This window comes from Alcaligenes sp. Me129, assembly GCF_050487245.1.
In the GTDB taxonomy this organism is placed as follows: Bacteria; Pseudomonadota; Gammaproteobacteria; order Burkholderiales; family Burkholderiaceae_B; genus Alcaligenes; species Alcaligenes phenolicus.
Window position 1 is genome coordinate 1 of record NZ_JBKQGX010000017.1, and the last position, 56,566, is coordinate 56,566.

Consider the following 56,566-nt stretch of genomic DNA (forward strand, 5'->3'; position numbering starts at 1 on the left):
CCCCGCCCCCGTGGTGCAGCGAAACCCAGCTGGCCCCACCTGCGGTATTCAACAAGGCATTCAACAAAGGCCAGTCCGACACGGCATCCGTGCCATCACGCATGCTTTCGGTTTCGCGGTTGGGGCTGGCCACCGAGCCTGTATCCAAATGGTCGCGGCCAATCACAATGGGCGCTTTCAACTCGCCCTTGCGCACCATCTCGTTAAAGGCCAAACCGGCACGATGACGCTCGCCCAGACCCAACCAGCAAATGCGTGCCGGCAAGCCCTGGAAAGCAATGCGTTCCTGCGCCATATCCAGCCAGCGATGCACGTGCTGATTGTCGGGGAACAGCTCTTTGATTTTTTGATCGGTTTTGTAGATGTCCTCCGGGTCGCCCGACAAGGCCACCCAACGGAACGGGCCTTTGCCCTCGCAAAACAAGGGGCGAATGTAGGCAGGCACAAAGCCAGGGAAATCGAAGGCATTGGCCACGCCTTCATCAAACGCAACTTGGCGAATGTTATTGCCGTAGTCCACAACCGGAATACCCATTTTCTGGAAATCCAGCATGGCTTGTACATGAACTGCGCAAGACTTGGCAGCCGCTTGTTGAATGCGGACGTGTTGGGCCGGGTCTTTCTGCGCCGCCTGCCACTGTTCCACCGTCCAGCCTGACGGCAAATAGCCATTGAGCAGATCGTGGGCAGAGGTCTGGTCCGTCACCAGATCAGGTTTCAAACCACCCGCTTGGGCACGTCGCACCAGTTCAGGCAGTACATCGGCAGCATTACCCAGCAAGCCAATCGACACCGCTTCCTTGGCGGCCGTGTGTTGGGCAATCAACTCCAGCGCATGATCCAGATCCCGCGCCTGTTTATCCAGATAACGGGTCTGCAAACGGAAGTCGATACTGCTTTGCTTGCATTCAATCGTCAGCGATACAGCCCCGGCAAAAGTCGCCGCCAAAGGCTGTGCGCCGCCCATGCCGCCCAGACCAGCAGTCAGAATCCAGCGCCCGGCCAGCGAACCACCAAAATGCTGACGACCTGCTTCAGCAAAAGTCTCGTACGTGCCTTGCACAATGCCCTGGCTACCAATGTAGATCCAGCTACCCGCCGTCATCTGCCCATACATGAACAAACCGGCCTGATCCAGCTCGTGAAACTTCTCCCAGGTAGCCCATTTGGGCACCAGATTCGAGTTGGCCAGCAGCACACGCGGCGCATCGCTATGAGTACGGAATACACCCACCGGCTTGCCGGACTGAATCAGCAAGGTCTGGTCATCCTCCAACTGGCACAGGCTGGCCAGAATCTGGTCATAGCATTCCCAGTTCCGGGCTGCACGCCCGATGCCGCCGTACACCACCAGATGCTGGGGGTTCTCGGCCACGGTCGGGTCCAGATTGTTCTGAATCATGCGGTACGCAGCTTCGGCCACCCAGTTCTTGCAACTGAGCTGGGTACCCGTAGGGGCATGAATCTGCCGCTCAGGATCGAAACGGGGATCGTGGCGGGCCGCCGAAGAGTGATGATCAGGCATGGTGATGTCCTCCATCTGAGGTGTCTCTGGATACGCGCTGGTTCTATCTGGCAGGCTGTTTCCACACCCGAAGGGCAGGTTCTGGCGCCGACAAAACAACGGTTTTCTTGTAAGCTCATGCCAATGTATAGTCATTTTTCCAAGTTGTCTATACATATAAAAGAGGGCCTTGTATAAGCCCGTGAATGCGAGCATGAGAAGGCATCACTCGCGGCCTAGTACACGACCTCAGATCTGGCCTGCGCGAGACTCTTTTGAGTGTGAACACGTCCTACAGGAAAGCATAAAAATGGATGTCCCCCAGACGAGTCATTCGTCAACTGAACCAAGCATGCCCGCCTACCTGCAAATCAAGAATTTTGTGCTGGAGAAAATCCAGTCCGGCCAATGGCGTGAAGGTGATCTGATCCCCACTGAACTGGCTTTATGCGAACAATTTGGCGTGTCGCGCATGACGGTCAACCGCGCGCTGCGGGAGTTGACGAATGATGAGCTGCTGGTCCGCATCAAAGGCTCGGGCACCTACGTCGCGCAGCCCAAATTCCAGTCCACCCTGATCGAGATACGCAGCATCGCGCAAGACATACGGGAGCGCGGCCACCAACACAGCTGTCAGGTGCTGAGCATGGAGCGGCTGCAGGCCAGCCCGGCTCAAGCACGGCTATATGGCATTGCACCGGGCGCAGCGCTGTTTCATTCCATTATTGTTCATGCCGAAAACGGCTTGCCTATCCAGTACGAAGATCGTCTGGTGGACGCGCAAATGGCGCCGGATTACATGGAGCAGGACTGGAGCCAGATCACGCCTAATGAGTACTTGGTGCGCGTTGCCCCCTTGCCAACCGGCTTTTACAGCATTGAAGTGCTGGTGCCGCCCGCCGGAATCGCGCAGGCCCTGCACATGAAAGAGCAGCAACCCTGTCTGGTGATGGACCGCCGCACTTTTTCCAGCGAGCAGTTCACAACGCACGCCAGACTGTGGCATCCAGGGGATCGCTACAAATTCACCGGCAAGATGTAGGCCGTAAATCTGCTCTGCCTAGAGTTTGACTCCCAAACGCATCGATCAGGCGCACAGGCTTCTGGCCTCCTGAGTCATACACCATCGCCATTTTCTTGTCGCATTGACCTGGCACGACCAACCCTTGAGCTGATCACTTGCCAACCACACCGGAACGAGCCTGCTCATGCTGGCGATAGCGGGTCAACGACAAGCCTGTATGGCGCTTGAAGTACCGGCACAGATAAGAGGGATCCTCAAAATTCAGCTGATCGGCAATCTGCCCGATCGCCAGCTGGCTGTAGGAAAGCAGCGCCTTGATCTCCAGAACCACTTGCCTGTCGATCAAGGCCTTGGGACTGTCGTTAAAAAACTGTTTGCTCAGTTGGGACAGATAAAACGGGGTGATGTTGAGCGCATCGGCATAAAACTTCACCTCTCTGTGCTGCCGGCATTGCTGGCCAACCAGTTCCCAAAACCGCCAGCTGATCATTTCCTGACGGCTGAACGGCTGGCCGCCCTGATACTCGGACGGAATCTGCTCGGCAATATGTAGAAAGAAATTCTGCAGCTGATTACGCAGCATGATGTGTTGATGCAGCGTGCTGGTCTGCACAATCTCGTGCAGTTGCAGCAACCAGGCCGCCAGTAAAGCTCGATCTTTCTGCGGAGGCACACACAGCGGATTGTCGTGCAAGAACACGAACAAGGAATTAGGCAGCTGATAAGCCACTTCTGACGCCAGGTTCTTGGGCATCAGCAGAAAAAACACCTTGAAACCGCGTGAGCGCCGTCTCAGCAAGGTAATCGTATCTTCGGCCAGCACCAGCACATCATGGGCCCGTACGACCTGATCCTTGAAATTCAAGCTGACCAAAGCACGACCCGACAGGCAGATCATCAAGGCCATATAGGCATGACCGAAAGACAAAGGCATTCCCACGCCTTCAGCCAGCGTGGTCTGGCCTGTCAGCCAGCTATCTTTGGCGCTGAATAGTTGTGGAATCTGATGCATGGTGTTCCTCTGCCCTTCACGGCCCGGCAACCGACAGGACTTGCTAAAAGTACCGAAACTACCAAGGTCCTGCTCTGTTCGCCAAACCAGCCAGCTTCTATTCTGTTTTCTGCTGAATGGTGAGTAAAGAAAATGACACTTCAAACAGAAAGACTTATTTTACGCCCCTGGCAGGACACTGATGCCAAGGACTTGTACGAATACGCCAAAGACGAGCGAGTTGGCCCGATTGCAGGTTGGCCGGTGCATACCAGCGTTGAGGAAAGTGCCGAAATTATCCGCACAGTTTTCAATATGCCTGAAGTGTATGCCGTCGAGCACAAAGATAATGGCCGGGCTGTCGGTTGCATCGGCATCCTGATCGGCAAGAACAGCAACTTCGAGATCGGCGAAGAAGAAGGCGAAATTGCCTATTGGATTGGCGTCCCCTACTGGGGCCAGGGCTTGATCCCCGAGGCCATGCGCGAAGTGATGCGACACGCTTTTGAAACGCTGAAGCTGAAGGCCCTGTGGTGCGGCTACTTTGCCAACAATGCCCAATCGCAGATTGCGCAAACCAAGTGTGGCTTTCGCCATCATCACACCGAGGAAAACAGGTACAACCCGTTCCTGCAGGACTACCGAACTGAACATATCAGCCGCATCACAGCTCAGGAATGGCTGGCCTTGCCCAAACAACAGGCCTGAACACCTGTCGTAACCCACACCCACGCCGCCGCTCTGGGTGTAGAACGGCCCCCAAAACCTGGATACCTGTCCCAGGCGTTTGGGGCCCGTTCACCTTGGGCATCGCGTGCAGCGCACGCGGTGTCTTCTAGGCCGTTTGCAAAGCGTGCTTGGGCTGTCGCAACAAGACAAAGAGCAGACCGGCAATCAAGGCCGCCAGGCCTGCCAGCGCATGCAGCACCGTCAAAAATGAAGCGGCATAACTGGCAGTCAATTGCGCTTCCAAACCAGGCAGCTGTTGCGCGGCCAACTGCAATTCACCCAAAGCCGCCCGACTGGCCGCTTCCAGAACTGCGGCTTGTGTAAACGCTGTGCCGCCCACACTCAGGTGCTGCTGAATCAAGGTAGCCAACAGCACGCTGACCACGGCAATGGCCACACCATCCGCAAAGATTCGCACCGTATTGAAGATACCCGTCGCCATTCCGACCCGATCCGGGCTGACCACACTGACCGCCATCCCGTCCATCAAGCCCCAGGGCAAACCGATACCCATGCCGATCAGCAATAAAGGCAGATGCAGGGCTGGACCACCGCCTGCCTCAAAGCCTTCAGCCAGAGTCCACAAACCCACGGCCACCAGAAGCAAACCCAGGCTGGACAAGGTGCCTGCCGATAGCCAGCGAGTCAGCAAGGCCGCCACAAAAGGCACGATCAACAAAGGCGCAGCCAGCCAAACCATCATCTGCCCGGCCTGCAATGCACCGTAACCATCAATACCCATAAAGCGACCGGGCAACAACACAATCAGCACGATGAACAGGAATGCAGGGGCTGCAGCCAAAGCCTGCACACCCACAAAGCCGGGGTCACGAAAGAAACTCAAATCAATCATGGGCTGCGCAACGCGGCGCTCTATGCAGACAAAGCCCACAAAGGCGACAACAGAGGCCAGCAGGGTGGACAGCACCCAGCTATCGGACCAGCCCCGTTCCGGGATCAGCAACATGCCATAAGTAAACAGGCCCAAAGCCAGCGTAAAGCTGATGGCACCCGGCCAGTCCAATGCACCCTGCGAGCCGCCCTGACTGGGCTTGGTACTGATCAGAACCAGCAACAAACCGACCACGCCAATAGCCCCGGTCGCGTAGAACACGCCTTGCCATTGCAGCGCCTCCACAATCCAGCCGAAAAACCAGGGACCAAAAGACAGCCCCAGCCCGAAAGACGTGCCTAACAAGCTGAACGCCCGCGCCCGTGCACGTCCTTCAAACAAGGGAGCCAGGGAGGACATGGCAGCGGCAAAAGCGGCGGCACCGCCCAGGCCCTGCATCATGCGCAAAATATCAATCCAGAACACGGAGGGCATGAAAGGAATGGCAATGGTAAAGGCGCAAAACCACAGCATGCCAATCAGCCAGATGCGGCGCTGGCCGTAAATGTCCGTCAGGCTGCCTGACACCATCATGGCACCGCCGTAACTCAGGATGTACGCATTCATGATCCAGCTCAGCTGGGCGGCACTACCACCTAACTCTGCACTGATGGCCGACAGCACCACTGCTGGACCGGTGAAGCACAAGGGGATCAATAAAGCCGTTAAACAGGCTGACAATAATTGCAGCCGACGCATGGCCGGCGAGGAAGAAGAGGAAAGCATGGTTCTCATTGACTGCTAAAGCGTGCGTGCCCAACAGAAATGGACACGGCGTGAAATACCCGCATGATCGGGGTCGATTTCAGGAGCTTAAGCGTCACCCCATCAAAGAAAAATACACTACAGTTATTAATACTTAGGAAATAAATTCTTAAATAGAGTTGGCACCATGATGGAAAACCTGAGCAATATCGGCCTGTTCGTACGCGTGGCGGAACGCCTGAGCTTTTCGGCCGTGGCCCGCGAGTCCGGCCTGTCGCCCTCCACAGTAGGCAAGTCCATCGCCCGCCTGGAAGAGCGGCTGAAAGTGCGCCTGTTTCACCGCAGCACCCGCACTCTGGCCCTGACTGCCGACGGCAAAGTTTTTCTGGAGCGCTGCAGACGCATCTTGAGTGAAATCGAAGCGGCAGAACTGGAAATGTCCCAAGCCAGTGAAATGCCGCGTGGCACCTTGCGAATCAGCTTGCCGCGCTACAGCGGCCTGTTTCAGCAGGCCATCAGCCACTTCATGCAGCGTTATCCGGCTGTAGAACTGGATCTGGACTTTTCTGACCGTCTGGTCGATGTGATTGGCGAAGGTTTTGATGCTGCCATCCGTGCCAGCGCCTTGAGTGATTCAGGCCTGATGCGCCGCCGTCTGTGCACGTTCCGTCGCGTCCTGGCTGCCTCCCCCGAATATCTACAAGAGCATGGTCGCCCCTTGCACGCCAAAGATCTGCAACACCATGCCTGCCTGCACTACCGCTTCCCCAATACCGGGCGGCTGGAACAATGGCCAATTTCCGAAACTCAGGACGTACCCGAGCTGCCCCGCACACTGGTCTGCAATAGCGTGGAAATGCGGGTGCATCTGAGCTTGCAAGGGCAAGGCATCGCTTGCCTGCCAGATTTCACTGTGGGGGAACATTTAAGCAGCGGACGGCTGCAAACCATTCTGGATGAATGCACCCATAACACCGTGCCACTGTGGATTGTCTGGCCTGCCAGCCGCAACCTGTCGCCCAAGCTGCGCGCCTTTATTGATTGCATGAGCGAGGCGGTTTTCCAGGCCTAGCCAAACACATACTGCTAGTGCCTCCTGCTCAGTCCCCGGTCAGCTCGGAAGCGGCATCCTGGGACTGGCTGGCGCACAAAAAGAGCAGGCCACCCATGACAGAGGCCCCAACAAATGACATCTCCTTAAGCCACCTGCTTGATCAGCAAGGCCGCAAGGTACATGCCCAAACCAAAAACCGCGTGTGTCAGCAGGCTGCGCAAACGGTTAGTCCAAGGCGTGGGGGTACGCGAGGCCGCCACTCCGGCTCCCATGGCGGGCTGCATGACAAAAAAGGGCATCACGACCGTAGCCATGCCCACCATGACGGCGGGCAACCAGCGGGGATCTTGCAGCCACTCAGTGCCGTAAACCGCAAGCAACAAAAAGGCGAAAACAATGCCCACAGCATAGTGAATGAACCAGCCCCAGGCAGACTCTCCCGCAATCGGCTCAGCCTTGCCGATACTGCTGTGTGCGATCTGGCCACGCAGCAAATGCCCGGCCCAGCGCCCCACCATGGCGTAGTTCAGCGTGGCAACGCCCATCGCCCTTTGAATCAGGCCCCAGATATCCATGAAAATAGTGGCTCCGACTCCGATCAGAATCACATGCACCCATTCATTGATCGACAACATTGGCAATCCTTTCCGTTGATAAGCACTTTGTTTTTGAGTAATCATAGAAGTTGAAGTCAACTTCTAGTCAACAGGTACAAGATGGATATTTCAGAAGTTGCCAAGCAAACCGGCTTACCCTCCTCCACCGTGCGTTACTACGAGAAAGAAGGCCTGATCCGTGCAGTCAGCGCCCCCGGAGAACGGCGTCGTTTTACGCCCCAAGTGCTGGATCAACTGGCCTTGATTGCCTTGGGGCAAGCGGGCGGTTTGTCGCTGGAAGAAATACGGGCCATGCTGCCTCCCGATGGTTCTGCGCAGGTGGACAGGCAATTGCTGCTATCCAAGGCCGATCAACTGGATGCCACCATCAAGCGCCTGAAAGCCATGAGCGAAGGTTTGCGCCACGCCGCGCACTGCCCCGCCGCCAACCATACGCAGTGCCCGACATTCCAGCGCTTGCTGAAAGCTGCCGCCATCCGGGTGAAGAAGAACAAGACAGGCAACTCCAGCGAGGCGGTGTCACGTCTTGCCAAAACGGTGTCAGGTACAAAAACAACCACCACAAGCTGACGCTTCAAGGCTGTAAGAACCTCCCCCTATAATGAGCAGTTGTCGCAGCAAGGCCAGGCCAGCCGCCGCCGCCTTAAAGCATCCAATCCGCGACACACCAACAAACGATGATGAGAGGAGCCGTCTGCATGACGAGCACTAAGTCAGCAACTGAGTAAGCCGCAACAAGCTCTGGTCTTGTTGCGGCGTTCTGTACTTCCAATCCCGCTGATTGATAACAAACAGACGCCGCCCGATTTCTTTTTCGAGTGGTAATTTTGTTATGTCTTCCTCACGCTCTTCCTGGGCTTATACGCTGCCGGCTACCCTGCTGCTGATGGCGCCCTTTGACATCCTCGCCTCCCTGGGGATGGATATTTACCTGCCCGTCGTCCCGGCCATGCCGGAACTTCTAGGTACGACCCCAGCCATCATCCAGCTGACCCTTAGCCTTTACATGCTGCTATTGGGTGCGGGACAACTGATCTTTGGCCCCCTGTCGGATCTCATAGGCCGACGACCTGTTTTGCTGACAGGGGCCGTCCTGTTCGTGTTGGCCTCAACCGCCGCTGCCTTGTCCAGTTCCGCCTGGGCTTTTGTTGGTTTTCGGGTGCTGCAGGCACTGGGGGCTTCGGCCACCCTTGTGGCCCTGTTTGCCACAGTGCGCGATGTGTATGCAGACCGCCCCGAAGGGGTAGTGATCTATAGCCTGTTCAGCTCCATCCTGGCATTCGTACCCGCCTTGGGGCCTATTGCAGGTGCTCTGATTGCCCGCATGGGAGGATGGCAAGCCATCTTCCTGAGTTTGGCGGCGATGGGGCTCATAGCCTGGATCCATGCGCTGTGCAGATGGCAGGAGACCCGACCTGCCAAACCGCTGCATTCCCAGCAGTGCGCCCTGGCCGTCTTCAAAAGCCCGGCGTTCTGGGTCTATACCCTGGGCTTCTCCACCGGGATGGGGACATTTTTTGTCTACTTCTCGACCGCGCCCCGAGTCTTGATCGGACAAGCTGGCTATGCAGAAATAAGCTTCAGCCTGGCCTTTGCCAGTGTTGCCCTGGTGATGATTGCCACCACCCGCCTGTCCAAAACCTTTGTGGCTCGCTGGGGAACGGCCGGGAGCCTGAGACGCGGTATGGGTTTGATCGCCCTAGCCGCCCTGTTGCTGGCAGCAGGACAACTCCTGCTGGAACCCTCCTTTAGCAGCTTTATCCTGCCCATGTGGCTAGCCGCCATGGGCATTGTGATGACGGTATCCGTCACCGCCAATGGCGCCTTGGCCCAGTTCAATGATGTGGCCGGTTCCGCCGTGGCGATCTACTTTTGCGTGGAAAGCCTGATTGTTAGCGTGTTCGGTACCTTAGCTGTGACCTTGCTGGGTGGGGATACGGCATGGCCACTGGTGGTCTTTGGGCTGGGAATGAGCAGTGTGGTTTTGCTTGCTTTGATGTTGCTGGAGAGAAGGAAAGCCTAACCAAAATGTCCGTAATAACAATCCTTAATAGCTATTAAGACTGATATTACGGACATTAGACTACGCGTCTGTTCAGCAAACAATCAAATTCAATTAAAATGTCCGTAATAACAGTCCTTAATCAATTCAAGGACTGTTATTACGGTCAATAAATCAGAAGTCTTGACTCTACATGTTTCACAGGATTGTCCATGACGAACATGGCAGAAAGGGCCAACTATGAAATACGATGAGGCACAACGCACCCCCCCTAAACGCTTGCAGGAAGCCAGCGCCATTGGTCAGAAGCTCCAGCAACTGCGCATCGCCCATGGAATGACTCAAAGCGATGTGGCTGCTCGTGCTGGTATTTCACGGTCCACGGCCGCCCTGCTTGAGCAAGGTAATGAAAGCCGAACGATGTCTCAGATCCTGCGCTACCTCCATGCCATTGAGCCCGAACTTACCTTGCTGGATCTGCTCACAGAGCAGTCCGGCGCTGTGCGGAGCTTCAACAATGCCAACAAGGTACAGCGTGTCTCCAGGAAAAATGCATCGAATACAGCCAACAGCGCTCCAGCCAAGGACAAATATGACTTCTAAACCGCGCAATCCATACAGCCGACCACCCAGTAAGGTTGCTGTGTTTGCTCATATTGCCCAAAGCGATCAGGGCAATGCTTTTGTACCAGCAGGACTACTGGAGAACGCGAATTCCGATGCGCCAAGCTTCACCTACGGTAAGCGCTATGTACAACGGCAACACGCGATTGAAATCGATCCTGCAGCACTGCCACTAAGGGCAGAAAACGGAGGCATACAACGTTTTACCTTACCTGGGCTGCACGAGTTTGGTGGACTGCGCGACGCGGCCCCTGACGCATGGGGTCGACGTGTCATCGAAAACAAACTCAAAGTAGGCTCGGGCGTTTTACCTGAAGTCGCCTATTTACTGGAGGCAGGAGTGGATCGCGTAGGCGCACTGGATATTCGACTTACGCTCGATTCCCCCGCCAAGAAATCGGCAGCTGGGGAGGTCAGCCTTGAACGCCTACTTGAAGCCGCTGATCGTATTGAAAATGACGAAGACATCGGTGAGGACCTGGCTGACTGCTTTGAAGGCCTAGGTTCGGCTGGCGGAGCCCGGCCCAAAGCATCAATTCGCGATGAATCCGATGTGCTGTGGCTGGCGAAATTCCCTTCCAAGTCTGATCGCGCCTGCAATGCTGTACTTGAAGCTGGCACCTTGGAACTGGCACGTGCTGCAGATCTATGCGTTCCACCCGTGCATATCCAATCTGTTGGCACGGCGCGCGTGCTCTTCATTCGTAGATTTGACCGTTACTGGGCAGCTCCGGGAGAAGCACCCGCTCCCGGCCAGGACAGTTGGTCGCCCGCCACCCCAGAACACAATGCTTCTACCGTTGAGGGGCGTATCGGCTTTTGCTCCGCTATGACCCTGATGGGCATTGATGAGTACGAAGCAAGAAGCAGTTCCTATCAGGCACTGGCCCTCAAACTACGAGAGCGTTGTTTGCCCACTTTCATCGATCGTGATTTACGTGAACTATTCAAGCGCCAAGCCCTGAACATCTTTGCCAACAACAATGACGATCACTTGAGAAACCACGCCTTCATCTATGACGTTGTCGGCAAAGGATGGAGGTTAAGTCCGCTCTATGACGTTCTGCCCATGAACACGGTGGCAAGCGAACGTTATTTGCACCTCGAACTAGGAGAGCAAGGAAGGCTGGCCACCCTGGACAACTTAATGACACGTTGGGCAGCCTACTTCTCTAGCCGCCAAGAAGCCATTCGCGCCTTGCATGAAGTATGGATAGTCGTCAGAGCCTGGAAGCCTTATTTTGAGCAGTTCGATGCATCCGCCCAAGACATGAACTATCTGGAGGGTGCATTCAGACCACTAGAGCGCTTGGCCTCCTCCTCCTTAACGAAGGAATTGCGAGCCTTCGGGAACTAAACCATCATTCCTGTTAGTTGCATACTGGCACCCTGAAAAACGTATCACCTTCTACACGCCCCTAGCCCCCTTCTACAGATTCAAGTCATACGTCACCCAAGCTGTTGCCTGAGCCAGACCATCGTATAGCCTTCGCGCCTGCGCATTGTCCTGCGCCGTAATCCAGCGCAGGAACGGCCAGCCCTGCTCCTTACCTGCCTGGGCGACTGCCTCAATCAAACGGCGGCCCAGCCCGCCGCCTCGCTGTTCCGGCAACACAAACAAGTCATCCAGAAAACCAGCATCCTTGCCTAGCAAGGGCTCCGGGAAAGGACGGTAATGCGCCAAACCCAGCAGCGCACCCTTCGCCGTCGCTACCACCTTCCCTTGTAAAGGATGCTGAGCATCCAGCAGCCAGGACCAGGTACGAGCCAGGATATCTTCATTCATGGGTTCTTTGTAGAACTCGGCGTACTGCCGATACAGCCGCTCCCAATCGTCCCGGTCGTACGGTTGCAAATCCCGGATCTGAATACCACCGGCTATCGGCTGTTCTGCACTGCTAGTCATGCTTGTATTCCCCTGTTGCTACCATGCTGTTGCAAGGGCAGACTGCGCCTGGTGAGAGGCAAAATGCGGCAGCACATACTCAGCCAGCTCCTGGATAATTTCCGCCGCCGGTCGCTGCGCAAACTGAATACCCAAAGCGGCGTGATTCACACCCGCTGCCTGCCATTCCTCCAACAAGGTGATCAGCCCCTTGCGCCCGGTACGCAGTGTAAAACCACCTTGCAAGGGTGTGCGTGGATAATCAGGATCATCCACCAAGTCCAGCCACTCGTTGGTCATGTGTGGGCGAAAACCGCCATCTGGAATCCGGGCACGCCAGGCCTGAATTTTGGCAGCCAGCTTTTGCGGACCCAGCGGTGTATGTGTGGCTTCCGGGTAGGTCAGCCAACCATCGGCATGTTCTGCGATCCATTCGGGCGACTGCCCCGAGGAGCTGGTAACAATTAAAGGAATGGAACCATGCGCGGGCTTGGGCAGCAGCTCTGCCGTATTGAAGCGGCCTAGCGGCGAGTCGATATGCAATTGCCCCGCTTGCATCAACTGACGGAAATAGCTGACAGCGTGTGCAAAACGCTCTGCCCGTTCGGCTCGCTCCACACCATAGGCGGGAAATTCTATAGGCCTATCCCCGGAAGCAATGCCCAGCACCAAGCGTCCACCGGACAACTGATCAATGGTGAAGGCAGATTTGGCCAGATCGATCGGGTGACGCAAGGAGAAAATCGTGCTGCCCGTGGCCAAGGCCACCCGCCTGGTGCGAGCAGCCAGAAAAGCCAGATAGGTAAAGGGATCGAACACCTGCCCCGCATCACCAAAGCTGGGGTCATACAACGGTACGTCTCGCACCCACACCGCCGCAAAATCCTGGCGGTCTATCTCCTCTACCAACGCGGCCTGCCCGGCCAGCACACTCATATCGCCTTGATAAAAACGCAGAGGCAGAAAGATACCCATGGTCAGACGGCCGGGTGCAAACATGCGGCTATAGCCAGGGTGAGTGGCAAAGGTAGGGAAAGATGCGCCTTGAATCAGGCTTGTTTCAATCGTCATGATGTTTTCCCCTCAAGCGCCGGTAGCGGGCTCAGGCAAGGTGATGCCTTTACGGACTGCAGGGCGCTGGGCCACGCGCTCATGCCAGGCACTCATGTGCGAGTAGTGGCTGAAATCAAAATCGATAATTCGCGCAATATGCGTCCAGCCAAAATGCGCAATATCGGCGATGGAATAGTCCTGTCCTGCCAGATAAGGATGGTCTGCCAAGCGTGTATCCAGCACGGTGAACAGATCATTCACCAGACGGCGGTAGCGTTCGATGGCGGCCGGGATTTTCTCCTGGGCGAACAACTCAAAATGCACGCGCTGACCCAGAATCGGCCCCACGCTGGAGGAGTGAAATTGCAGCCATTTGATTGTTTCCCAGCGCTGAACAGGTTCTTTTGAAAGCAATTGGCCGGTTTTCTCCGCCAGATACAGCAAGATCGCGGCGGACTCGAACAGGACAACACCTGTTTCATCATCCTTCATCACCGGGATACGCCCATGCGGATTCAAGGCCAGGAACTCTGGCTGCCTATGCTCGTTCGCGTCGATACGCACGTGATGCAAGCGGTACGGTAACGCCATCTCCTCCAAGGCGATGGTCGCCTTAAAGCCGTTAGGCGAACTATCGGTATACAGATCAATCATGGTGTGGCTCCAAAACTGAAAGTTCGCTCTTCCTTGTTATATAGATAAGCTAAACTTTAAATACGATTCAGTAGCCTATTTTCCCCAGCTAAATGGCCAAAGAAAAACGATTAAATCTACTTGATAGATTTAGATAAACTAAACCATGAATCCTGTCTTTCCTTTACAAGCTCTGCGCGCCTTTACCGAAGTCGGACGCCACGGCAGCATCAAGCTGGCCGCCCAGGCGCTGGGCGTAACCTCGGGCGCAGTCAGCCAGCAAATCCGGCTGCTGGAAGATCGCTTGGGCGTGACACTGTTTGTGCGCAGCCACCACAAAATGAGCCTGAGCGAAGCCGGTGATCAGGTCTACCCTATCCTGCTGACGGCGTTCGACCAGATCGAACAAGCCATGCACACGCTGGAAGCCACCAAGCAAAGGAAGACACTGACGATCAGCACCGTGCCTTCCTTTGCCGCATCCTGGCTGATTCCCCGGCTGGCCGACTTCAAGCAACGCCATCCCGATATCGAAATCCGTGTGGAGGCGTCCCCCACGCTGGTGGACCTGCGTCGCGACAAAGTGGATATCGCCATTCGCCACGGCCTGGGTGTGTATCCCGGCTTGCAGGCCGAGCCCTTGATGGCCCCTGTCTTGCTGCCTGTAGCCAGCCCTGCGTTGCTGCAAGACAAGCCAACCATTCAGGAACCAGCAGATTGTCTGGAGTGGCCACTGCTACAAGATGCCGACCGGGCCGACTGGGCGCTTTGGCTGTCTGCCCACGGGGTGGAGGACGATGCGCGCGCCGATAGAGGCACAGCTTTTGAGGATGATTACCTGCTGATACGCGGTGCGATTGCGGGCCTGGGGCTGGCTTTGATACCGCAAGAATATGCGCAGGATGAAATGGCCGCAGGCCGCTTGGTGCAAGTGCTGGACAAGCCCTGGCCAGCCCGCTTTGCCTACTACCTGGTGACCTTGCCCGATGCGACACAAAAAGCAGAGGTCCGTGCCTTTAGTGATTGGATAAGCGAGCAAGCCCAGCTATAGCAAGGTAGCCAGCCTATGTAGGACCACCACTTCAACAGTCCTCATGTCCACACCCCCTGCTCCAGACATCGACAATTCGCCTGACTTCCAACAAGGAAGCATATGATTTTTTTGAAAAAAAACCCCGTCCCAAAAGGACGGGGCAAACCTCAACAAGCAATTGAAAAAATCTTAAGGTAATTCCACGGCCACCGGACCACGGGGACGGGAACAGCACAACAAGACTTTGCCCTCTGGCACAGGGTCCAGCGGCTCTTCAAAATAGTCGACCTCGCCCGATACCAGAGTGCACATGCAGGTATTGCACAGTCCCGCCCGGCAATTGAAGTCCGGACTCAAGCCCGTTTCTTCAGCAAGATCCAGCAAGGAGGGGCAGTCCTCATGCCATTGGGCCTGGCGGCCATCGGGCAGGAATGTCACCGTCTGCGCCGCATCTTCCGCTGCTGTCGCGGCTCCCCTTACTGCTTCTACAGGCAAATCCAGCTCCAACACATTCGCATCGACACGACTGGAGGGGGCAGGCTGCACCTGATCCTGAACCGCACTGGCTGCACCATCATCCGCCAAGGTGTTTTCCAGCACCGTCGCCGGGCCAAAAAACTCGTAGTGAATGCGCTCACGTGCCACACCCAGACTACGCAGCACACCATAATTGCTCTGCATGAAGGCACTGGGCCCACACAGGTAAAACTCGTAATCATCCAGTGGCAGCCAACGCTGCAACTGCTCACGTGTAATCAGTCCCGCCACATGGTGCAAACCGGCTTGCTCATCATGTTCAGTCGGGTTGCGATAGCAGAAGTAAAGCTGCACGCCTTCGCGTTGTGCCACCAGCTCACGCATCTCATCGGCAAAGGCATGCACCACGCTGTTATCGCACGCATGAATCACATACACCTTACGCTGGCTGCGTTTAAGTAGACGATGCAGCATGGCCAGCAACGGGGTCTGGCCCACGCCACCGCTTAGCAACACCACAGGCCGCTGGCTGCTCTCATCCAGCACGAACTCGCCCATCGGCCCGGCCGCACTCAGCACATCGCCCGGCTGCACCTGTTGGTGCAGATAGGAGGAGGCCAAACCATCCGCCACGCTTGACCCTGCCGGGGCCTTCTCGTGTTTGACGGAAATGCGCAGACGATCCGTGCAGTCGGGATCCCCCGACACGCTGTAATTGCGCAGCACGATTTGCCCGTCAATCTCCAGGCGGAACACCAGATACTGACCCGGCTGATAAAGCGGCATAACACCGTCCACCGGCTGCAGTACAAACGAAGTAATCACTTCGCTTTCGCGCTGCTTTTCCAGGACACGATAATCCCGGAAACGGCGGTTGGCCGTAGCCTCCGTAGACGCAGATGATGCAGTCGTATTCATCACGCTCAAGCCGTTGTTGTCTCGCTGGCGGCAGCTTGTTCGGCCTGGATCATCTGGCTGATCTTGCGACGGAAGCGCAAGGGGCCTGAATCCAATGGCAAATCCAACGCGGCAGGACGCTCTTTCAGGGCTTTGTGCACTTCTTCCAGAACCACTTTGTCTTCCAGGAACGCGTGGCGTACATCTTCGTTGAAGATCTTGGAGATCGCCTCGTCATCCGGGCTGAAATTGCGCAGCTGGAACCAGAAGTAACGGGTGTGCTCCTCGTCGATAGGCGTCAGGAAGTTATAGGAATCCATCAGGAAAACGTCCTGGTGGTACTCGCTGGGCTCCTCGGTAGCCGCACCGGCGGGCAGAAAGATGGCCTTGATCACGGCCAGCGACGGGAAGCGCACTTCGTATTGCTGCTTGCGGTCGCAATTGCCTTCAAATTTCACAAACTGCTTGTAAAACGGCGCAACTTCCACATTTTTGGACCAGCGCGAGACCGTCACGCCATTGTCTTCAACCTTGACGCTCAAGGGCAGACCAATAATGTCGGGACTGCCGAACGAGCTTTGGTGTACCCAGGACACGTGCGAGGGGTCCAGCAAATTGTCGGTGACGTACAGGTAATTACAGTCCAGCTCCATGGCGTCGCCACGGTTCACACCCCATTCGGGATTGTCCCACTCGGGGATATCGATCAGTTTGGACGGATCAGCCAACTCAGGATCACCCATCCAGACCCAGACCAGGCCAAAACGCTCCGTACAGGGGTAGCTGCGTACCACCGCGCTTTTAGGGATTTGCGCCACACCGGGCGCCTTGGTACAGGAGCCGCTGCAATCAAATGTCAGGCCGTGGTAGCCACATTCCACCTGATCGCCAATCAAGCGGCCTTTGGACAAAGGCAGGCGACGGTGCGGACAGGAATCTTCCAGGGCGACTGGCTGGCCGTCCTCACGGCGATACAGCACCAGGTTTTCGCTAAGCATACGCACGGGCTGCAAGCTGCGACCGAGCTGTGTAGCCAATGCGCCTACATACCAGGCATTGCGTACAAACATGATTTACCCCCAACTCTGAATACGGTGCATGATGGCTGAACGAGCCCATTCATGCTCTCTTGTTTGTGATGATAGTCGCAATCAAATTCAGCCTACTATCCATATCGTTTAGAATTTCTAAAGTTAAATTACTTTTCTGGACGGGGTCTGATCATCATGGATACCTTGCCTCCCTTACGCGCGCTGCAAGTCTTTGAGACGCTGGGCCATAGCCAAAGCCTGCAAGAAGCCGCCCGTCGTCTGAAAATCACTCCCGGTGCCATCAGCCAGCAATTACGTTTGCTGGAAGACTCGCTGGGCTGCAGCCTGACCTACAAAGAAGGCAAACGCTTGCGGCTGACAGCGGCGGGGGTGCGCTTTCATGAAATCTGTACCCAGGCATTTGAGCTATTGCGCGACGGACAACAAGAAATGGAGCGGTCGCGCAACACCAGCCTGCTTTCGATCAGCGCTTTGCCGTCCATGCTTAAAACCTGGATGGCACCGCTGGCATTTCAATGGCAGGAACAGTACGACCCGGAGCTGACACTGCATCTGAAAGGCAGCCATGCCGAGCCCGATCTGGAAGCCGAGCAAATCGACTTTCGGATTACCTACGGTCAGGCCGCCGCCCGCCCCCGCAGCTTTACCGAGCTGTACACAGACCGTGTCGTTCCCGCCTGCAGCCCGACCCTGCTCCAGGGGCAAGCCGCCTTGCGGCATCCCCGTGACTTATTGAGCTATCCCTTGCTGTCCTCGGACTGGCAGCCACGCTTTACCTCGCCCCCCTCCTGGCGCGACTGGTTCGAGTCTTTGGAGATAGACATAGGCGATACACCCCTGGATCGCTTCCGGGTTTTTTCTCTGTCGCACATGGCGCTGGAGTCTGCAGTGGCCGGTCAGGGTTTTGTATTGGCGCAATGCTCGATGATAGAAAAGGAAGTGCGCAGCGGGCAGCTGATCCTGCCCTTCTCCCATTCCTTGCCTCTGCCCTGGCCCTATGTGCTGACCCGACGGGCGGGTGCGTTTGAGTCGCCTCATAGCCAGGATTTCCATCGCTATTTGTTGAACCGGGCGCGGCAGCAGGAGCAGATCAATCAGGAACTGCTGCTGCAAGCATTAGCCTGAGCAATGTCGCAGCACGACGAAACACGGCTGGATTGCCGATAGACCTTGCTCGCCTGGCCGTGGCTAAGCACTAATGGCCCCTTGAGTGCTTCGGCTATGTAAGCGCAGGGCTATTCAATGGTTTAGCTCGACACCGTTCCGCTTTTCAGTTCAGGTTCAAGCCCCCAGCCAAGTGGCCAGAACAAGTCGAATGCATCAATCAGACAGGTACGTATAAGCGGCTTCCACCATACGATCAACGCAGCTGCGGATGCATTTTCAGCATTAAAAAAAGCGTGTTTACCGCCCCCGAAGGGGCCATAAACACGCTCTTTAATCCTGCAGGAAAGACCTCGGCGTCTTAGGCCACGACAGCAGCCAGCGACTCCGCAAAGTAATCCACATTGGACTGATTCAGTCCTGGCACGCTGATGCGGCCCGACTCCAGAACGTACACGCCAAAATCGTCACGCAGTTTCTGGATCTGCTCTTTCGTCAGGCCGGTGTAGCAGAACATGCCTTGCTGTTTAACGAAGTAGCTGCTGTCGTACTGAGGAGCCAGTTCTTTCAGACGATCGTGTACACGCTTGCGCATGGCAGCGATACGCTGACGCATGGTTTCCACTTCTGCAGTCCACTCAGCCAGCAAGGACTCGTCGGACAAAATGGTGGCGATGGCCTGACCACCGTGCGATGGCGGGTTGGAGTAGATGCGACGCACCACGGCTTTGAGCTGACCCAAAACGCGATCAGCTTCATCCGCGCTCTGGCACACCACCGACAAGCCGCCGCAGCGCTCGGAGTAGTAGGAGAAGTTTTTGGAGAAGGAGTTGGCCAGCAAGAACGTCAGGCCAGCATCGACCATGGCGCGCACGGCGAAAGCGTCTTCATCCAGGCTACGGCCAAAGCCCTGGTAAGCCATGTCCAGGAAAGGGATCAGCTTGCGCTGTTGCAGCACAGGGATCAGTTGCAGCCACTGCTCGTCGCTCAGATCAGCCCCGGTGGGGTTATGACAGCAGGGGTGCAGCAAGACAATGCTGTGCTCGGGCAGGACGGAGATGTCTTCCATCAGGCCGGTGAAATCCAGACCGCGCGTGGCTGGATCGTAGTAACGGTAAGTGTGGGTAGGAATGCCCGATCCACGGAAGATGGAGTGGTGATTATCCCAGGCTGGATCGCTGATCCACATTTCGCTATTGGGGTAGGCTTCGTGCAGGAAGTCGCCACCCACTTTCAAGGCACCCGAACCGCCCAGTGTCTGAATGGTCGCAACACGACCTTCTTGCAGCACTTTGCTGTCGGCACCAAAAACCAGTTTTTGCACGGCGCTGCGGTAGGAAGCCAAACCTTCAATAGGCAGATAGCCACGGGGCTGGCCCTTGGCCGCCCATTGTTCTTCAGCCCGGCGAGCCACATCCAGCAAAGGCAGACGGCCTTGATCGTCGTAATACAAACCAATGGTCAGGTTGACCTTGCGATCGCGCGGATCGGCGTGAAATGCCTCGTTCAAACGGAAAATCGGATCGCCACCATAGGCCTGCAAATGCTCAAACATGCTTGTTCCTTGAAAAATTACGGTTGTGGGCCGCCCGGGCTGATCGCCGGTCTATTCAAATAACCATTGACCTTATACCTTGGGCCTACTTTAGCCAATATCCTGGGGCTCTTTTTGCAGCACATGAGCACGCGAGCGATGCGTGAATGCGTCATCAGACTTGTCCCCCCCTTGGCTCGGCACGGCACCTGTTCTTGTCTAGTCGGTGCAGGCTGTCAAACGCCAGCGTCACCTTGAAGTCTGTTCACATTTTCAGCAAACCGAAGCCTCAAGAACGTGAACGCGGTGTACCAGCCTGTCTGCCTGGGCCTTGCCAGCAAAGAATATACATGGCTTTCTGAGGATACAGAACCGTGCACTTGCATTCATTGTGCTTTCGGTCCTCCCGCACTCCCCAGCTGTCACCGCATTGTCATATGCAGATCCCGTCCAAGACCGTTAACATGGGACTTTCACCGTTTCAACAGGAGTCCGCCGTGTCCGTATCGCCGCTGCCCAGTTCCCTATCCTGCCCTTTAGAAGGGGCCAGCAACTTCCGTGATATAGGCGGCTATGCCACAGACTCCGGCTCCTTTCGTAAGGGTCGCGTCTATCGTTCAGACCATTTGGCGGATCTGAGCAGCCAGGACCTGGACACCCTGCAAGAGCTGGGCATTGCCCGCTCCCTGGACTTTCGCGGAGCACACGAGCGCAAACGCTCGCCTTACCAGTACAGCTTTCTGACCAGCCACGCACTGACCGTCGAGCCCACCGTCTTGCCGGACTTTATGGACATGCTGGCCAAAGGTCAGGTGGATGTGGATGCGGCACACGGCACCATGAACAAGACCTACACCGAATTTGTGACCGGACACGCCGCCACCTTTGGCCAAGTCTTTGATCAACTGCTGCAAACTGATACGCCAGTAGTCATGCATTGCACGGCAGGGAAAGACCGCACCGGCTTTGCCGTCGCCCTGCTGCACCGCGCTGCCGGGGTGCACCCTGACGACGTCATGCACGACTATCTGCTGACCAATCAATTCTTCCGCCGCCCTGATCTGCCCGACAACCGTGGCATCAGTGACGAAGTGCTGGATATTCTATGGGGCGTCAAGCCCGAGTTTCTGGAAACCGCCTTCAAGACGATTGATGAAACGTACGGCAATCTGGAGAACTTCTTTCAGAACGCCTTAAAGCTCAGCCCCGCCCGACGCGAGGCCTTGCTGGAGCGCTACACCGCTTAAACCACGCCTACGGAGGTCGCTGGCAGTTCCCAGTGACCTTCCAGGCTCAGGGCCGGTCCCATCACATTGCGCCAGGTCGGCAAATCATGCATTTGCGTGAACAAAGGCATGCAATAGCGTGGCTGCACCATATCCACCAGCCAGCGTAAATCCGTCAAACGCGGGTGCACATTCCAGCAAAGGGTATGCGTGCCACGTGGTGCATGTGGGGCCACATAGCCGGTGTGAATCAACAAGCGTTCACCAGACTCGACATTGGGGTCCGCAGCCCGTGCCTGACGCTCCCGAATCAGCTCCCCTGCCTTGCCCTGACAGCCGTCCGGCTCACCGGCCAGCAGCAGGTGCGCTTGCGGATCAAACGTAGCCGCACGCGGCATCAACTCACGCAAGGATTGCTGCACACCCGGCAACAACAAGTCACTGCTTTGGCTGATCATGCGGGTCAGGTTTTCGTAGCAGGACGCGTCCATGCTCCAGTCCTCAAAACCTTGCTGCTGGCGCCACAAGGCAATCTCTATCGCCCGACCTGACGGCGGTACGGGCAACAAGGCGGGATGGGACTCCAACAAGGACTCCAGAATGCTCCAGGCCACGTGATGAGACTGATCGTACAAACCGTAAGATGCGTCCAGCAAAGCCAGATACGCGGGCGGCGGCAAATCGAAGGGGAACAGCAAGGATTCGCAGGAAAAGTCCCCGCTATAGAACAGCCCACCGCCCACATCCAGATGCAGCCAGACCCCCCCCAAAGCATGGCCGGACAAGCCGGTACGCACGGCAATATCGCCGATATAGGTCGTGCCACGGGTTGGCAGCTCACGCCAGATCCGCCCAGCAGGCAGGCTGCGCGCCGTAGAGGCCGTGGCATAAACAGGTATGTGTTCAGGCAGCTTGGACAAGGAGCCAATATGATCCTGGTGATCATGCGTCACCAAAATGGCATCCACCTCCAGCCCTTGATACCAGTCGCACACCTGCCCAGGATACAAAGGCCCGCCGGCATCCAGCAGCAATCGCAAGCCACATGCCTGCACTAAAATGGCGGCTGGCGCTTTGCCTCCATAGCCGCTTAACACCGTCACCAGGGTCTGGTTCATGCTCCGTCCCCTACAAGGCATTCAGGCCAATACATCGCCAAGCCACACCCGGCATCCTGCTTTGCAGCACGGCGCAACACCGGACACAAAAGCAAAGCATCAATAAGCGCAATGGGCCGCAGCGCACGCTGCCGGACAGAAAAAGGCATCAACTTAAAGAACCAGAGTCACCGAGGTGCCCTGCCTTAAAAAGACTACGACAGGCTCAGGTTAAACAAGTGTTCTTTCAGCCCTGTTACAGTTTTATGGCAGTTCGATGGCAGTCACCACGCCTGGAGAAAACAGACAAAATAAAAAAAGAGCGCCAACATCAGCGCTCCTAAAGTGGGGGGAACTACAAACAGGAACTCAGACAATCAAAGGCGTGAGAAACACAGCCAGTACCACTGCCGTCAACAAGCGCATCACAATGCCCAGAACGGCGGCCAGCATGACTTCTTTTTCATTCAGATCCGAGCATTCAGCCCAGACCACCGGAATCTGCCCAAAGACGGCCGACAGCGGCAATCCCGAAGAAGCCAGCACGAAGGAACCCACCACCAGAGATGGATCCAGTGTGGAAGCCATCGCCTGCAACTTGCCCATTGCCAAGGTGGGGCTGACCAGCATCGCCAGCACGCCGGTTTCAGGGTGAATATTCAGCGCAAGCAAACCGCGTTCAAGTACATCACTGATAGGTGCCCAAATGCCGATATGTTCAAGCAAACCAATGACACAGAACACCAGGGCCACAGCCGGGATCAGGATCAGCAGCAACAATTCCACCCCTTCGCGGGCAGCCTTGAACAGCATGGGCGCAAAATCGATATTCGGCGTGAAACGGGGGGCTGCCAGCAAATCCACCGAACGAACATTGCGGTAGACCAGCCGCGACAGCAATAAGGGGGAGAGCAACAAGGGGCCGAAGATCGCAATCAGCACCACGGCAAAGACATTCACCCCGGCAAAGGTCAAAGCCATCATGCCCAGCATGAACGTGGAGAACGACTGCTGAGACTGCACCATCGTGGCTACCGCAATCTTTTGCTCGTCCTTTGTTGCACCAGCCTGCCGCAACAAAGGCCCCGAAATACGACCAGCGGCGTTGATATCGCCAAAAATGTTGTACACGCTGGGAATAATGACGGCCGGATTGATTCCAATGGCCCGCATCGCCGGCATGAACACTCGCATCATGGCATCGGTAAAACCCAAACGCTCCAGCAAGCGTCCAATGATGACGCTGATAATGACAGCCACCCCAACCTGCCCGGTCAAAAATACATCCACCACCACGGGCTTGACCTTGTTGAGCACCGTATCAAACGCGCCCGACAAGGTAGCGGGAAAGAAAAACAGCGTCAGCATGGCGAGCAGCAGCAAGCCCAGGCCCACCGCCTCGATACGCTCCATGGGCCGACGGCCCGCAGGCGCTACATGCACTACTTTGTCTATTTCTATTGTTTTGTTATCCATGTCTCTCTCCGTTCAGGAAGCTGGACCTACTGGAAGCTCAACACGTTCTTGCCCATCAGGTGGGCGGTCGAAAAATGCTGGGCGTATTCACGCAGGCGGGCCCCACCCACCTGGTGCACAGGCGTAGACGTCACCCGATCACGGAACATGACCACCTCGACGCCATCGAGCAAGGCACTCAAGGCATAGGCCAAGGGCAGGCCATTCTCCAGGATCTCCAGCACGTGGCTATTGCCCACCAGGAAATTCAGACCCAATTCACGAGCACATTCGATAAGCGCATGACCGTCGTAGACCCGGCTGATAGAGGCCAGCACCGTGTCAACGCCCGGGTTCTCGGCCACCGCCTGACGCAGATGGTCAGGGCTGAATCCCGTATGCGGAAAAATGTGCAAAATACGCCCGACGCGACTGTTGCGCTCCCCTAGCCGAATCGCACCACGCGTCAAGGTGCTGGTCTCCAGAATGTTTTCATTGCCCTTGATGCGGCGTTCGGCCTGCAAGACCTGATCCTCCAGATCCAGCCCCATGAAGCCGTCAAGCCGATCCAGCATGTCGCCCAAAGTGCTCACCCCATCCAATGGTTCGCCCACGAACATCACATTGCCATGAATGCCTCCATAGGCAATATCGCTTTTAGCGACTTTGTGGCCATGCAGATACGCGATGCCCGGATGCAAACCATGAAACGCCTCATGACACTCCAGGGCAGCCACCCCATACAGGTCCAGGTAATCCTTCAGGGTCACGCCCCCGCAACTGGCGGCATCCGCGATCGGATGATGCGCAACAATGGCGTCCACCCCGGTTGCGCCCGCCAGCTCAATGCTCAATTCGGACATGGTCATGCACACCGCCACCTTGCGCACTTCCTTGTTAGGGTCCCCATGAATCAAGCCTGGGATTTCCAGTACTTCCTTGCCGTAAATTCCAGAGGACTTCCAGATCACGAAGGGATGGTGGCCGCATTTGACCTCATCCATACAGGACACCATGCGTCCCCCCGTGATTACGTTCAATGCATCCAGCAAATCGGCTACATAGGCCATGATTTTGTCTCCAAATAAAAAGCCGGCCTCGAACCCTGGGGTATCCCAGAGTCCGAGGCCGGCGGTATGCGAGCACTTCCTGTCGGCAACTTCCCCAAGCGGACCTGTCAGGGCCTGGGCTTGGCTCCAGGGCAAATTGCACATCAGGCAATCCACTGCGGACGGAAGGACAACAAGACTGTCTACCAGTCAGCTTCTTTTTATCGGTTCGGAATTCAGGGCAACGGTTCTCACCAATGCCACTGCATTCACACTCCTTTTTGCAACAACACCATGGTGGAAGACAATTGCGCCGCGGCGTCGTAGTCCTTGAATATGGCCACCACATCCAGCCCATATTCGTCCACCAAAACCTGCTTCATCTCCTTTTTGAAGGCCTTGATCAGATACAGATCCGCCAGATCAGCAATATGTGCATTTTCACGGCTCAACGTCTGCAAGGCAGGCTGGCGTTTATGAACCGCCAACATGCTGATCCGATCCTCCAGCACATCAATCTTCAGCGTCACGACACCTGATGCAAAAATACTGCTGTTGATGCGGTTGTAGTCCCGGGTCAGTGCCTGCTTGAATTCGCCTAAAGAAGAAAAGCCTGCCATCCCCATTGCCTACCCCCAACATGCTTGAATTATTGTCGTTTTTCAGTGTGCGGCAAGCGCCTCCTGCGCTGTCTTGCCAAGCTGATGACGGCGATACGCCAATCCAGCGACGGCAATATCTTCAATCGCCACACCCACTGATTTATACACGCAAATTCCCTGTGCGTCGTAGCCTTGTCCCCGGTCTAATTGCAACCAATCGCTTAACTCGCACAACTTGTCCGAAACGCCGCAATTGGACGCGGCCAGAATCAGGTCCCCCGCCTCCGCGAGAGTCTGCTCCCCCCACTCCACCACAATCTTGCCTGCCCGCTGCAGGCAGGCATCATCCAATTCCCGCGCCGTTGGCAAACTGGAGCCAACGGCCGCGACGAAGCAGCCTGGCTTCAGACTGCGTCCATCAAACAAGGGATCGCGACCGCGGCTGGCCGTGACCAGAATATCCGCCTGTGCGGCGATCTCTTCCGCTCGGGCGGCTCGCACAGGCACACCACACTCCAGCTCCAGCTGGTGGCAGCGCTTCTCATCGACATTCGGGCTCCACACCAGCACACGTTGCAAATCAAAGGTCTGGCAAAACTGCAGGGCATGCGCCATCCCCTGGGCACCCAGACCCAGCACTCCCAAGGTTTGCGAATGGGGATTGGCGCCACGCTGTGCTGCCAGTACCGAGCAGGCTGCAGTACGCCATTGCGTGATCGCGCCAGCATCCAAGGTGGCCAAAGCCTGTCCGCTCAGTGCATCAAACAGCACAATGACAAAATTGAATGCGCCATGCACGGTCGTATAAATCTTTGCGCCAGCCACTTGCTGGCCTGGAATGACCGCCCCCAAGGTCGACAAGCGGGTATCGCCCACCTGCGTGCGCACACGACGCTGCTGGGCCGCCTGGCCCTGTCCAAACTCGATGAAAGCCTGCTCCAGCACCTCCTGTACGGCAGGCGCATCAAGCAGCTCGTGTAGTTGCTGATCGGTCAAATGCAGCATGGCCGCTCCTTTTACCAGCTCACCGTAACGTCACCACGAACAAAGGTCTGGCACGCCATACGAAAACCCTCTGCCAGATCCTGCTCGGACAAATGCTTGTGTTCCTTGGCCTTGACCTCATCCGTATTGCTCAGCCCTTCCGTAATTCGGCACTTGCAGGTGCCGCAGATCCCGCCCCCGCATTTGAACGGGATGCCACCGCGCTCGCGGATGGAAACCCGCAGCAAGTTACTGTTCTCGGCGGCAGACACCACCAAATCATTATTCGACGCAAATGTAATCTGAACCATATTCTGCTACCTCAGGATTGCTGCTGTGCCGGGGTCTGTGCCCCTGCCTGGTGACCGTCAAGCTCACACTGACGCAATTCGGCTTGTATGCTGCCAAAGTGCGTCAATCCGGCCAGTTCTTCATAAGCCTGTTCGACTGTTGCAAACTTTTCCATTTGCCGGGTAGGGATGTCATTGATCGTGCCATTTGGAGTCTCTTCCACAATGCGAACGCGCGAGCCTTCCTGAATACGCGCAATGGCAAACACCGCCTTGAAACGACCCTGAAAATGGTATTCATAGGCCGCCACCATTTCCACGCCCACGCCCGGTTCCGTGCGGTATTCCCCTGGCTTGCTGGTCAGCACCACATACATCACTGCACCTCCTGTGTTTCAGCTTGCTCCAGAACGATGTCCTGATTAATCCATAGCTGACAGGCCAGCCGCCAGCCCTGATCGAGTCGCTCGCCCAATTGTTTTTTCTCTTTCCAGTTGGCCGCTGGCAAATGCTCGCCCCCCTCCAGAACACGGCAGGCACACTTAGCGCACTTGCCCATGCCACAACCGTAGGTCAAATGCGGAAAGGGAAATTGCTTGATACCCGCCCGGACCACCAGATTGGTGTTCTCCTGCACCTCACCCACATGCGTCTGGCCGTTTTTATGAAAAGTAATGGTTGGCATGAAACCTCCTGCTGGCTGCCAATAATGCGACCGGATTGCGAGCCCTGACCGCCTGAAAAACCAAAAACGGTATACCAAGATAAAAACCGCAACCTTCAAGCAACAGTTTTTCTTGTTTTTAGACACAAATATCCGTCAATTTGAGTAGAAACCCCTATTGCGGTATACTTAATTCAATTCAAACCCATTAACGAGATCATCATGAAAACCCCCGTCGAACTTCGCTATCTGCAGCGTCCCGTCGGCGAGCAGTTGCTGCCACACTTGGCAAAGCGCAAGCATCTGCGCCGTCGTATCCCGCTCATCAACCTGCCCTCATTAACTGAACTGTTTGGCGGCCGCAAGAAGCGCGACCCCGAAGCCGGTCAGGACCAACTCCCCCACCGAGCCTAGACAAGAGAAGGCTCTGCCGAGCTGGGATCAGACTGAAAGTTGAAGGCGTCGGCATACATGAACTGCTCATTGGCGCCATGCTCCTTGAACAAACCACGGGCCTGCTCAATCATCACGGGCGAGCCACACAAGTAAATGGCATGCTCTGACAGATCAGGTTCATCCCGGCACACCTGTTGCTGCACATAGCCGCGCGCGCCTTGCCAACTCTCGTCAGCATGGGAGAGCACAGGGACAAAACGGAACTCGCACAAGCGCTCAGCCCAAGATGCAATCTCCTGGGCCAGATACAGGTCTTCGGGCCGATTCATTCCCCAATACAGGCTGACAGGCGGGCAATCATCCTTGTCCAGCAAGGACTCCAGAATCGCCTTGATGGGGGCAATGCCAGTTCCGGTTGCCACCATGACCATGGGTCGCCAGTCGCGCTCACGCCAATAGAACACGCCCAAGGGCAGTTCCAGCAGCAGCTCGTCGCCGGCTTTCAGGGTCGGCAAACATACCTGGGTGAAACGCCCACCCTCCACTTCCCGCACATGCAATTCAATGCGCCCCTGTTCGGCATCGGCATTGGCCATGGAAAAACTGCGTGCACGCCCGTCCTCGAACAAGATGTTCAGATACTGACCTGGACGGAACGACACTTGCACGTCCTGCGGCAACTGTAAAATCAGACGCCAGATCCCCTGACATGCCCTTTCCACGCTGTGAACCTGCGCCCGGACTTGCCGGGTTTCAGGCAAGTCATCTCGATGTGCGGCCAGACTGATCTCAATATCGGCATCGAGCCGTGCCTGGCAGGCGGCGGCATGGCCCTGCTCGTGTTCTTCATCAGCAATGCTCATGGGCAGGCAGTCATCCTCATAACAAACCTTCCCACGGGTGACCTGAATGCGGCAGGTCCCGCAGCCACCAAACTCGCAGTCGCTATAAATGCGCACGCCTTGGCGCTGGGCGGCCTGCAAGATGGTCTCTTGCGGTTCTACCCAAAACTGCTCGCCAGTTTCCTTGATATCGACACGATGGGCCATGACCCGTCCTCCTGATGCCACTATTTCTTGATGTCCGCCTGAACCAGCACGTCCAGACCCTCTGCCTTCAAGGCCTCGGCCAAGGCCTGCAAGCCAGCAACACCGGCTGCCGTATCCTGCTCGCCGTTACCACCGCTCAGGCCTATGCCACCAATGACTTCGCCGTTGACCACGATGGGGTAGCCGCCTACAAAAGCAGCAAAGCGACCTTCAAAGCTCAACTGAATCCCGAAGGCTTCGTTACCCGGCAAGGCGGGGCCATTAGGCGGCGTGGTGAACAAATGGGTGGAGCGCTTGTGGCCTGCAGCGGTAAACGCCTTGTTCCAGGCAATCTGGGCGCCGGTAATACGTGCCCCATCCATGCGCTCCATCACGATGGGGTAGCCCCCCTCGTCAACCACGCAAACGGTCTCCAGCACGCCAATCTCCTTGGATTTGGCAATCGCCGCGTCCACCATCAAGCGCGCTTCGCGCTGTTCGAGACGTAGGATCTTTTTCATATGTCTTCTCAGTATTTCGGGTTAATAAAATTCAGATACCGCGATACACGGTCTTGATCTGGGTATAGAACTCCAGGCCCGCCCGGCCCGACTCGCGGAAAGTGGAGGTGCTGGACTGTTTCAGTCCACCAAAGGGAGCATTGATCAAGTTGCCGGTTGTGGTGCGATTGATCTTGACTGTCCCGGCTTCAATGTCATTGGCAAAGCGATGCGCATATTCAGCACTGCGCGTCACAATGGCGGCAGACAAGCCGTATTCGGTGTCATTGGCCATGGCCAGTGCCTGCTCGTAGGAATCGATTTCCAGCAAGGCAATCACCGGGCCAAAAATCTCTTCGCGGGCAATACGCATTTGCTGGGTCACGTCTGTGAACAAAGCCGGACGCATGAACAGGCCCCGTGCGTAGTCACCTTCAGTCAAACGTTCGCCGCCCAGTAAATGGGTGGCTTCCTGCTTGCCGATGGCCACATATTCCAGAATGCTTTCCAACTGGCTTTCGGTGGCAATCGGGCCCAGATCGGGGTTGCCATTCAAACCATTACCCACGCTCAAAGCGCTGACTTTCTCTACCAGGCGCCGCGTGAATTCTTCTTTGACCTGACGATGCACCAGCACGCGGCTGGTTCCCGTGCAGGCCTGGCCGCTCAAGGAGAATCCGCCTTGAACCACCAGTTTGACGGCCAGATCCAGGTCGGCGTCTTCCATGACAATTAAGGGGTTTTTGCCACCCAGCTCCATTTGAGTCCGGGTGCTCATGCGGGCCTGACGACAAATGTCTTCACCCGCCTGGGTCGAGCCAGTAAACGAAATAGCGCGTACCTGAGGAGATTGCACCAGCGTGGGCCCCACTTCACTGGCCCTGCCATGCACCAGATTCAGCACACCCGCCGGAATCCCGGCTTGCGCAAAGGCTTCGCACAGGTAATAGCCCGTCAAAGGTGTGTCGGATGAAGGTTTGAACACGACGGTATTACCGGTGATCAAGGCGGGGGCAATTTTGCGTGCCGGGATGGAGATAGGGAAATTCCAGGGCGCAATCACGGACACCACGCCCAATGGTTCACGCTGGGTGTACACCAGTTGCTGCGCATCATCCTGGGGGAAGGTCTCGCCGGTATAGGTCTGGCCTTCAACCGCATAAAAACGCAAGGTCTGGGCCGAGCGCCCGACTTCCATCTTGCTTTGCGCCAGCGTTTTGCCCTCTTCTCGCGTCAGGCCCTGAGCGATACGGTCCACATTGGCATCAAGCCAGGCTGCCGCCGCATTCAGCACACGAGCTCGAGCGGAGATAGGCGTGGCTCGCCATCCTGCAAAGGCAGCCTGAGCAGCTGCAACAGCCGCCTTTGCGTCCTCAGCCGTGGACAATGGGAAAGCCCCCACTACATCATCACGATCGGCCGGATTCAGATTGGGCTGCGTACGCCCGCTCTGGCTGGGCAGCCACTGCCCATCAATGTAATTGTCGAAAACGACGTCCTTGAGATTGTCCACCGCTGTACTTCCTTGTTTCTAGGTCGGCGGGCAGCCCATCTGCCCGCTCGGCTGTCTGGCTCAGGCTGCTTCCAGCTGCAGTTCTTGCAGGCTGATTTCGTCTCTGACGTAATCGTTGTACAAGGAGGTGGTATACAGTAGACGCATCTCGGCACCAATTTCGCAGATACGCAGACAACGCTGTTGCAGCTCTACGGTATTGGCATGCTCAAGAACGATCTGGTAGCCGCGCTCGCCATGAATCTCGTCGGACACGATATGCAGATCGAAAAACTCCACTTCTTCATCGGTGAAGCCGTATTTTTCACGCAGGGTTGGTGTCTGCTTGCGGTAAATGGAGGGCACCTGAGACTCCAGGCCCACGACTAGCCCTGCAACGGCAACAACGGGGTCTTCACGCATGGCAATGGCGTAACACCAGGCCTGCAAGGCGCGGGTGGTGGCATTCATATTGTCAGGATCTTCGATCCGAGCCCGTGTCGTGCCACACGCTTCGCCAAAGCGGATCAACAGGTCTGTGTGACGGTCACCCCCAATTTCCTCTTCATACATATTGGCCAGCAAGAAGTCTTTGGCTTCTACGTATTCGGCGGGGGTGCGGGCATACAGATAGCCCAGGTAGTCAGCAAAAGGGCCGACATAGTGGTAGTGGTTTTCAGCCCAGCGAGCCAGATGCTCACGGCTTAATTTGCCGCTGGCCCAGGCAATGCTGAAAGGGGAAGTATTGGCACTTTTCCCTTTAATGGCGGTTTCCAATGCGGTGCGAAATTCATCGCGATTCAGCAGTTTTTCCATGACTGTTTCCTTGTTGAAAGACGTCGCCCTGACAGCAGCCGACGAAAGATGAGGTTTGGATTATTTAAGTATATTGTATACCGTCTACTATTTTAGAAAGTAGGGAATAACCCTGCCCGATTATCAGGCCAGCGCCACGCAACCATCCTTACGAGGGTCAGAAACAGCCTGCAAACGGCCGTCTGCCAAGCGCTCAACCGCCTGAGCCCCGCCAAAGTCGCTGCGGCCAGCCAGTTCGCCTACGCCTTTATCAGGCGGCACATACCCGTGCTCACGCAAAAAAGCTGTACGGTTCGCATCAAAACCGTCCTCCAGGGCCAGACGCCCGGCCCCTTCCAGACGCCAGCGCGGTTCAAACATCGCTTTATCCAAAGGCCAGCCATCGCGCAAAACACGGGTCCATATCTGTATCTGCCCTTGGGGTTGCATCAAGCCGCCCACCACGCCCAGTCCCATATGGAACTGGCCGGACTTCAAGGCCAAAGACGGGACCACCGTGTGATAGGGCCGTTTGCCCGGCCCCGGGCCATTCACATGCCCTGGCTCGGAGAAACCGAACCCCCGGTTTTGCAGCACAAACCCACAGCCGGGCACGGCATAGCCTGACCCAAACCGTTTGAAGATGCTGGACATGAACGTAACCGCCAACCCGTCTGCATCGACCACAACCGTGCAGACCGTATTGCCTGCCGGATCACACACGACCCGTGAAGCCTGAACCATCGCCGCTTCGGTCGCCTTGACCAGTTCCAGCTCCGCCGCATCCTGGTCAACCGGGCGTTTCCAGGCACTTTGCACGGCGTCCAGGACTGCCACCCCATGCGTGTTGGGGGGACATTCATAGAGACTGAACTCCCCCAGCGATGCGCTGACAGGCTCGCAAAAGAACCCTTTATGGCGGCGAAAGTCCTCAGCCCTCAACAGCCCCTGTACCTGCTCCATTGCCTGCTCTGCCTGCTGCGCGGGACGCCCCAGATAGAAGGCATCGGGGCCTTGCGTGGCGATGTCCTGCAAGACAGCTGCCAGTTCTGGGTTCAGGTATTGCTCCCCCGCCTTGGGAGGCTTGCCCGCCCTATAAAGGGCGGCACACACGGGATCGCGGTGCAGTACAAAATCAAAAATTTGCCATTCACGCGCCGCCACCGGCGCTACCGCAAAACCTTCCCGCGCTGCCTGAATGGCAGGCTGAAACAAGCAGGCCCAGTCCAGACGGCCATAGCGCTGGTGCATATCCCACCACCCTCGCACCAGGCCAGGCGTGGTAATGGACAACACATGACGCTCCGGAATTCGTCCCCCAGGCAAAGCCTGAACATGCTCAGCCTTCAACAGCAGGGGCGCCGCTCCGCTGCCGTTATAAGCCACTGGCATACTGTCGGGCGATGCAATCATGGCCAACAGATCGCCACCAATGCCTGTCGCCATAGGTTCGACAACCCCCATGACAGCATCGGCAGCAATAGCCGCATCCACTGCACTACCCTTGAGTTCCAGCATGGCCTGCGCGGCCCGCACCGCCAAGGGGTGCCCGGCAGCAACGGCCCAATGTTTCCCCAAGCCCTGCTTTTCACCGGCGCGATAGGCTGTCGTACTCATATCGCTCATCCGAACACCAGCACAGCGCAAATTGTTGACAGGGCCATCCCCGCCAGCACAGGAACCGTCAGGGCTCGCACCAGATCCAGCACATGCACTCGGGCAAAGCCCGCCACGGCAATCAATGAAGACCAGGCAATCAAAGTGCCACCGCCCGTCCAGATAGCACCGATCTGTCCTACCGCAGCCAAGGTTTCAACCTCCAGCCCGGATACCGGGCTCAAGGCCGAGGCCAGGGTTCCTGTCAATGGCAGGCCCGAGAAGCCCGAGCCATCAATGCCCGAGATCATGCCCACCAACAGAACACCAAAAGCCACCAGAAAATGATTGTCCGGAATCAGATGCTGCCCCGCCGAGATCAGCTCGAACAGCAGACTGGGTGTTTGTTCCAGTGGGGTGCCCAAAATGGCAGACGTTGCTTCACTGGCGCCCAGGAAGAAGAAACCGGCAATGGGCAGCACCGAACCCATGGCGCGAAAGGCGAATACAAAACCATCGGTCATATGATCCGGGCAGGTGTCCAGCATGCGGCGCGGCCCTTCTGCCATACAGGTGGCAATCATCATCAACACAAAGGCCACGCCCCCTACCAAACCGGCGGCGTCGCCACCCCGCAGGACAGGCAAGGACGGGATAAAGCGGGGCAACAGCATGATGCCAATCACCGCCAGAAACGCCAGTGGCGTAATCCAGGCCAGAATGCGCGAATAGCGCTCTTCCTTGGGGCTCAGGCCGGGATGCACCGTGTGTTCATTACCCGCCGTGCCACGAGCAATCTCAGCCTTGTCATACGTGCCTTGGGATTCCACTTCATCCAGGGTGCTATCCGGCGCCTGGCGCATCCAGGCATCCAGCAAACGGCTATCTGCCGGTTTGAAATAGCGGCGCATCAGCAAAAATGTCAACGTCAGCGCAACGCCACCGGTAATCCAGGAAAGCACCAGCGCACGATCCGCCAGCACGGCAACATCGGCTCCGACACCGGCTGCCTTGGCGCTGATGCCAGGAGCAACGCCAATGATGTAGTCGGACGATAGCGCCATGCCCTGCCCACAGATGGCGATAGCCATCGCCCCGACCAGGGGAGGCAAGCCAGCCGCAATCGCCGCCGGCAGCAAAATGGCCGACACCAGAGGTACAGCGGGTGTGGGCCAGAAGAACAGGGAAATAAAGTAGGTAGCCGCCGCAATCATCAGAAAGGACGAGGCACTATTGACCATGACCTTGCGGAAGGGGGCCACCATCTTCACATCGGCCTCCAGCCTCTTTAACGAGTTCAGCAGGGCAGTCATGAACGTGATTACCAGGAAAATATTGAACAGTTCCTGGGCCGCCACAAAGCTGGCTGAAAAAATACTGATGAAGCCTTGGATAGGGCTGCCAGTCATGGCGGTGACGACCGCCAAGGTGCCAATAACCGATGGCACCACCACATTGGCCCGGAAAATCATCGTAATGATGATGACCAGAACGCTGATCAAATAAGCCCAGTGCGCCGCACTGAGCACCACGTCGCTTTGCATGTATCCCCCTTCCTTCTCTTTTTTCTGAATATAGAGCACATCTGAAACGGTATACTATCTTCAATTGTGATTTCGAATCAGAAAAAACTATCAAAAACTGGGGAAAACTCTAAGAGTTTTATGTTTGAAACACTTAGATTGAATACCTTATACAAATGAAGAGGAAACTATGGCGGCTTTGATTGATCTGGTGGACCCGCTCTCCTGGCTGCTCATGGCCTTGCTGGTTGTGTTGGCCGCCTTTTTGCAAGGCGTTGGCGGAGTTGGGTTTGCAATGCTGGTCGCGCCGATTGCCGCCTTGATATTTCCGCAGTTGGTTCCAGGCCCTCTACTGGCCTTGGGTGGCAGCGTCTCTTTGCTGGCGGCCTTGCGAGAGCGTCAACATATCGTGCCCGATGTGGTTGTCTGTGCACTGGGTGGCCGTGCCACCGGATCGATCATTGCCATACTGGCCATGACACAACTACCCATAGAGGCGGTGAATCTGGGTTTTGCCCTGGCCATTCTGGCCGCAGTCGCACTGAGTGCCTGGGGCTTGCGCATCCTGCCTTCCAAACGAAACATGATCCTGGCGGGCATTGCCTCGGGCATTATGGGAACCCTGACCTCGGTAGGCGCTCCCGCTCTGGCAATTGCCATGCAAAATCTGGCTCCTGCACAACTACGCGCCTCATTGGGTCTTATTCTGTTTTTAGGGGCAAGCCTGTCCTTGATCCTGCTTATGGTGGCTGGCCTGTTCTCCTGGCAACAGGCAATGCTCAGCATTGTGCTCTACCCCTTCATGCTGCTGGGCTTCGCCTTATCAGGACGATGGCGTCATAAAGTCAGCATGCCGCTAATGCGTAGACTGCTATTGGGGATTTGTTCGCTAAGCGCCGTGGTCTTGATCGCCCGCAGCGTGTGATGAGGATGCTTAGGCCGCAAACTGTATACCATATTCAGAAAAATGCGCTCACACCGTATAATCGTGGCTGGCCCTTTTGCCCAATTGCACAGGTCGCACCATGAATATCCCCAGTTTCAGCCTTCCCAACACCCTTTCCGGCGCGGAAAGCCGTCGCTTGGGCGATCAACATGCGTCATTGTTTGCGGTTATCCGTGACCAATTGCGCGAGCGCATCTTGAGCGGAGAATTTCATCCGGGGGATCGCCTTGTAGAAGGTAAATTGGCTAGCGAACTGGGCGTCTCGCGTATTCCGGTACGGGAAGCCCTGCGCGAGCTGGCCTCAGAAGGTCTGGTCACGATCGAACCACGACGTGGGGCCTCAGTGGCTATCCTGTCGACCGAGATTGCCTACAACATGGCTGAAGTGCGCGCCACGCTCGAAGGATTGAATGCAAAACTGGCCGCCCAACGCCGGGACCCAGCCAATATCGAAAAGCTGCAAACCATTCTGAGCCAGGGCCATGAAGCCATGGATGCCGGCAATCTGGATTTGCTCAAATCCCTGAACCGCCAGTTTCATGAAACCCTGGCCACCATGTCGGGCAATATTGTTCTGACCGAGCTCATGCGCTCCCTGCGTGACCGCACCGCCCTGTTATTTGCGCCCAGCAATTTGCAGCGCATCCGCCAAAACTGGGAAGATCACTCCCAGATCCTCAATGCGGTTGTGGCCGGTAATGGTGATCTGGCCAACCTGCTGGCCACCCAACACGTGCACAATGCAGCCAAAGCCTATCAGGACGCCCAGAACGGCGAGAAAACCTGATCAGGCCGGGCGGCCTGCTCTCAAGGCCGCCTCAAATACCCTCCAGACCGATGCCAGACGCCGCTGGTATTTGTGCGCACCACCAAACAGAAGCTCGCTTTGCAGACTGTCGATCAAGGCCATGTACGTCATGGCCAGGGTCTCCACGCTCAAACCTGTTTCCGATTTGGCCAAAGCGGACTGTGCCAAGGCTTGATGGATGATGCGTTCCAGATCGTCCATGAACACATGCATGGGCTGCATCACCACATCGTACAAATGCACAGGCGGCGCAAACAAGGTGCGAATCCAGAAGCGTACTTGATGTGATTGCTCAAAGCGCTCCTGTATCCCTTCCAGATACGCTCGCAACTGCTCCTTGATGTCATCGCCTCCCTGCAGAACTTGACGGGCGTGGTTCAGCTCATCGTCCACAATCTTCGGAATCAGGTTCAGAAACAGCTCGTCCTTGTTGCGGAAATGGGCGTAGACCGAGGGCTTCTTGATGCCGACATCAGCGGCAATCTCGTTCATGGTGGTGGCATCAAAGCCCTGAACAGCAAAGCGCGCCAACGCGGCATCCTGCAGTTTTTCAGTCGTGGTTTTGCTCACAGTCCAACAGCTCTCAGTCAAAGGCCAATGATCAGGGCCGCTTTCGCGGCCCGCAGCAACTGCCTATTTTACAACCCCCAGCTCACTGACTGATCGGGTCACCGTGCGGCAACGGCCAGCCAGAACATACAGAACAATAGCCAACAGACCGCAGCCACCAATTGCCACAGGCAAAACCTGCGGCCCAGGCACAGCCAGACTGACGATATAGCCCACCACCGCCGAAATCAGGTAATGGAACATGCCCATCAAGGCTGCAGCCGTCCCAGCCTGTGGGCCAGCCACATCCATGGTCAAGGCCGTCACGTTGCCAAACACCATGCCTAAAGAGCCCACCGAAACAGCAATCAAGGCGGCATACAGAATCAGGCCCGCGACATCAGCTTGCACCACCACATACAGGAGCAGAGCCGAGGCCGTATGGACAATCAGTCCCAAAGCCAGCACGCGAGAGGTGGGCATCCCGGCCTTCAACAAATAATTGCTGACGACCCCACCCAGAACCAGCGCCACCGAGTTACCGGCAAACACATAGCTGAATACGGCCGGCGACAAGGAAAAATGCTGCGTGAACACAAAAGCCGAGCCGCTGATGTAGACAAACAAGGCTGCCAGTGCGAAACCACCGGAGCCGGTATATGCCATGAAAGCCTTGTTACCCAGCTCGCGACCGTAGGCGCGAACAATATGACCGGGGTTCAAAGGCACACGCTGGCTCACGGGCAGCGAATCCGGTATGGCTTTAAGTCCCCAGAGCAGCCCCATCATCCCTAATGCCGCCAGCATCCAGAAAATGGCACGCCAGTCTGCATGGCTCAACAGGTAGGCACCCAGAATGGGGGCCACAATCGGTGCAATCATCATCACCTGCATCAGCAGGGAAAAGATGCTTGCCGACTCTTTTACATCGCACAAGTCCGCCACAATGGCACGCGGTGTGACCAAGCCCGCTGCGGCGCCTAACGCCTGGATAAAACGCGCCGCCAACAAGGCTTCAACCGATGTGGCCAAAGCGCCAAAAACCGAGCCCACCACAAAAATAACCACGCCCAGCAGCAAAGGCACTCGACGCCCGAAGCGATCCAGCAAAGGGCCGTAAATACCTTGGCCCAAGGCCAGGCCTGCCAGAAACACCGACAAGGTTTGCTGAATCCGGCCGGGGGAAGCCCCCAGCTCCTGCGCGATAGCAGGCATGCCCGGCAAATACATATCAATGGCCATGGCATCCAATGCCGTCAACAAGGCCAGCAACAAGATCAAGGGCCAGGCCAGGCTTCTGGCACGTGACAGCTCGCTCATGTCACACCCTCTACAGTGCGGAAGAACAGAAATTCAAACACGCTCACACCCCCGTATATAGCGACGTCAATCAAAACTACCTACCGATAGGTAGGAAAGCCGCTACTGTACTCCTTTTCAGAATTCAGGCAGAAAAAAACCCCGGAAAATACCGGGGTTTTGGTGAGCACCTGCGCAACTTACTTAGATATCCAGCAGATCGCCCATATCGTCGGCGTGCTCTTCTTCCACCGCCATGATTTCAACCAGCATCTGGCGAGTGGTCGGGTCGGTGTCGCCAATGCGCTCGATCATCTGACGATAGGACTCGATCGCAATACGCTCGGCAATCAGGTTGGCGCGAATCATGGATTTGATATCGTCGCTATCGTCGTACTCTGCATGGCTACGCTGGACCAGATTGGCCGGGTTGAAATCCGGCTCGCCGTTCAGTTGCACAATACGTTCGGCAATGCGGTCGGCATGCTCGGCTTCTTGCTGGGCATGTTCCAGAAACTCGGCTTTGATAGGCTCATTGTTCAAGCCGGTAGCGGTGAAATAGTGGCGCTTGTAGCGCATCACACAGACCAGCTCGGTGGCCAGGGCCTCATTGAGCATCTGAATGATTTCTTCACGATTACCCTTGTAGCCGGATGCCACCGCCCCGTCGTCCACAAACTTCTTGGCAGCTGCACGGATAGCGGCAACATCGATTGGACCTTGGCTTGCTTGGACTGCTTTCTGCTTACTCATTGCATTCCTCCGTATTGATTCCCACCGCGAAAGTGCGGCGCTGTATCGCGCAACAACCGGAAACGAACACACTGACTCCATAACCAACAAGAGCTTGTCCAAGGACAAGCGCTTTACCTAAACCTGGGCTTGAAGTCTGCACGCTGCTTGTGGTTGAGACCGGTCGTGCAAGAAACTGAACAAAGTGGATAGGTGTTGTCATGGTAGCGATTGCTCCTTGGCTTGGAAAGCGCAAAACGGCTGTTTTCCTTCCTTGGAAGGTGGCTGTTTTCAGATAGAAAACCGGGAAATCCCTTAAGCGAAAGTCGCCAGAACTCATGACACATGCGGCTTGGGGGAAGAAATTGTTACCGGCAATCGCGACCCGAAAATGGCCTGATTCTGTACAAGCCGGGATACAAGACCAAACACTTGGATACATAACCTCGGTTTCGAACGACATTTTCAGTTCTTCTTTTCAGAATCATGTAGTTCTATTAATATGAAACGATCGTTACTTTAAATTCACGATCATGACTTCAATGAGCTGGCTGCTTCTTACCTATAAGGTCCCCTCTGAACCCAGTGCAAAACGGCTGGCCTTATGGCGGCGCCTGAAAGCGCTGGGCGCGGTGTATCTGCAAAACGGGGTATGTGTTCTGCCTAAAACCGACGAGCATGTGCGCCGTCTGAAGGTGCTGGAAAACGACATCACGACCATGGAAGGTGAATGCGTCTTGCTGGAGACCATTGCTCTGGACAAGGCACAAGAGGACAAAGTCATCGCCCGTTTTACGGACGACCGCAACGAGCAATACCAGGAACTGCTGGGCCGTTGCAAAGACTTCGAGGCCGAAATCGACAAGGAAATTTCGATTCAGAAATTCACCTACGCCGAACTGGACGAAGAAGAAACCGATCTGAAGAAGCTGGAAAACTGGTACGAGAAAATCCAGAAACTGGATTTTTATGGCGCCCCCCTGGCACAGGTTGCTCAAGAGCGCCTGCAAGAGTGCAAGGCACGGCTGGATGCGTATGCCCAAATGGTCTATGACGCTCATGAAGAAAACCGCTAATCCCGCGCTTACCCCGACGGCCGACGCCTCCCGTGCCAAAATCCACCGCAGCGTCTGGGCACTGGGCTTTGTGTCCATGTTCATGGATATTTCCTCGGAGCTGATCCACGCCCTGCTGCCCATTTATATGGTCACCGTCATGGGTACATCGGTACTGGCGGTCGGTTTTATTGAAGGCATTGCCGAGGCCACCGCCTCCATCATGAAAGTGTTTTCCGGAGCGGTCAGCGACCGTTTTGGGAAGCGCAAACTGCTGGCAGTAATTGGCTATGGCCTGGCCGCCCTGACCAAACCCATTTTTCCACTGGCGAACTCGCTGGACTGGCTGGTCGGTGCCCGCTTTGTAGACCGCATCGGCAAAGGCATACGTGGTGCGCCGCGTGATGCTTTGGTCGCCGATGTCACCCCGCCGGAAATGCGCGGCGCAGCCTATGGCTTGCGGCAAACGCTGGATACCATTGGCGCCTTTGTAGGGCCCCTGTTGGCCATCGCCCTAATGTGGTGGACAGCAAACAACTATCAGTTGATCTTCTGGGTTGCCGTGCTGCCTGCCTTTGCGGCCATCGCCGTTCTGGTGTTCTTTGTACGCGAACCGAAGATCCCGGCCACCACCCGCCCCCGCAAACTGCCTCTGAACCGGGAAGATCTGGGCCGCCTGGGTTCCCGCTATTGGTGGGTTGTCGCAATTGGCCTGGCTTTTACCCTGGCCCGTTTCAGCGAAGCTTTTCTGATCTTGCGCGGTGAATCCAGCGGACTGCCGCCCATGTGGGCCCCTGCCGTGCTGGTCGTCATGAGCGTGGCTTTTTCCCTGTCCGCCTACCCCGCCGGTGTGCTGTCAGATCGTATGCGTAAAACTGACCTGCTGCTGATCGGTGTGGCCCTGCTGATCGCAGCGGACCTGATCCTGGCTTTCGTGCCCGGCTTGCTGGGTCTGGGCCTGGGCGTTGCCTTGTGGGGCCTGCATATGGGCTTTACCCAGGGCCTGTTCAACGTCTTGATCGCTGACAGCGCCCCCGCCGAACTGCGCGGCACCGCCTTTGGCATGTTCCACCTGCTAACCGGTATCGCTCTGCTGCTGGCCAGCGTCATTGCCGGCGTGCTCTGGGACACCATAGGTTTCCAAGGCACCTTTGCCGCTGGTGCAATCTTTGCGGTTTTAACTGGCCTAGGTTTGATTACCTTGCGACGTTCCGCTCAAGGAGCGTTTTGAATAAAAAAGGCCGACTTCATGTCGGCCTTTTTTCATTTCATCATTCCGCGACGGCGGCGATGCATTCAATTTCCAGCAGGAACAAGGGGTTCCCCATATCCGCAGCAATCGTGGTGCGGGCCGGGTATTCGCCGTCCTTGAAGTAAGTGCGATAGATCTCGTTCATGCGAGCAAAGTCACCAGCGTTCTTCAGAATCACATTGGCTTTGACGATATGGTCCAGGGTGGAGCCTGCTTCTTCCAGCAGGGCTTTCACATTGGCCATGACCTGGTGCATCTGTGCGTCGAAGTCGTTTTCAGCGATCTGGCGATCATCAAAAAAACCTGGCTGGCCCGACACAAACACAAAGCCATTGGATCGCACAGCAGGCGACAAGGGGGCACGAGGGGGAGTCACTTTGTCGGAACGGATAATTTCTTTGATCATATTCATCTCCTGATTAGTAGCTTGAGCTCTCTGGGCTCTTTCGTATTCGTTAAGGGTTTACTGCACACTGGCGCCGGAGGCTTTTACCACTTTGGCGGCCATTTCCATTTCAGACTTCAGATACTCGGCAAACTCGGCCGACGTCGTACCCGCAGGTTCCAGTCCTTGGGCCAACAAGCGTTCACGAATTTCGGGCAGGTTCACAATACGGACAAATTCAGCACTGAGCTTCTCCACAATCGGTGCTGGGGTACCAGAAGGCACTATCACGCCATACCAGGAGTTGGAGTTCATATTGTCCACGCCTGCTTCTTTGAAAGTAGGCACTTCGGGGATAGATTCCAGACGAGTATCGTTCGCCAAAGCAATTGCACGCAGCTTGCCGGATTTCACGTGGGGCAAAACATCAGGCGTGTTAGCAAACATCATGTCTACATGACCGCCCAGCAAATCGTTCAACGCCGGAGCCTGGCCTTTGTACGGAATATGCAGCACATCAATCTTGGCTTCTGCTTTCAAGCGTTCAATGGCAATATGCGGCGATGTACCTGCACCAAAGGACGCAAAGGACAGCTCGCCCGGTTTGGATTTCGCTGTAGCAATGACATCCGCCAGGCTCTTGACCGGCACATCCGGATTCGCCACCAGCAGGTGCGGTGTGTAGGCCACCCAGCTAACCGGCGTAAAGTCCTTCACCGTGTCGTAACGCAGCTTGTCGTACAGGCTGGGATTGATGGCAAAACTGTTCGCCACCATCCCCAGGGTGTAGCCATCCGGCGCGGCGCGGGCCACGATTTCCGTACCAATCACCGTACCGGCACCGGGTTTGTTGTCGATGATGACAGGCTGTTTGAAGTCATCCGACATTTTCTGCGCCAGACTGCGGGTCAGATTATCCAGTGTGCCGCCCGCCGGGAACGGAACAATGATGGTGATGGGTTTGGTGGGATATTCCTGTGCCGTCGCAAGCGAGGGCACAGCCGTTAAAGCGCTTAATACAGCCACGCCTGACAGGATTAATTTAAAGCGCATAGTCGTCAACCTTACTCAATAGTAGTGACCAGCTCGCCTATAGCGGGGATACGAGCTTTGATGACATCGCCTGGTTCCAAAGAGCGTGGAGGCTGCATGGCAAAGCCAACCCCGGAGGGCGTGCCTGTTGCAATAATGTCCCCAGGCTCCAAGGTCATGCCCGCCGACAACTGGGCGATGATGTTGGGCACATCGAACAACATGTCCGACGTATTGGCCGATTGGCGCAGTTCGCCATTCACTTCCAATTCAAGATCCAGCGCGTTGGGGTCGGCAATGGAGGTCTTCAATGCCACTACCGGCCCAATCGGGCAGGTGCCGTCCAGTGACTTGCCCTTGAACCACTGACCATGCAGCGCTTGCAAATCACGCGCCGTAATATCGTTGATCACCGTGTAGCCAAAGACATAGTCCAGTGCGTCTTCAACTGGAATGTCCCGGCCTTCCTTGCCAATCACAATGCCCAGCTCCACTTCATAATCCAGCATCTTGGTGTGAGCCGCATGGCGGCTGACCAGGGCCTGATGCCCCACCACCGTGGTGGGCGGTTTGCTGAAGAACTCCAGGGCTTTGGGGAAGTCATCCGCCGCACGACCACGTGCCAGATTGCCTTCCACGATATGGGCGCGGTAATTGCGCCCCACACAGAAAATGTTTTTGGCCGGATTCGGGACAGGAGCCAGAAAGCACAGATCTGAAGCAGCATGGACGGGAGCCTTGGCCTGGCTTGCCTGCTCCATCAAAAGCTGCAGGCTGATCAGGATCTCATCGCCCATAAAAATGGCGTCGATGACTTCAGTGGGAGCCTGCCTAGCATGTAAAGGATGCTCGTACATCCCCCAGGCCTGCGTCAGATCCACCACCCGCTCATCGTCCAGCATCCCGCCCAAATGCGTTTCCCCTGCGGCTACAAAGGTCAGTAACTTCATGACAGCAAAGCTCCTTATCGGATGTTGTTGGAACTGTTCAAGGTTTGCGTCAGCAGCCCTTGAACGTGCTCGCGCGCCAGACGATCTGCCAGCGCGGCGTCCCGTTTTTCAATTGCGTCGATCATGGCCAGGTGCTCGGCCAAAGACTCGTGCGCACGTTTCAGACGCTCGATGGTTTTGGTCTTGAGCATGTCGCGGTGCCCAAAGGACTTCCATACCTTCTCCAGCAAACTATTTGCAGCCAGACGCATGATGGCCGCGTGGAATTCCACATTGGCTGCCGCATATTCGCTGACACGCTCTTCCACATTGTCTTGATTGAAGGGCGCAAACAGCGCGCGCAAGGCATCCACATCCCGCTGCGAGGCATTCAAGGCGGCTTCACGCGCCGCAAAGGCCTCCAGTTCAATGCGCAGCTTCAGCCACTCGATGTAGTCCTGCTTGGTCAAGGGCGAGAGCAAGGCGCCGCGACGAGGCTCCATGGTCAAAATACCTTCCTGCCCCAGACGCAGCAGTGCTTCCCGTACCGGCGTGCGGCTGACATTGAGCATCTTGGCCAGTTCTTCTTCCCGAACCCGCACGGGCTCATCAATGTTTTTCACCAGGCCAAGAACGTGAGCCCGCACCGACTCATACACCCCATCGCTGTGACTTGCTGTTTTGATCGTGGTCATTGTTTTCCTATTTTGCATTCATTTTTTATAGATTGTATACAAGAATTGATATTGGTACACATTAGTGTTTGTACGAACCAGGCATTGTTTGTGTGGGACATTGCGATCAATTATTGATAATGGTTATTATTAGCAACTGTCGTATATTTCCATCTGATCATGACCCAAAGCAGTCCGGACGCCTCGTTTGAAGGCCTCTACAGCCAACATCAGTCTTGGCTGTGCGACTGGCTGCGTCGCAAAACCGGATGCCCGGAGGATGCGGCGGACCTGACCCACGACACTTACATGAAAGTGCTCATGCGCCGTGACGATGTTCGCAGCTTTCGCGAACCTCGTGCTTATCTGGTCACCATCGCACACGGCCTGCTGGTCAATATGTTTCGTCGACGAGATATCGAGCGTGCCTATCTGCAAGCACTGGCTGCTCGCCAAGACGATTCTGCGCCGTCCCCGGAGCGTCGTGCCCTGGCCGTGGAAGCACTGGTCGAGATAGACAAACTACTTGACGGCCTGCCTCCCAAAGCCCGCCAGGCCTTTTTATTGCTGCAGCTAGAGGGGCTGAAACACGCACAGATCGCTGCACAGCTGCAAGTTTCTGTCAGTTCGGTTCGGCAGTACTTAGCCCTGGCTATTCGACATTGCCTGACATCGTGTTGAATCCACCGGATACGGGAAACTTGCCTGAAAAGGTCATCGCTACGGCCAGCGAATGGTTTGTGCGCTTGAGCGCGGAAGAGTGCACTCCCGCCGACCACCAAGCCTGGCAAGCATGGCTCGCCGCCAGCCCCTTGCATCAACATGCCTGGAAACGTATCGAATTACTGAATCAGCAATTTGGCCAGTTTGATCAGGCCGCTGGTTTCCATGCATTAAGCACACCGCTCTTTCGACGCCGACGTACCGTACTCAAGTCTTTTGCCTTTGTGCTGACCGCTGGTGCCAGTGCGGCATTGATTCAGCCGCTTCCCCTGCAGGTATGGACCGCTGATCAGCGCACGGCCGTTGGCCAGCGCCGGCAGACTACACTTGAAGATGGCAGCCAGCTAAGCCTGAACACGGATAGCGCTGTCGACATTTCCTATAACAATCAAATCCGTGAAATCAAGCTGCGCCGGGGAGAAATCCACATTGCAACGCACGCCGATCCTCACTTGCCAGCCAGATCATTGGTGGTCAGCACCCCAGCAGGGCGAATCGTGGCGTTGGGCACGCAGTTCTCTGTTTACTGGAGCGAAGACAGAGCCCATATTCATGTCAGTCAAGGCAGCGTCAGGCTGGAACCCGCGCTGGCCGCTAACTTGACCACGATCGTGCCCGCAGGCATGAGCTCCACACTGGACGCGCACCGAGCCAGCATCCCCACGGCTATGCCCACTCAACAACACGCCTGGCTAGATGGCATGCTCTATGCCGACAATATGCGCCTTGATGAATTGATAGCCGCCCTGGCCCGCTACCAGCCAGGCTTTCTTAGTTGTGATCCAGCCGTGGGCGCGCTGCGCATCTCTGGTGCCTACCCCTTAAGCGACATTGAGCGCAGCCTTAGTGCTATCGAACGAGTTTTACCAGTTCGAACAGAACGCCGCACGGCGTACTGGACGCGGATCATTGCACGTTAAGCACTAAAAATTGTCACTTTTCCAATCTCGTTTGGCATACAGGGTGAAGTAGTAAACCTCTTCCCGGAAACCAAACACTATGTACACCCCTTCCCTGCACTCTCGCGGCACCTGCCAGCCGCGCCATACCTTGGCCCCCCTGGCCACTGCCATCCTGATCTCCTTGTTAGGTGTCCTGCCCCCCAGCTCCCTCGTATGGGCACAAGGGTCAGCGCAAAACAGCGTGCGCGACATTGACATTCCTGCCGGGCCGTTGGGACCGGCTCTGGCACGTTACGCCCAGCACATGCAGGTGCTGCTCTCATTCCCTCCCTCCCAAACCGATGGCCTTCAGACCCCTGGCCTGCAAGGAATTCATAGCCTTGACGAGGGTTTTGCACAGCTCCTGAGTCAAACCCCCTTGCAGATTCAGCGGCAAACTGACGGCAGCTATACCCTGACGGACACTCCCAACGCCCCCATCACGCAACTGGGCACCGTTGTGGTGCGCGGTGCAGGCGATACCACGGAACATACAGGCTCCTATACAACTGACTGGATGCGCTCGGCCAACGGCCTGATTCTGACGCAACGCGATACTCCACAATCAACCAGCAGCCTGACCCGACAACAACTGGATGATCACGCGATGAGCAGCGTGCGCGACATTATGGAAAATGCCACCGGCATGAACGTGCAGCAAAGCGAAACTGACCGGCTCAGCTACTATTCACGCGGTTTCAAGATGGACACCATGCAGTTTGATGGTGTGGTCAAGCCGTTGGACGATACCTACCAGTTCGGAGATGGCAATCTGGATCCGATTATCTATGATCACGTAGAGATTATTCGCGGTGCAACGGGCCTGATGAGTGGTACCGGCAACCCAGGCGGCTCCATGAACTTCATCCGCAAACGTCCTGGCCGTGAGTTCCAGGGCACTATCCGCGCCATGGGCGGCAGCAACGATACCTACCGCGGCGAGCTGGATCTATCCTCTGCACTGAACGAGTCAGGCTCCTTGCGCGCCCGCCTGGTCGGTGCCAAAGAGCGAAGAGGCGATACGCTGGATTTTTATCGCAAAAAACGCGATGTTCTCTACGGCATTATCGAAGCCGACGTGGGTGAAGCCACCACCTTGAGCGCAGGTGTCTCCACTCAGCGTTCTCGTCCCAAAGGCGTCATGTGGGGTGGTTTGCCCATTTTTGACACCAATGGCGAGCAAGTCGATTGGGAGAAAGGGCAAACGGTCGGTGCCAAATGGACGACCTGGGATACCGACGCGACAGAATACTTTGCCTCGCTGGAGCACGCATTTGCCAATGGCTGGGACGGCAGACTGTCCTATTCCAGGCTGAACAATGACTTTGATGCCTCTCTGTTGTTTGCCGCCGACTTTCCTGTCGATGCCAATACGGGTTTGCTGTCCGGGACGCCCACCCTGCGCAAATACAAAGGCGACAGCAAGCAAGATGTATATGGCGGCTCATTGACAGGGGATTTCGATCTGCTGGGAGCAAACCACGAGTTCAATCTGGGCTTCTCACACTCCAAATCTCGTAGTCAAACCAAGGGATGGAACTCTTCCGAACAGGCAAGCTATCCCATACCCAATATTCATGACTGGCACGGCAACTGGCCAGAACCTGTCTGGGATCAAGCCGTCTCCGATCAGATCCTGCGTACCACCCAGACGGGAATTTTCGGTACAACCCGCTTTAATTTGAGCGATGATCTGCACCTGCTCGCCGGGGCACGCTGGACACGCTGGGAAGCCGATGAGTACCGCTGGAACCAATGGACACCGGGCACCACCCCCATCATTCTGTCCCAGTCACAGCGCTACTCGGAAATAACACCGTATCTAGGCGTGACCTATGACCTGAATGACACTTATACGGTCTATGCCAGCTACACCAACATCTTCCAGCCCCAGATGTACAAGACCAAAGACTGGGAAATGACAGGGCCAGCGTACGGACACAACTACGAGGCAGGTATCAAAGCGTCCTACCTGGATGGACGCCTGAACGGATCGCTGGCTGTTTTCCAGACCAATCAAAAAGACGTGGCCGAGTACGGCGGCTTTGACGTCGCTCGTAACGAATCGTGGTACGAAATGCTGGATGGCACACGAACGCGGGGCGTGGAACTGGAACTGGCCGGCGAACTAAGCCCTGGCTGGAATGCCTTTATCGGCTATACCTACCGCGTGTCCAAGGACAACGAAGGGCGCAAGGTCCAGACTACCCAACCCGAACAAATGCTCAAGCTCAATACCACGTACCGATTGCCAGGCACCTTGAAGAACCTGGTGGTGGGAGCGGGAATACGTTGGCAAAGCCGCACCCATGCACAAGGCTATTACGGCGAACAGTCCGCATCGGTTGAACAAAAACCTTATGCCTTGTTCGATCTGATGGCGCAATACGACCTTGGCAAACGAACCCAGTTGCAGCTCAATGTGCGTAACCTGGCCGATAAACGCTATTACCGTGCCATGGGCTTTTACAACTCGGTATATTACGGCGAAGGGCGCACTGCCTTGGCTACACTCACGCACCGTTTCTAATCGCAGTACGACAAGGCAGCCCATTCTGCCCCACTCTTGCGCCGCAGCGCCGCGCAGAGATGCATAAAAAACCCCGGTGAATTTTAAATTCGCCGGGGGTTTTTAGTATTGCCGAGCCAATCAACAGTTCAGGAAAGAGAGACCCTTTGTCCTGACAGGGCCAGGCCGAGCTTCATCTTGCCCAATTAGAACGGAATATCGTCATCCATATCGGCCAGATTGTCCGACATAGGAGCGTTATTACGTGGAGCCTGTTGTTGCTGCTGTTGCTGAGGCGCTGGACGCTGAGCACGTTGCGGAGCTGGTGCACCACCACCGCCGCCACCGTATTCGCCACCACCCATGCTGCCGCCGCCCATATCACCACCATCACGGCCGCCCAGCATTTGCATTTGCTCGGCGATGATTTCCGTGGTGAAACGCTCCTGACCGTCCTGGCCTGTCCATTTACGGGTGCGCAGACGACCTTCTACGTAGACGGGACGGCCTTTACGCAGGTACTCACCTGCAATTTCAGCCAAACGGTTGTAGAACACCACACGGTGCCATTCGGTTTCCTCGCGGCGCTCGCCAGAGGTACGGTCTTTCCACTGCGAAGTCGTGGCAATGGAAATATTGCAGATGGCCGAGCCTTCTGCGCTGTAGCGTACTTCTGGGTCGCGGCCAAGATTGCCGACCAGAATGACTTTATTTACCGATGCCATGAAAAAATCCTGTAGTCAAAAATTCTAAATCAAGCCGTATTATCGTGGATTCGTGCCTTAATTAACACTCCCTCCCCGCTCCGGGAAGGGCAGTTTTATCCATGCCATCGATCCTGTTACGGCACCTTGAACGGCGTATATGGCTAAGCACCTGATGGTGTCACCTGTTCCGCCCAGCTCTTGATTCTTGCGGCCAATCCAGCCACTTTACTTGTTGCTGCCTGCCACGTCTTTGCACAAGCGTAACAGGCAATGCCTTTTAATATTTGTCTTTGAAACCACGCGCTGTCAGCAACCAGAGCAAAGCCAGGGCAGCGCCGGTCCACAAGACCCATTGGGTGAGCCCTCGCCCTGCCAGGATGCCGCCGATCAGGCCGCCGGCAAACACGCCCAGGGACTGAGAGGTGTTGTAAAAACCCAGCGCCAAACCTTTGTATTCTGGTGGCGCCACACGCGACACCAAGGAAGGCTGCAAGGCTTCCAGCACATTAAAGCCGATGAAGAAAAACGTCAGCGCGGCCACCATGGGAACCAGCGAATCGCGCGCCCATGGCATCACGGCCAGCACCACAATCAGCAGCAACACAGACAGTTCCAGCGCATGCTTGTGACGCTTACGGGTCTCTGTCCAAAACACCGCTGGTACCATCAGCACAAAAGAAACCAGAATAACGGGCAAGTACACCTTCCACAAATCCTGAGTGCCGTAGCCACCCAAGGTCGCCAGAATGCCCGGTACGACGATGAACAGGGACATCAGGATAAAGTGCAGACAGAACACGCCAAAGTTCAGGCGCAGCAAATCCAAATGACGCAACACCTGTCCGGCGGTAACCTGCACAATCGAGGCGGGTGCTTTAGGCGCGCTGGGCACGACAAAAGCGGCAATCAACAAGCAGACAAAGCCCAGCAAACTGATGGCCCAGAACAGTCCCGACAAACCAAATTGCCCCACCAGCACTGGCGAGAGCACCAGCGATACAGCAAAAGACAGCCCAATCGAGCCACCCACCATCGCCATGGCACGTGTGCGCACTTCGGGACGGGTGGAGTCGGCAACCCAGGCGGAAATTGCCGCTGAAACTGCCCCCAGACCTTGAATACAGCGGCCTACCGTCACCCAGTCAATATTCTGGGCCAGCGCGGAGATCACCCCGCCGATCACGAACAAGGCCATGCCGATGACGATAATCGGCCTGCGTCCAAAACGGTCCGATGCCATCCCCAAGGGAATCTGCAAGACAGCCTGCGTCAGACCATAGGCACCCAATGCCAGACCCACACGGGCGGCGTCGTTACCGCCGGGCAGGGAATGGGCTGCAACCGCAAAGACCGGGGTCAGCAAAAACAGACCCAGCATTCGACAGGCAAACAACAGGGCAAGCAGGATGCTGGCCTTGCGCTCTTGCTGAGTCAAACTCAGGCGCGCTGGGCGCGATCCGGCCGTATTCATGGTTTGGTGTGTACTCATTTAATACTCTGTCACAACTGGGCTAGCAGAGAGCCCGGATACCCGTTCACATAAATTCTGACGCAACGCGCTATAGTAGCAAGTTGCCTTTTGACAAGCCTAAATAAAGCGATGGAAGCCATCCGCATTCGTGGTGCCCGTACCCACAACCTGAAAAATGTCTCCGTAGACCTGCCACGCCACCAGTTGGTCGTGCTGACGGGGCTGTCCGGTTCCGGGAAATCCTCTCTAGCCTTCGACACCTTGTATGCCGAAGGCCAGCGGCGCTATGTGGAAAGCCTGTCCGCTTATGCACGTCAGTTCTTGCAACTGATGGACAAGCCAGATGTGGACTTGATCGAAGGTTTGTCGCCTGCCATTGCCATCGAGCAAAAGGCAGCAGGCCATAACCCGCGTTCCACCGTGGGGACCACTACCGAAATCCACGATTATTTGCGCCTATTGTACGCGCGGGTCGGGACTCCTTACTGCCCGGAACACCACTTGGCCTTGCAGGCTCATAGCGTGAGCCAGATGGTAGACCAGATTCTGCAATGGGAACCTGAAACCCGTATTGCTGTGCTGGCACCCATGCACCGTGGCCTGGTTGGTGACCTGCAGCTTGAACTGCGCGGCCTGCAAGCCCAAGGCTTTGTACGGGTACGCGTCGATGGCGAGATCTCCAGCATTGAAGATCTGCCTGCACTCAATGCCCAACAGGCACACGACCTGGACCTGGTCATAGACCGTCTGCGCATTCGACCCGATAGCCAGCAGCGTCTGGCCGAGAGCCTGGAAACCGCCCTGTCCACCAGCAACGGGCGTTGTCTGGTGGTGAATCTGGACACAGGCCTGGAACAGCCCTATTCCAGTCACTACGCCTGCCCGGTCTGCGATTACTCCTTGCCCGAGCTGGAGCCACGCCTGTTCAGCTTCAACAATCCAGCAGGAGCCTGCCCGGACTGTAGCGGCCTGGGGCAAGTGGATGTATTCGACCCCGAACGGGTGGTGGCCTTTCCGGAACTGAGCCTGGCAGGCGGTGCCATTGCGGGCTGGGACCGACGCAATGCCTTTACCTACACTTTGTTGACCAGCCTGGCGGCTCATTATCACTTTGATATAGAGGCCCCCTTCGAGTCCCTGCCCGAAGCGCTACGTCGCACCGTGCTGTATGGCTCCGGCGCGGAAGAAATCCCCTTTCTCTATTTGAATGAGAAAGGCCGCACCACCGTGAAAACTCACCCATTTGAAGGGGTGATTCCGAATTTGCAACGTCGCTGGGCGGAAACCGATTCCAGCGCCGTGCGCGAGGAGCTGAACAAGCTGCGTCGCACCCAGACCTGCCCAGCCTGCCATGGCGCACGCCTGCGTCTGGAGGCGCGTCACGTCCGTATCGGGGATGATCCGATTCCCAGCCATACTGGGTGCAAGCATCATGCAGGCACCGCGTCTGCCCACTCCGCAACCCTCAATGTCGACCAGCTGTCTGACAATGCCGCACAGTGCACGCAGACTCACTCCGCAGCGCAAGGACAAGCCAAAGGTCTGGCCATCTATGAGGTCGAAGCCCTGGCCCTGTCCGACTGCCTGGCCTGGTTCGAGCGTCTGTCGCTGACGGGTGCGAAAAAAGAAATTGCCGACCGCATCGTGCGTGAAATCCGCCTGCGGCTGGAGTTTTTGAACAATGTGGGTCTGAACTACCTGTCTCTGGACCGCAGCGCCGACACCATTTCCGGTGGCGAGGCCCAGCGTATTCGTCTGGCCAGCCAGATCGGTTCCGGTCTGACCGGCGTGATGTATGTGCTGGACGAGCCCTCCATTGGCCTGCACCAGCGCGATAACGACAAGCTGATCCAGACCCTGCAACACCTGCGGGACCTGGGTAATAGCGTGATTGTGGTCGAGCACGACGAGGACATGATACGCACCGCCGACTATGTTATCGATATGGGCCCCGGCGCTGGCGAACATGGCGGTCAAATTACCGCTCAAGGTTCACCCGCAGATCTGGCCCAGAACCCTGACTCTCTAACCGGCCAGTACCTGTCCGGCAAGCGCCAGATTGCCATCCCCAAGCGTCGCCCGGTGGATGACAGCCTGAACTGGCTGCGTCTGTACGGTGCCAGCGGCAATAACCTGAAGTCTGTTGATTTGGCGATTCCGGCTGGGCGACTGGTCTGCATTACGGGCGTGTCCGGCTCGGGCAAGTCCACGCTGATCAACGACACGCTGGCAACCGCCTTCTCGCATTTGCTGCACCGTGCCCATGCCGAACCGGCGCCCTACGATCGTATGGAAGGCCTGGAGCATTTCGACAAGATCATCAACGTCGATCAAACCCCGATTGGTCGTACCCCACGCAGTAATCCAGCCACCTACACGGGCATGTTTACGGCTATTCGTGAGCTGTTCGCCAGCGTGCCCGAGGCGCGTTTGCGTGGCTACGACCCAGGCCGCTTCTCCTTTAACGTTAAAGGCGGCCGCTGCGAGGCTTGTCAGGGCGATGGCGTGGTCAAGGTAGAGATGCACTTCCTGCCGGACGTCTATGTGCCTTGTGATGTCTGCCAGGGCCGTCGCTACAACCGTGAAACGCTGGACATTCGCTACCGAGGCCGCAATATCAGCGAAGTGCTGGACCTGACGGTTGAGCAGGCGCTGGAATACTTTGATGCGGTGCCAGCGGTCGCGCGTAAATTGACTACCTTGATTGATGTGGGCTTGTCCTACATCCGCCTGGGTCAAAGCGCGACTACCCTGTCTGGTGGTGAGGCGCAGCGGGTGAAATTGTCACTGGAGCTGTCCAAGCGCAGTACCGGTCAAACCTTGTATGTGCTGGACGAGCCCACAACCGGCCTGCACTTTCAGGACATTGCTGTCTTGCTGGAAGTGCTGGACAAACTGGTTGAGTCAGGCAATAGCGTGGTCGTAATTGAGCACAATCTGGATGTGATCAAAACGGCAGACTGGATTGTGGACATGGGACCGGAAGGTGGCCAGGGCGGTGGGCAGATTGTGGTGCAAGGCACCCCGGAGACTGTTGCTGCTTGCGAGCAAAGCCATACCGGGCGCTATCTGAAGCCTTTATTGCAGCGCTAAAGGCTGTCTCCCTTAAAAGACCACGCTGTTCAGGCCTCGAGCACCAAAACATGGTTTTTTGGCGCTTTATCAATGAAGAAGAGCTCCTGAACAGCACACGGCTACTGGCTGATAGCAGGTCGCGTAACTCCACCACAGGCTGCAAGAGCTACATCTTGAAGATAGCGTCGTGCTCGCGAATGGCATGGCGGTCCGTCATGCCAGCGATGTAATCAGCAATGGCACGGGCCTGAGCAATCGGGTCTTCACGGCGATGCTCCGCCGCCAGCAAACGAGGATCATCCAGAAAAGCATGGAACAGCTCGCGCACAATGTTCTGCGCCTTGCTCATCATGCGCACCACCTTGTAGTGGCGATACAGATTCGCGTGCAAGAAGCGTTTGAGCTCATCAGCCTGCGCCCGCATATCTGGCGAGAATCCGGCCAAACGAGGCAAATGACGAATCGCATCCACGCTGTCCGGGCGATGCTCTTCCAGCTTGGCACGCGTGGTTTCCGTTAAATCCACCACTAGCGTGTTGATCATGCCGCGGATAATCTCCGCCACCAAACGTTGACCGCTCAAGCCCGGATATTGGGCTTGTACATGCTCGTAATGACTGTTGAACAGGCGCAGTTCCAGCAATTGTTCCAAGCGGATCAGGCCGGAGCGCAAACCGTCATCAATATCGTGATTGTTGTAAGCAATTTCATCGGCCAGATTGGCCATTTGGGCTTCCAGCGACGGTTGGGTGCGATCAATAAAGCGCTGGCCGACCTCGCCCAATTCACGGGCGTGCTTCAGCGAACAATGCTTCAAAATCCCCTCGCGGGTTTCAAAGCACAGGTTCAGGCCATTGAAGGCGGCATAGCGCTCTTCCAGCTCGTCCACCACCCGCAGACTTTGCAGATTATGCTCAAAACCCCCGGCCTCGGGACGCAGGCTTTGCATGCAGCTATTCAAGGTGTCCTGACCTGCATGGCCAAAAGGAGTGTGGCCCAGATCATGAGCCAGAGAGATCGCTTCGATCAGGTCTTCGTGCAAACCCAGATTGCGGGCAATAGCCCGCGCCAGCTGGGCCACTTCCAGACTATGCGTCAATCGTGTTCGAAACAAATCACCTTCGTGGTTAATGAAAACCTGGGTTTTGTATTCCAACAAGCGAAAGGCATTGCAGTGAATGATCCGGTCGCGGTCCCGCTGAAAGGCGTTACGGCCTTGGGGCGCTGCCTCTGCATAACGCCGACCGCGGGACTGTTCAGGGTGACAGGCATAAGCGGCAAGCATTTGCATAGGTTTTACTCCTGTTCCACCGTTGTAAAGCGGGCCAATGCCTGGCGTACCACATCAGGCGCGACCGCCTGCACCTTGGCATGGCCTAATTTATCCAGCAGCACAAAACGCAGCTGGCCACCTTCATTTTTCTTGTCCACCTGCATCAATTCCAGCCAACGGTCCGCAGGCCATTGTGGTGGAGTGATCGGACATCCGCTGGCTTGCACCAGGGCCTTGATACGAGCCACGTCCTGAGCAGGCAAGCCGCAGACCAGGGCGGAGAGCTCGGCAGCCATAATCATGCCGCAGCCCACGGCCTCACCATGCAGCCATTGGCCGTAGCCCATGCCGGACTCGATCGCGTGGCCAAAAGTGTGACCAAAGTTCAAAATGGCGCGCAGACCAGATTCGCGTTCATCCTGGGAAACAACTTCAGCCTTGACCTCGCAGGAGCGGCGAATCGCATAGACGATCTGTTCTTGTTCCAGCGTACGCATGGGCGCAATCTGCTCTTCACACCAGTTGAAGAAGTCCAGGTCGTAAATCATGCCGTATTTGATAACCTCCGCCAGACCGGCGGAGATCTCACGAGCAGGCAAAGTCTTAAGTACGCCCGTATCCACTTCTACAGCGATAGGCTGGTAGAACGCGCCCACCATATTCTTGCCCAGCGGGTGGTTGATCGCCGTCTTGCCGCCCACCGAGGAGTCCACCTGCGCCAGCAAGGTCGTCGGCACTTGCACAAAGCGCACGCCCCGCATGAAGCAGGCCGCAGCAAAACCGGCCATATCGCCGATAACGCCACCGCCCAAGGCCACAATCAGGGCCTTGCGATCCAGGTGACCGCCCAGCAGCGCGTCAAAAATCAGGTTCAGGGATTCCCAGTTCTTGTAGGCTTCGCCATCGGGCAGCTCGATCACATGAACAGGCTTGCCGGTTGCAGCCAGGGCTTCCTTTGCAGGTGCCAGGTACAGGGCGGCCACCGTAGGATTGGTGACGATTGCAATGGCAGACGTATCGGCTGGCACCGTGTCTGCAAGATGCACCAGACGCCCGGCGGCGATATGGATGGGATAAGCGCCACCCTGGGCGTCAACATGCACTACAGACATTTAGCAACCTCGTTCTTTCAACAGGGACAATAAGTGACGCACCGCATGATGAACTGGCGCCGAGCCAGTTTCAAAGCGGACATCTGCCACTTCTTCATAGAGGGGTTCGCGCGCTTGCAACAGTTCCTGGATGCGGGCGCGTGGGTCCGCTGTTTGCAACAGCGGCCGGTTACGGTCTCGGGCCACGCGACGGTACAGCTCGTCTACGGTGGCACACAAGTACACTACGATACCGCGATCTTTGATGATCTGGCGATTGGCCTCGGACAAAATGGCCCCGCCCCCCGTTGCCAGCACAATACCGGTCTGACGCGAACAAATATCGAGCACCGCAGATTCGCGTTTGCGGAACCCTTGCTCGCCTTCGAACTCAAAGATAGTGGCCACTCGCACACCGCTACGGGCTTCCAGCTCGTGGTCCAGGTCCATAAACTCGCGCTTGAGTTCCCGCGCCAATTGGCGACCAATGGTCGTTTTACCGGCTCCCATCATGCCTACCAAAATAATGGGGCGTGGGCCAGTCTGTTGTAAATGGAGCAGCTCGGCGTCTGTTAAGGGATCAGGATGTTCTACAGGCATCAGCTCAG

56 protein-coding genes (1 of these 56 cut by a window edge) are annotated in these 56,566 nt (G+C 56.4%); 19 read left to right on the forward strand and 37 right to left on the reverse strand.

The annotated features are described in order from the left end of the window. A partial coding sequence (gene hutU, locus ACLPGZ_RS15740; RefSeq protein WP_429641655.1) for a urocanate hydratase occupies window positions 1-1,540 on the reverse strand: 1,540 nt, incomplete at its 3' end. Between the two features lie 316 nt (window positions 1,541-1,856). Here hutU and hutC point away from each other — a divergent pair. After that, complete coding sequence (hutC, locus tag ACLPGZ_RS15745) at window positions 1,857-2,546, forward strand: histidine utilization repressor (protein WP_230940569.1); 690 nt, start codon at window positions 1,857-1,859, stop codon at window positions 2,544-2,546. 133 nt (window positions 2,547-2,679) lie between these two features. Here hutC and ACLPGZ_RS15750 read toward each other — a convergent pair whose 3' ends face one another. Further along, window positions 2,680-3,540, reverse strand: a complete 861-nt coding sequence (locus ACLPGZ_RS15750) for a helix-turn-helix domain-containing protein (protein WP_239054871.1) — start codon at window positions 3,538-3,540, stop codon at window positions 2,680-2,682. Window positions 3,541-3,672: 132 nt separating this feature from the next. Here ACLPGZ_RS15750 and ACLPGZ_RS15755 point away from each other — a divergent pair, with 132 nt between their 5' ends. After that, window positions 3,673-4,227: a GNAT family N-acetyltransferase gene (locus ACLPGZ_RS15755; protein ID WP_137430510.1), complete on the forward strand. Its 555-nt coding sequence runs from the start codon at window positions 3,673-3,675 to the stop codon at window positions 4,225-4,227. A gap of 127 nt (window positions 4,228-4,354) precedes the next feature. Here ACLPGZ_RS15755 and ACLPGZ_RS15760 read toward each other — a convergent pair whose 3' ends face one another. Continuing rightward, a complete protein-coding gene (locus ACLPGZ_RS15760; RefSeq protein WP_205717086.1) occupies window positions 4,355-5,866 on the reverse strand; it encodes an MFS transporter in 1,512 nt (503 codons plus the stop codon). 169 nt (window positions 5,867-6,035) lie between these two features. On the opposite strand from ACLPGZ_RS15760, the gene ACLPGZ_RS15765 reads away from it, so the two are divergent. Next, entirely contained in the window at window positions 6,036-6,917 is an 882-nt protein-coding gene (locus ACLPGZ_RS15765; protein WP_031233084.1) for a LysR family transcriptional regulator, read from the forward strand. A 125-nt stretch (window positions 6,918-7,042) separates the two neighbouring features. On the opposite strand, the gene ACLPGZ_RS15770 is transcribed toward ACLPGZ_RS15765, so the two are convergent. Then, complete coding sequence (locus tag ACLPGZ_RS15770; RefSeq protein ID WP_060185499.1) at window positions 7,043-7,534, reverse strand: DUF2938 domain-containing protein; 492 nt, start codon at window positions 7,532-7,534, stop codon at window positions 7,043-7,045. Between the two features lie 81 nt (window positions 7,535-7,615). Between ACLPGZ_RS15770 and ACLPGZ_RS15775 the strand changes: the two genes are divergently transcribed. The 4 genes from ACLPGZ_RS15775 to ACLPGZ_RS15790 all read left to right on the forward strand — a co-directional run bounded on the left by ACLPGZ_RS15775 (window position 7,616) and on the right by ACLPGZ_RS15790 (window position 11,499). Further along, window positions 7,616-8,086, forward strand: a complete 471-nt coding sequence (locus ACLPGZ_RS15775; RefSeq protein WP_239054872.1) for a helix-turn-helix domain-containing protein — start codon at window positions 7,616-7,618, stop codon at window positions 8,084-8,086. A 262-nt stretch (window positions 8,087-8,348) separates the two neighbouring features. Next, the gene (gene cml, locus ACLPGZ_RS15780; RefSeq protein ID WP_239054873.1) at window positions 8,349-9,539 is read left to right on the forward strand and encodes a CmlA/FloR family chloramphenicol efflux MFS transporter; all 1,191 of its coding nucleotides are present in this window, start codon (window positions 8,349-8,351) and stop codon (window positions 9,537-9,539) included. Between the two features lie 219 nt (window positions 9,540-9,758). Next, window positions 9,759-10,121, forward strand: a complete 363-nt coding sequence (locus ACLPGZ_RS15785; protein ID WP_052159270.1) for a helix-turn-helix domain-containing protein — start codon at window positions 9,759-9,761, stop codon at window positions 10,119-10,121. Beyond that, window positions 10,111-11,499, forward strand: a complete 1,389-nt coding sequence (locus ACLPGZ_RS15790; protein ID WP_239054874.1) for a type II toxin-antitoxin system HipA family toxin — start codon at window positions 10,111-10,113, stop codon at window positions 11,497-11,499. Before ACLPGZ_RS15785 ends, ACLPGZ_RS15790 begins: the two co-directional genes overlap by 11 nt. A 72-nt stretch (window positions 11,500-11,571) precedes the next feature. Here ACLPGZ_RS15790 and ACLPGZ_RS15795 read toward each other — a convergent pair whose 3' ends face one another. The 3 genes from ACLPGZ_RS15795 to ACLPGZ_RS15805 are packed head-to-tail and all read right to left on the reverse strand — an operon-like array spanning window position 11,572 to window position 13,734. Further along, window positions 11,572-12,048 (reverse strand): GNAT family N-acetyltransferase, encoded by a 477-nt coding sequence (locus ACLPGZ_RS15795; RefSeq protein ID WP_060185502.1) that lies wholly within the window; start codon window positions 12,046-12,048, stop codon window positions 11,572-11,574. An 18-nt stretch (window positions 12,049-12,066) separates the two neighbouring features. Further along, on the reverse strand, window positions 12,067-13,098 hold the full coding sequence (locus ACLPGZ_RS15800; protein ID WP_060185503.1) for an LLM class oxidoreductase: 1,032 nt from the start codon (window positions 13,096-13,098) through the stop codon (window positions 12,067-12,069). Window positions 13,099-13,110: 12 nt separating this feature from the next. Continuing rightward, window positions 13,111-13,734 carry a glutathione S-transferase family protein gene (locus ACLPGZ_RS15805; protein ID WP_035269680.1) on the reverse strand — a complete coding sequence of 208 codons (624 nt, stop codon included), beginning with the start codon at window positions 13,732-13,734 and terminating at the stop codon, window positions 13,111-13,113. Between the two features lie 145 nt (window positions 13,735-13,879). Between ACLPGZ_RS15805 and gcvA the strand changes: the two genes are divergently transcribed. Beyond that, window positions 13,880-14,764, forward strand: a complete 885-nt coding sequence (gcvA, locus tag ACLPGZ_RS15810; RefSeq protein ID WP_137430504.1) for a transcriptional regulator GcvA — start codon at window positions 13,880-13,882, stop codon at window positions 14,762-14,764. 171 nt (window positions 14,765-14,935) lie between these two features. Here the strand turns inward: gcvA and ACLPGZ_RS15815 are convergent, their stop codons facing one another. Continuing rightward, window positions 14,936-16,141, reverse strand: a complete 1,206-nt coding sequence (locus ACLPGZ_RS15815; protein WP_239054875.1) for an FAD-binding oxidoreductase — start codon at window positions 16,139-16,141, stop codon at window positions 14,936-14,938. A gap of 5 nt (window positions 16,142-16,146) precedes the next feature. After that, window positions 16,147-17,190, reverse strand: a complete 1,044-nt coding sequence (locus ACLPGZ_RS15820) for an aromatic ring-hydroxylating dioxygenase subunit alpha (protein ID WP_239054876.1) — start codon at window positions 17,188-17,190, stop codon at window positions 16,147-16,149. A 156-nt stretch (window positions 17,191-17,346) separates the two neighbouring features. Between ACLPGZ_RS15820 and ACLPGZ_RS15825 the strand changes: the two genes are divergently transcribed. Next, on the forward strand, window positions 17,347-18,297 hold the full coding sequence (locus ACLPGZ_RS15825; protein ID WP_239054877.1) for a LysR substrate-binding domain-containing protein: 951 nt from the start codon (window positions 17,347-17,349) through the stop codon (window positions 18,295-18,297). Window positions 18,298-18,637: 340 nt separating this feature from the next. On the opposite strand, the gene ACLPGZ_RS15830 is transcribed toward ACLPGZ_RS15825, so the two are convergent. Then, the gene (locus ACLPGZ_RS15830) at window positions 18,638-19,831 is read right to left on the reverse strand and encodes an amino acid aminotransferase (RefSeq protein ID WP_115634602.1); all 1,194 of its coding nucleotides are present in this window, start codon (window positions 19,829-19,831) and stop codon (window positions 18,638-18,640) included. 476 nt (window positions 19,832-20,307) lie between these two features. Between ACLPGZ_RS15830 and ACLPGZ_RS15835 the strand changes: the two genes are divergently transcribed. Continuing rightward, entirely contained in the window at window positions 20,308-21,057 is a 750-nt protein-coding gene (locus tag ACLPGZ_RS15835) for a tyrosine-protein phosphatase (RefSeq protein WP_239054878.1), read from the forward strand. On the opposite strand, the gene ACLPGZ_RS15840 is transcribed toward ACLPGZ_RS15835, so the two are convergent. The 8 genes from ACLPGZ_RS15840 to ACLPGZ_RS15875 form a co-directional block, all read right to left on the reverse strand. Next, entirely contained in the window at window positions 21,054-22,154 is a 1,101-nt protein-coding gene (locus ACLPGZ_RS15840; protein ID WP_239054879.1) for an MBL fold metallo-hydrolase, read from the reverse strand. The two genes, ACLPGZ_RS15835 and ACLPGZ_RS15840, sit on opposite strands and share 4 nt — an antisense overlap. Window positions 22,155-22,502: 348 nt before the next feature. Further along, complete coding sequence (locus tag ACLPGZ_RS15845; protein WP_035274771.1) at window positions 22,503-23,609, reverse strand: hypothetical protein; 1,107 nt, start codon at window positions 23,607-23,609, stop codon at window positions 22,503-22,505. 26 nt (window positions 23,610-23,635) lie between these two features. Further along, window positions 23,636-24,658, reverse strand: a complete 1,023-nt coding sequence (locus tag ACLPGZ_RS15850) for a Nif3-like dinuclear metal center hexameric protein (RefSeq protein WP_026483541.1) — start codon at window positions 24,656-24,658, stop codon at window positions 23,636-23,638. Between the two features lie 248 nt (window positions 24,659-24,906). Beyond that, window positions 24,907-25,257 (reverse strand): hypothetical protein, encoded by a 351-nt coding sequence (locus ACLPGZ_RS15855; protein WP_035269656.1) that lies wholly within the window; start codon window positions 25,255-25,257, stop codon window positions 24,907-24,909. Window positions 25,258-25,299: 42 nt separating this feature from the next. Next, complete coding sequence (locus ACLPGZ_RS15860) at window positions 25,300-26,244, reverse strand: ornithine cyclodeaminase family protein (protein ID WP_239054880.1); 945 nt, start codon at window positions 26,242-26,244, stop codon at window positions 25,300-25,302. An 11-nt stretch (window positions 26,245-26,255) separates the two neighbouring features. After that, complete coding sequence (locus tag ACLPGZ_RS15865; RefSeq protein ID WP_009457378.1) at window positions 26,256-26,534, reverse strand: 2Fe-2S iron-sulfur cluster-binding protein; 279 nt, start codon at window positions 26,532-26,534, stop codon at window positions 26,256-26,258. An 11-nt stretch (window positions 26,535-26,545) separates the two neighbouring features. Beyond that, a complete protein-coding gene (locus ACLPGZ_RS15870; protein ID WP_088451752.1) occupies window positions 26,546-26,890 on the reverse strand; it encodes a ferredoxin in 345 nt (114 codons plus the stop codon). Next, on the reverse strand, window positions 26,890-27,198 hold the full coding sequence (locus ACLPGZ_RS15875) for a 2Fe-2S iron-sulfur cluster-binding protein (RefSeq protein ID WP_009457376.1): 309 nt from the start codon (window positions 27,196-27,198) through the stop codon (window positions 26,890-26,892). The genes ACLPGZ_RS15870 and ACLPGZ_RS15875 overlap by 1 nt, the downstream gene beginning before the upstream one ends. A gap of 201 nt (window positions 27,199-27,399) precedes the next feature. On the opposite strand from ACLPGZ_RS15875, the gene ACLPGZ_RS15880 reads away from it, so the two are divergent. After that, a complete protein-coding gene (locus tag ACLPGZ_RS15880) occupies window positions 27,400-27,591 on the forward strand; it encodes a hypothetical protein (RefSeq protein WP_105630127.1) in 192 nt (63 codons plus the stop codon). On the opposite strand, the gene ACLPGZ_RS15885 is transcribed toward ACLPGZ_RS15880, so the two are convergent. From ACLPGZ_RS15885 to ACLPGZ_RS15910, 6 genes are all read right to left on the reverse strand, one after another. Continuing rightward, a complete protein-coding gene (locus tag ACLPGZ_RS15885) occupies window positions 27,588-28,622 on the reverse strand; it encodes a 2Fe-2S iron-sulfur cluster-binding protein (protein WP_239054881.1) in 1,035 nt (344 codons plus the stop codon). The two genes, ACLPGZ_RS15880 and ACLPGZ_RS15885, sit on opposite strands and share 4 nt — an antisense overlap. Window positions 28,623-28,642: 20 nt before the next feature. Further along, on the reverse strand, window positions 28,643-29,122 hold the full coding sequence (locus ACLPGZ_RS15890) for a GlcG/HbpS family heme-binding protein (protein ID WP_022983673.1): 480 nt from the start codon (window positions 29,120-29,122) through the stop codon (window positions 28,643-28,645). Window positions 29,123-29,153: 31 nt separating this feature from the next. Further along, window positions 29,154-30,614: an aldehyde dehydrogenase family protein gene (locus ACLPGZ_RS15895; RefSeq protein ID WP_035269645.1), complete on the reverse strand. Its 1,461-nt coding sequence runs from the start codon at window positions 30,612-30,614 to the stop codon at window positions 29,154-29,156. A 60-nt stretch (window positions 30,615-30,674) separates the two neighbouring features. Next, window positions 30,675-31,409: a TenA family transcriptional regulator gene (locus ACLPGZ_RS15900; RefSeq protein WP_239054882.1), complete on the reverse strand. Its 735-nt coding sequence runs from the start codon at window positions 31,407-31,409 to the stop codon at window positions 30,675-30,677. Window positions 31,410-31,532: 123 nt separating this feature from the next. Beyond that, window positions 31,533-33,005: a gamma-glutamyltransferase family protein gene (locus tag ACLPGZ_RS15905; RefSeq protein WP_239054883.1), complete on the reverse strand. Its 1,473-nt coding sequence runs from the start codon at window positions 33,003-33,005 to the stop codon at window positions 31,533-31,535. Between the two features lie 5 nt (window positions 33,006-33,010). Then, on the reverse strand, window positions 33,011-34,528 hold the full coding sequence (locus ACLPGZ_RS15910; protein WP_009461936.1) for a hypothetical protein: 1,518 nt from the start codon (window positions 34,526-34,528) through the stop codon (window positions 33,011-33,013). A 169-nt stretch (window positions 34,529-34,697) separates the two neighbouring features. Here ACLPGZ_RS15910 and ACLPGZ_RS15915 point away from each other — a divergent pair, with 169 nt between their 5' ends. Further along, window positions 34,698-35,432 (forward strand): sulfite exporter TauE/SafE family protein, encoded by a 735-nt coding sequence (locus ACLPGZ_RS15915; RefSeq protein WP_035269638.1) that lies wholly within the window; start codon window positions 34,698-34,700, stop codon window positions 35,430-35,432. A gap of 100 nt (window positions 35,433-35,532) precedes the next feature. Continuing rightward, entirely contained in the window at window positions 35,533-36,240 is a 708-nt protein-coding gene (locus ACLPGZ_RS15920) for a GntR family transcriptional regulator (protein WP_009461948.1), read from the forward strand. Here the strand turns inward: ACLPGZ_RS15920 and ACLPGZ_RS15925 are convergent, their stop codons facing one another. The 4 genes from ACLPGZ_RS15925 to ACLPGZ_RS15940 all read right to left on the reverse strand — a co-directional run bounded on the left by ACLPGZ_RS15925 (window position 36,241) and on the right by ACLPGZ_RS15940 (window position 39,304). After that, entirely contained in the window at window positions 36,241-36,831 is a 591-nt protein-coding gene (locus ACLPGZ_RS15925) for a TetR/AcrR family transcriptional regulator (protein ID WP_226349680.1), read from the reverse strand. A gap of 63 nt (window positions 36,832-36,894) precedes the next feature. After that, on the reverse strand, window positions 36,895-38,130 hold the full coding sequence (locus ACLPGZ_RS15930; RefSeq protein ID WP_239054884.1) for a multidrug effflux MFS transporter: 1,236 nt from the start codon (window positions 38,128-38,130) through the stop codon (window positions 36,895-36,897). Between the two features lie 183 nt (window positions 38,131-38,313). Then, complete coding sequence (locus ACLPGZ_RS15935; RefSeq protein ID WP_009461955.1) at window positions 38,314-38,862, reverse strand: ferritin-like domain-containing protein; 549 nt, start codon at window positions 38,860-38,862, stop codon at window positions 38,314-38,316. Then, on the reverse strand, window positions 38,855-39,304 hold the full coding sequence (locus ACLPGZ_RS15940; protein WP_239054885.1) for a hypothetical protein: 450 nt from the start codon (window positions 39,302-39,304) through the stop codon (window positions 38,855-38,857). Before ACLPGZ_RS15940 ends, ACLPGZ_RS15935 begins: the two co-directional genes overlap by 8 nt. Window positions 39,305-39,383: 79 nt before the next feature. On the opposite strand from ACLPGZ_RS15940, the gene ACLPGZ_RS15945 reads away from it, so the two are divergent. Beyond that, window positions 39,384-39,917, forward strand: coding sequence for a Chromate resistance protein ChrB (locus tag ACLPGZ_RS15945; protein ID WP_080747983.1), 534 nt, complete (start codon window positions 39,384-39,386; stop codon window positions 39,915-39,917). Beyond that, window positions 39,877-41,127, forward strand: a complete 1,251-nt coding sequence (locus ACLPGZ_RS15950; RefSeq protein ID WP_239054886.1) for an MFS transporter — start codon at window positions 39,877-39,879, stop codon at window positions 41,125-41,127. The genes ACLPGZ_RS15945 and ACLPGZ_RS15950 overlap by 41 nt, the downstream gene beginning before the upstream one ends. Window positions 41,128-41,167: 40 nt before the next feature. Here the strand turns inward: ACLPGZ_RS15950 and ACLPGZ_RS15955 are convergent, their stop codons facing one another. The 4 genes from ACLPGZ_RS15955 to ACLPGZ_RS15970 are packed head-to-tail and all read right to left on the reverse strand — an operon-like array spanning window position 41,168 to window position 44,189. Beyond that, window positions 41,168-41,554, reverse strand: a complete 387-nt coding sequence (locus tag ACLPGZ_RS15955) for a RidA family protein (protein WP_172400387.1) — start codon at window positions 41,552-41,554, stop codon at window positions 41,168-41,170. A 57-nt stretch (window positions 41,555-41,611) separates the two neighbouring features. After that, window positions 41,612-42,586, reverse strand: a complete 975-nt coding sequence (locus ACLPGZ_RS15960; RefSeq protein ID WP_115634607.1) for a Bug family tripartite tricarboxylate transporter substrate binding protein — start codon at window positions 42,584-42,586, stop codon at window positions 41,612-41,614. 11 nt (window positions 42,587-42,597) lie between these two features. Further along, window positions 42,598-43,515, reverse strand: a complete 918-nt coding sequence (locus tag ACLPGZ_RS15965) for a fumarylacetoacetate hydrolase family protein (RefSeq protein ID WP_239054887.1) — start codon at window positions 43,513-43,515, stop codon at window positions 42,598-42,600. Between the two features lie 14 nt (window positions 43,516-43,529). Beyond that, a complete protein-coding gene (locus ACLPGZ_RS15970) occupies window positions 43,530-44,189 on the reverse strand; it encodes a GntR family transcriptional regulator (RefSeq protein ID WP_009461966.1) in 660 nt (219 codons plus the stop codon). Window positions 44,190-44,348: 159 nt separating this feature from the next. Here ACLPGZ_RS15970 and ACLPGZ_RS15975 point away from each other — a divergent pair, with 159 nt between their 5' ends. The 3 genes from ACLPGZ_RS15975 to ACLPGZ_RS15985 all read left to right on the forward strand — a co-directional run bounded on the left by ACLPGZ_RS15975 (window position 44,349) and on the right by ACLPGZ_RS15985 (window position 48,362). Beyond that, on the forward strand, window positions 44,349-44,849 hold the full coding sequence (locus tag ACLPGZ_RS15975; RefSeq protein WP_239054888.1) for a sigma-70 family RNA polymerase sigma factor: 501 nt from the start codon (window positions 44,349-44,351) through the stop codon (window positions 44,847-44,849). Window positions 44,850-44,869: 20 nt separating this feature from the next. Then, entirely contained in the window at window positions 44,870-45,811 is a 942-nt protein-coding gene (locus ACLPGZ_RS15980) for a FecR domain-containing protein (RefSeq protein WP_239054889.1), read from the forward strand. Window positions 45,812-45,890: 79 nt separating this feature from the next. Next, window positions 45,891-48,362 (forward strand): TonB-dependent siderophore receptor, encoded by a 2,472-nt coding sequence (locus ACLPGZ_RS15985; RefSeq protein WP_429641660.1) that lies wholly within the window; start codon window positions 45,891-45,893, stop codon window positions 48,360-48,362. A 185-nt stretch (window positions 48,363-48,547) separates the two neighbouring features. On the opposite strand, the gene ssb is transcribed toward ACLPGZ_RS15985, so the two are convergent. Together ssb and ACLPGZ_RS15995 are read right to left on the reverse strand one after the other, a co-directional pair. After that, window positions 48,548-49,066, reverse strand: coding sequence for a single-stranded DNA-binding protein (ssb, locus tag ACLPGZ_RS15990; protein WP_063692165.1), 519 nt, complete (start codon window positions 49,064-49,066; stop codon window positions 48,548-48,550). A 259-nt stretch (window positions 49,067-49,325) separates the two neighbouring features. Then, window positions 49,326-50,537, reverse strand: coding sequence for an MFS transporter (locus ACLPGZ_RS15995; protein WP_022983677.1), 1,212 nt, complete (start codon window positions 50,535-50,537; stop codon window positions 49,326-49,328). A gap of 111 nt (window positions 50,538-50,648) precedes the next feature. On the opposite strand from ACLPGZ_RS15995, the gene uvrA reads away from it, so the two are divergent. After that, on the forward strand, window positions 50,649-53,612 hold the full coding sequence (uvrA, locus tag ACLPGZ_RS16000; RefSeq protein ID WP_226349798.1) for an excinuclease ABC subunit UvrA: 2,964 nt from the start codon (window positions 50,649-50,651) through the stop codon (window positions 53,610-53,612). Between the two features lie 148 nt (window positions 53,613-53,760). Here uvrA and ACLPGZ_RS16005 read toward each other — a convergent pair whose 3' ends face one another. The 3 genes in view from ACLPGZ_RS16005 to ACLPGZ_RS16015 are tightly spaced (at most 5 nt apart) and all read right to left on the reverse strand, a layout consistent with a single transcriptional unit that may run on beyond the window. After that, a complete protein-coding gene (locus ACLPGZ_RS16005; protein ID WP_060185522.1) occupies window positions 53,761-54,885 on the reverse strand; it encodes a deoxyguanosinetriphosphate triphosphohydrolase in 1,125 nt (374 codons plus the stop codon). 5 nt (window positions 54,886-54,890) lie between these two features. Continuing rightward, a complete protein-coding gene (gene aroB / locus ACLPGZ_RS16010) occupies window positions 54,891-55,979 on the reverse strand; it encodes a 3-dehydroquinate synthase (RefSeq protein ID WP_239054891.1) in 1,089 nt (362 codons plus the stop codon). Further along, window positions 55,980-56,566: the 3' portion of a shikimate kinase gene (locus ACLPGZ_RS16015; protein WP_009461975.1), read on the reverse strand. It continues 19 nt past the right edge of the window; the window shows 587 of its 606 coding nt (coding positions 20-606); its start codon lies beyond the right edge, outside the window; it ends in the stop codon at window positions 55,980-55,982.

Coding starts and splice junctions, on each gene's coding strand:
- ACLPGZ_RS15940 (WP_239054885.1), bottom strand. CDS start 39,304: ATGTCGTTCGAAACCGAGGTTATGTATCCAAGTGTTTGGTCTTGTATC.
- ACLPGZ_RS15850 (WP_026483541.1), bottom strand. CDS start 24,658: ATGGCCTATGTAGCCGATTTGCTGGATGCATTGAACGTAATCACGGGG.
- ACLPGZ_RS15935 (WP_009461955.1), bottom strand. CDS start 38,862: ATGAGTAAGCAGAAAGCAGTCCAAGCAAGCCAAGGTCCAATCGATGTT.
- ACLPGZ_RS15910 (WP_009461936.1), bottom strand. CDS start 34,528: ATGCAAAGCGACGTGGTGCTCAGTGCGGCGCACTGGGCTTATTTGATC.
- ACLPGZ_RS15965 (WP_239054887.1), bottom strand. CDS start 43,515: ATGAAGTTACTGACCTTTGTAGCCGCAGGGGAAACGCATTTGGGCGGG.
- ACLPGZ_RS15875 (WP_009457376.1), bottom strand. CDS start 27,198: ATGCCAACCATTACTTTTCATAAAAACGGCCAGACGCATGTGGGTGAG.
- ACLPGZ_RS15790 (WP_239054874.1), top strand. CDS start 10,111: ATGACTTCTAAACCGCGCAATCCATACAGCCGACCACCCAGTAAGGTT.
- ACLPGZ_RS15795 (WP_060185502.1), bottom strand. CDS start 12,048: ATGACTAGCAGTGCAGAACAGCCGATAGCCGGTGGTATTCAGATCCGG.
- ACLPGZ_RS15950 (WP_239054886.1), top strand. CDS start 39,877: ATGCCCAAATGGTCTATGACGCTCATGAAGAAAACCGCTAATCCCGCG.
- ACLPGZ_RS15765 (WP_031233084.1), top strand. CDS start 6,036: ATGGAAAACCTGAGCAATATCGGCCTGTTCGTACGCGTGGCGGAACGC.
- ACLPGZ_RS15900 (WP_239054882.1), bottom strand. CDS start 31,409: ATGGAAAAACTGCTGAATCGCGATGAATTTCGCACCGCATTGGAAACC.
- ACLPGZ_RS15930 (WP_239054884.1), bottom strand. CDS start 38,130: ATGAGCGAGCTGTCACGTGCCAGAAGCCTGGCCTGGCCCTTGATCTTG.
- ACLPGZ_RS15915 (WP_035269638.1), top strand. CDS start 34,698: ATGGCGGCTTTGATTGATCTGGTGGACCCGCTCTCCTGGCTGCTCATG.
- ACLPGZ_RS15770 (WP_060185499.1), bottom strand. CDS start 7,534: ATGTTGTCGATCAATGAATGGGTGCATGTGATTCTGATCGGAGTCGGA.
- ACLPGZ_RS15825 (WP_239054877.1), top strand. CDS start 17,347: ATGGATACCTTGCCTCCCTTACGCGCGCTGCAAGTCTTTGAGACGCTG.
- ACLPGZ_RS15775 (WP_239054872.1), top strand. CDS start 7,616: ATGGATATTTCAGAAGTTGCCAAGCAAACCGGCTTACCCTCCTCCACC.
- ACLPGZ_RS15845 (WP_035274771.1), bottom strand. CDS start 23,609: ATGGATAACAAAACAATAGAAATAGACAAAGTAGTGCATGTAGCGCCT.
- ACLPGZ_RS15805 (WP_035269680.1), bottom strand. CDS start 13,734: ATGATTGATCTGTATACCGATAGTTCGCCTAACGGCTTTAAGGCGACC.
- ssb (WP_063692165.1), bottom strand. CDS start 49,066: ATGGCATCGGTAAATAAAGTCATTCTGGTCGGCAATCTTGGCCGCGAC.
- ACLPGZ_RS15890 (WP_022983673.1), bottom strand. CDS start 29,122: ATGAAAAAGATCCTACGTCTCGAACAGCGCGAAGCGCGCTTGATGGTG.
- ACLPGZ_RS15750 (WP_239054871.1), bottom strand. CDS start 3,540: ATGCATCAGATTCCACAACTATTCAGCGCCAAAGATAGCTGGCTGACA.
- ACLPGZ_RS15905 (WP_239054883.1), bottom strand. CDS start 33,005: ATGAGTACGACAGCCTATCGCGCCGGTGAAAAGCAGGGCTTGGGGAAA.
- ACLPGZ_RS15860 (WP_239054880.1), bottom strand. CDS start 26,244: ATGCTGCATTTGACCGATCAGCAACTACACGAGCTGCTTGATGCGCCT.
- ACLPGZ_RS15995 (WP_022983677.1), bottom strand. CDS start 50,537: ATGAGTACACACCAAACCATGAATACGGCCGGATCGCGCCCAGCGCGC.
- ACLPGZ_RS15870 (WP_088451752.1), bottom strand. CDS start 26,890: ATGTATGTGGTGCTGACCAGCAAGCCAGGGGAATACCGCACGGAACCG.
- aroB (WP_239054891.1), bottom strand. CDS start 55,979: ATGTCTGTAGTGCATGTTGACGCCCAGGGTGGCGCTTATCCCATCCAT.
- ACLPGZ_RS15970 (WP_009461966.1), bottom strand. CDS start 44,189: ATGACCACGATCAAAACAGCAAGTCACAGCGATGGGGTGTATGAGTCG.
- ACLPGZ_RS15855 (WP_035269656.1), bottom strand. CDS start 25,257: ATGGCAGGCTTTTCTTCTTTAGGCGAATTCAAGCAGGCACTGACCCGG.
- ACLPGZ_RS15945 (WP_080747983.1), top strand. CDS start 39,384: ATGAGCTGGCTGCTTCTTACCTATAAGGTCCCCTCTGAACCCAGTGCA.
- ACLPGZ_RS15985 (WP_429641660.1), top strand. CDS start 45,891: ATGTACACCCCTTCCCTGCACTCTCGCGGCACCTGCCAGCCGCGCCAT.
- uvrA (WP_226349798.1), top strand. CDS start 50,649: ATGGAAGCCATCCGCATTCGTGGTGCCCGTACCCACAACCTGAAAAAT.
- ACLPGZ_RS15960 (WP_115634607.1), bottom strand. CDS start 42,586: ATGCGCTTTAAATTAATCCTGTCAGGCGTGGCTGTATTAAGCGCTTTA.
- ACLPGZ_RS15760 (WP_205717086.1), bottom strand. CDS start 5,866: ATGCTTTCCTCTTCTTCCTCGCCGGCCATGCGTCGGCTGCAATTATTG.
- ACLPGZ_RS15820 (WP_239054876.1), bottom strand. CDS start 17,190: ATGTTTGTACGCAATGCCTGGTATGTAGGCGCATTGGCTACACAGCTC.
- ACLPGZ_RS16005 (WP_060185522.1), bottom strand. CDS start 54,885: ATGCAAATGCTTGCCGCTTATGCCTGTCACCCTGAACAGTCCCGCGGT.
- ACLPGZ_RS15830 (WP_115634602.1), bottom strand. CDS start 19,831: ATGTTTGAGCATTTGCAGGCCTATGGTGGCGATCCGATTTTCCGTTTG.
- cml (WP_239054873.1), top strand. CDS start 8,349: ATGTCTTCCTCACGCTCTTCCTGGGCTTATACGCTGCCGGCTACCCTG.
- ACLPGZ_RS15920 (WP_009461948.1), top strand. CDS start 35,533: ATGAATATCCCCAGTTTCAGCCTTCCCAACACCCTTTCCGGCGCGGAA.
- ACLPGZ_RS15880 (WP_105630127.1), top strand. CDS start 27,400: ATGAAAACCCCCGTCGAACTTCGCTATCTGCAGCGTCCCGTCGGCGAG.
- ACLPGZ_RS15815 (WP_239054875.1), bottom strand. CDS start 16,141: ATGAATACGACTGCATCATCTGCGTCTACGGAGGCTACGGCCAACCGC.
- hutC (WP_230940569.1), top strand. CDS start 1,857: ATGCCCGCCTACCTGCAAATCAAGAATTTTGTGCTGGAGAAAATCCAG.
- ACLPGZ_RS15975 (WP_239054888.1), top strand. CDS start 44,349: ATGACCCAAAGCAGTCCGGACGCCTCGTTTGAAGGCCTCTACAGCCAA.
- ACLPGZ_RS15955 (WP_172400387.1), bottom strand. CDS start 41,554: ATGATCAAAGAAATTATCCGTTCCGACAAAGTGACTCCCCCTCGTGCC.
- ACLPGZ_RS15785 (WP_052159270.1), top strand. CDS start 9,759: ATGAAATACGATGAGGCACAACGCACCCCCCCTAAACGCTTGCAGGAA.
- ACLPGZ_RS15800 (WP_060185503.1), bottom strand. CDS start 13,098: ATGACGATTGAAACAAGCCTGATTCAAGGCGCATCTTTCCCTACCTTT.
- ACLPGZ_RS15840 (WP_239054879.1), bottom strand. CDS start 22,154: ATGAACCAGACCCTGGTGACGGTGTTAAGCGGCTATGGAGGCAAAGCG.
- ACLPGZ_RS15755 (WP_137430510.1), top strand. CDS start 3,673: ATGACACTTCAAACAGAAAGACTTATTTTACGCCCCTGGCAGGACACT.
- ACLPGZ_RS15865 (WP_009457378.1), bottom strand. CDS start 26,534: ATGGTTCAGATTACATTTGCGTCGAATAATGATTTGGTGGTGTCTGCC.
- ACLPGZ_RS15885 (WP_239054881.1), bottom strand. CDS start 28,622: ATGGCCCATCGTGTCGATATCAAGGAAACTGGCGAGCAGTTTTGGGTA.
- gcvA (WP_137430504.1), top strand. CDS start 13,880: ATGAATCCTGTCTTTCCTTTACAAGCTCTGCGCGCCTTTACCGAAGTC.